This is a genomic window from Yeosuana sp., assembly GCF_057126245.1.
In genome coordinates this window covers 57,672-103,710 of the sequence record NZ_DBNGMQ010000066.1, presented here as the reverse complement: position 1 = coordinate 103,710, position 46,039 = coordinate 57,672, and the positions used below count along the sequence as shown (strand labels likewise).

General features: G+C 32.2%; 43 protein-coding genes (1 of these 43 running past the window's edge). 20 read left to right on the top strand and 23 right to left on the bottom strand.

Annotation, left to right across the window (positions count from 1 at the left end):
* From AC15TD_RS08410 to AC15TD_RS08390, 5 genes are all read left to right on the top strand, one after another.
* A partial coding sequence (locus tag AC15TD_RS08410; protein WP_484451694.1) for a DUF933 domain-containing protein occupies positions 1-569 on the top strand: 569 nt, incomplete at its 5' end.
* 84 nt (positions 570-653) lie between these two features.
* On the top strand, positions 654-1,553 hold the full coding sequence (locus AC15TD_RS08405; protein ID WP_484451693.1) for a DMT family transporter: 900 nt from the start codon (positions 654-656) through the stop codon (positions 1,551-1,553).
* A 146-nt stretch (positions 1,554-1,699) separates the two neighbouring features.
* A complete protein-coding gene (locus AC15TD_RS08400) occupies positions 1,700-3,559 on the top strand; it encodes a DNA topoisomerase IV subunit B (RefSeq protein ID WP_484451692.1) in 1,860 nt (619 codons plus the stop codon).
* A gap of 111 nt (positions 3,560-3,670) precedes the next feature.
* The gene (locus tag AC15TD_RS08395) at positions 3,671-3,808 is read left to right on the top strand and encodes a hypothetical protein (protein ID WP_484451691.1); all 138 of its coding nucleotides are present in this window, start codon (positions 3,671-3,673) and stop codon (positions 3,806-3,808) included.
* Positions 3,809-3,814: 6 nt separating this feature from the next.
* Entirely contained in the window at positions 3,815-6,466 is a 2,652-nt protein-coding gene (locus tag AC15TD_RS08390) for a DNA gyrase/topoisomerase IV subunit A (protein WP_484451690.1), read from the top strand.
* Between the two features lie 63 nt (positions 6,467-6,529).
* On the opposite strand, the gene AC15TD_RS08385 is transcribed toward AC15TD_RS08390, so the two are convergent.
* The 11 genes from AC15TD_RS08385 to AC15TD_RS08335 all read right to left on the bottom strand — a co-directional run bounded on the left by AC15TD_RS08385 (position 6,530) and on the right by AC15TD_RS08335 (position 19,581).
* The gene (locus AC15TD_RS08385) at positions 6,530-8,935 is read right to left on the bottom strand and encodes an ABC transporter permease (protein ID WP_484451689.1); all 2,406 of its coding nucleotides are present in this window, start codon (positions 8,933-8,935) and stop codon (positions 6,530-6,532) included.
* A gap of 16 nt (positions 8,936-8,951) precedes the next feature.
* Positions 8,952-9,647 carry an ABC transporter ATP-binding protein gene (locus AC15TD_RS08380; protein ID WP_484451688.1) on the bottom strand — a complete coding sequence of 232 codons (696 nt, stop codon included), beginning with the start codon at positions 9,645-9,647 and terminating at the stop codon, positions 8,952-8,954.
* A 12-nt stretch (positions 9,648-9,659) separates the two neighbouring features.
* Positions 9,660-10,922, bottom strand: a complete 1,263-nt coding sequence (locus tag AC15TD_RS08375) for an efflux RND transporter periplasmic adaptor subunit (RefSeq protein WP_484451687.1) — start codon at positions 10,920-10,922, stop codon at positions 9,660-9,662.
* A gap of 636 nt (positions 10,923-11,558) precedes the next feature.
* Positions 11,559-12,344: a TerC family protein gene (locus tag AC15TD_RS08370; RefSeq protein WP_484451686.1), complete on the bottom strand. Its 786-nt coding sequence runs from the start codon at positions 12,342-12,344 to the stop codon at positions 11,559-11,561.
* A 75-nt stretch (positions 12,345-12,419) separates the two neighbouring features.
* Positions 12,420-13,328, bottom strand: a complete 909-nt coding sequence (miaA, locus tag AC15TD_RS08365) for a tRNA (adenosine(37)-N6)-dimethylallyltransferase MiaA (RefSeq protein ID WP_484451685.1) — start codon at positions 13,326-13,328, stop codon at positions 12,420-12,422.
* A complete protein-coding gene (locus AC15TD_RS08360) occupies positions 13,321-14,169 on the bottom strand; it encodes an ion transporter (protein ID WP_484451684.1) in 849 nt (282 codons plus the stop codon). Before AC15TD_RS08360 ends, miaA begins: the two co-directional genes overlap by 8 nt.
* A gap of 29 nt (positions 14,170-14,198) precedes the next feature.
* Positions 14,199-15,572 (bottom strand): exonuclease domain-containing protein, encoded by a 1,374-nt coding sequence (locus tag AC15TD_RS08355; RefSeq protein ID WP_484451683.1) that lies wholly within the window; start codon positions 15,570-15,572, stop codon positions 14,199-14,201.
* A 102-nt stretch (positions 15,573-15,674) separates the two neighbouring features.
* Positions 15,675-16,343, bottom strand: coding sequence for a YggS family pyridoxal phosphate-dependent enzyme (locus AC15TD_RS08350; protein ID WP_484451682.1), 669 nt, complete (start codon positions 16,341-16,343; stop codon positions 15,675-15,677).
* A gap of 73 nt (positions 16,344-16,416) precedes the next feature.
* Positions 16,417-17,661, bottom strand: a complete 1,245-nt coding sequence (locus AC15TD_RS08345; RefSeq protein WP_484451681.1) for a DUF1015 domain-containing protein — start codon at positions 17,659-17,661, stop codon at positions 16,417-16,419.
* Between the two features lie 56 nt (positions 17,662-17,717).
* Positions 17,718-18,608, bottom strand: coding sequence for a 3-hydroxyacyl-CoA dehydrogenase family protein (locus AC15TD_RS08340; protein WP_484451680.1), 891 nt, complete (start codon positions 18,606-18,608; stop codon positions 17,718-17,720).
* Positions 18,609-18,618: 10 nt separating this feature from the next.
* The gene (locus AC15TD_RS08335; RefSeq protein WP_484451679.1) at positions 18,619-19,581 is read right to left on the bottom strand and encodes a Gfo/Idh/MocA family protein; all 963 of its coding nucleotides are present in this window, start codon (positions 19,579-19,581) and stop codon (positions 18,619-18,621) included.
* 156 nt (positions 19,582-19,737) lie between these two features.
* Here AC15TD_RS08335 and AC15TD_RS08330 point away from each other — a divergent pair, with 156 nt between their 5' ends.
* Complete coding sequence (locus AC15TD_RS08330) at positions 19,738-20,379, top strand: protein-L-isoaspartate(D-aspartate) O-methyltransferase (protein ID WP_484451678.1); 642 nt, start codon at positions 19,738-19,740, stop codon at positions 20,377-20,379.
* Between the two features lie 6 nt (positions 20,380-20,385).
* Here the strand turns inward: AC15TD_RS08330 and AC15TD_RS08325 are convergent, their stop codons facing one another.
* The 3 genes from AC15TD_RS08325 to smpB are packed head-to-tail and all read right to left on the bottom strand — an operon-like array spanning position 20,386 to position 21,854.
* Positions 20,386-20,826: a YybH family protein gene (locus AC15TD_RS08325; protein ID WP_484451677.1), complete on the bottom strand. Its 441-nt coding sequence runs from the start codon at positions 20,824-20,826 to the stop codon at positions 20,386-20,388.
* A gap of 3 nt (positions 20,827-20,829) precedes the next feature.
* Entirely contained in the window at positions 20,830-21,390 is a 561-nt protein-coding gene (locus AC15TD_RS08320) for a hypothetical protein (RefSeq protein WP_484451676.1), read from the bottom strand.
* Positions 21,391-21,395: 5 nt separating this feature from the next.
* The gene (gene smpB, locus AC15TD_RS08315) at positions 21,396-21,854 is read right to left on the bottom strand and encodes an SsrA-binding protein SmpB (RefSeq protein ID WP_484451675.1); all 459 of its coding nucleotides are present in this window, start codon (positions 21,852-21,854) and stop codon (positions 21,396-21,398) included.
* Between the two features lie 163 nt (positions 21,855-22,017).
* Between smpB and lpdA the strand changes: the two genes are divergently transcribed.
* Together lpdA and AC15TD_RS08305 are read left to right on the top strand one after the other, a co-directional pair.
* Entirely contained in the window at positions 22,018-23,418 is a 1,401-nt protein-coding gene (gene lpdA / locus AC15TD_RS08310; protein ID WP_484451674.1) for a dihydrolipoyl dehydrogenase, read from the top strand.
* Between the two features lie 120 nt (positions 23,419-23,538).
* Complete coding sequence (locus tag AC15TD_RS08305) at positions 23,539-23,907, top strand: hypothetical protein (protein WP_484451673.1); 369 nt, start codon at positions 23,539-23,541, stop codon at positions 23,905-23,907.
* Between the two features lie 63 nt (positions 23,908-23,970).
* Here the strand turns inward: AC15TD_RS08305 and AC15TD_RS08300 are convergent, their stop codons facing one another.
* Together AC15TD_RS08300 and AC15TD_RS08295 are read right to left on the bottom strand one after the other, a co-directional pair.
* Complete coding sequence (locus AC15TD_RS08300; RefSeq protein ID WP_484451672.1) at positions 23,971-24,687, bottom strand: LytR/AlgR family response regulator transcription factor; 717 nt, start codon at positions 24,685-24,687, stop codon at positions 23,971-23,973.
* A 3-nt stretch (positions 24,688-24,690) separates the two neighbouring features.
* The gene (locus tag AC15TD_RS08295; RefSeq protein WP_484451671.1) at positions 24,691-25,743 is read right to left on the bottom strand and encodes a sensor histidine kinase; all 1,053 of its coding nucleotides are present in this window, start codon (positions 25,741-25,743) and stop codon (positions 24,691-24,693) included.
* A gap of 191 nt (positions 25,744-25,934) precedes the next feature.
* Between AC15TD_RS08295 and AC15TD_RS08290 the strand changes: the two genes are divergently transcribed.
* Positions 25,935-26,339 carry a MotA/TolQ/ExbB proton channel family protein gene (locus tag AC15TD_RS08290; protein WP_484451670.1) on the top strand — a complete coding sequence of 135 codons (405 nt, stop codon included), beginning with the start codon at positions 25,935-25,937 and terminating at the stop codon, positions 26,337-26,339.
* A 69-nt stretch (positions 26,340-26,408) separates the two neighbouring features.
* Here AC15TD_RS08290 and AC15TD_RS08285 read toward each other — a convergent pair whose 3' ends face one another.
* From AC15TD_RS08285 to AC15TD_RS08275, 3 genes are all read right to left on the bottom strand, one after another.
* On the bottom strand, positions 26,409-27,188 hold the full coding sequence (locus tag AC15TD_RS08285) for a S1/P1 nuclease (RefSeq protein ID WP_484451669.1): 780 nt from the start codon (positions 27,186-27,188) through the stop codon (positions 26,409-26,411).
* Positions 27,189-27,297: 109 nt separating this feature from the next.
* Positions 27,298-27,786, bottom strand: coding sequence for a threonine/serine exporter family protein (locus AC15TD_RS08280; RefSeq protein WP_484451668.1), 489 nt, complete (start codon positions 27,784-27,786; stop codon positions 27,298-27,300).
* Positions 27,783-28,559, bottom strand: a complete 777-nt coding sequence (locus AC15TD_RS08275) for a threonine/serine exporter family protein (RefSeq protein WP_484451667.1) — start codon at positions 28,557-28,559, stop codon at positions 27,783-27,785. Before AC15TD_RS08275 ends, AC15TD_RS08280 begins: the two co-directional genes overlap by 4 nt.
* A gap of 160 nt (positions 28,560-28,719) precedes the next feature.
* On the opposite strand from AC15TD_RS08275, the gene AC15TD_RS08270 reads away from it, so the two are divergent.
* Entirely contained in the window at positions 28,720-29,220 is a 501-nt protein-coding gene (locus AC15TD_RS08270) for a TlpA disulfide reductase family protein (protein ID WP_484451666.1), read from the top strand.
* 91 nt (positions 29,221-29,311) lie between these two features.
* Here AC15TD_RS08270 and AC15TD_RS08265 read toward each other — a convergent pair whose 3' ends face one another.
* Entirely contained in the window at positions 29,312-30,658 is a 1,347-nt protein-coding gene (locus AC15TD_RS08265; protein WP_484451665.1) for a DEAD/DEAH box helicase, read from the bottom strand.
* Between the two features lie 41 nt (positions 30,659-30,699).
* Positions 30,700-31,587, bottom strand: coding sequence for an aldose 1-epimerase family protein (locus AC15TD_RS08260; protein ID WP_484451664.1), 888 nt, complete (start codon positions 31,585-31,587; stop codon positions 30,700-30,702).
* A gap of 79 nt (positions 31,588-31,666) precedes the next feature.
* Between AC15TD_RS08260 and AC15TD_RS08255 the strand changes: the two genes are divergently transcribed.
* Positions 31,667-32,959 carry an anthranilate synthase component I family protein gene (locus tag AC15TD_RS08255; protein ID WP_484451663.1) on the top strand — a complete coding sequence of 431 codons (1,293 nt, stop codon included), beginning with the start codon at positions 31,667-31,669 and terminating at the stop codon, positions 32,957-32,959.
* Here AC15TD_RS08255 and AC15TD_RS08250 read toward each other — a convergent pair.
* Positions 32,956-33,648, bottom strand: a complete 693-nt coding sequence (locus tag AC15TD_RS08250; RefSeq protein WP_484451662.1) for a sigma-70 RNA polymerase sigma factor region 4 domain-containing protein — start codon at positions 33,646-33,648, stop codon at positions 32,956-32,958. The genes AC15TD_RS08255 and AC15TD_RS08250 overlap by 4 nt on opposite strands.
* Positions 33,649-33,772: 124 nt before the next feature.
* Here AC15TD_RS08250 and tilS point away from each other — a divergent pair, with 124 nt between their 5' ends.
* The 3 genes from tilS to AC15TD_RS08235 are packed head-to-tail and all read left to right on the top strand — an operon-like array spanning position 33,773 to position 37,729.
* Positions 33,773-35,089: a tRNA lysidine(34) synthetase TilS gene (tilS, locus tag AC15TD_RS08245; RefSeq protein ID WP_484451661.1), complete on the top strand. Its 1,317-nt coding sequence runs from the start codon at positions 33,773-33,775 to the stop codon at positions 35,087-35,089.
* The gene (gene ade / locus AC15TD_RS08240; RefSeq protein ID WP_484451660.1) at positions 35,086-36,708 is read left to right on the top strand and encodes an adenine deaminase; all 1,623 of its coding nucleotides are present in this window, start codon (positions 35,086-35,088) and stop codon (positions 36,706-36,708) included. The genes tilS and ade overlap by 4 nt, the downstream gene beginning before the upstream one ends.
* 55 nt (positions 36,709-36,763) lie before the next feature.
* Positions 36,764-37,729, top strand: coding sequence for a YheT family hydrolase (locus tag AC15TD_RS08235; RefSeq protein WP_484451659.1), 966 nt, complete (start codon positions 36,764-36,766; stop codon positions 37,727-37,729).
* Here the strand turns inward: AC15TD_RS08235 and AC15TD_RS08230 are convergent.
* On the bottom strand, positions 37,719-39,188 hold the full coding sequence (locus AC15TD_RS08230; RefSeq protein WP_484451658.1) for an SLC13 family permease: 1,470 nt from the start codon (positions 39,186-39,188) through the stop codon (positions 37,719-37,721). The genes AC15TD_RS08235 and AC15TD_RS08230 overlap by 11 nt on opposite strands.
* 147 nt (positions 39,189-39,335) lie before the next feature.
* Here AC15TD_RS08230 and AC15TD_RS08225 point away from each other — a divergent pair, with 147 nt between their 5' ends.
* The 6 genes from AC15TD_RS08225 to AC15TD_RS08200 form a co-directional block, all read left to right on the top strand.
* Entirely contained in the window at positions 39,336-39,791 is a 456-nt protein-coding gene (locus tag AC15TD_RS08225; protein ID WP_484451657.1) for a (2Fe-2S)-binding protein, read from the top strand.
* Positions 39,792-39,802: 11 nt separating this feature from the next.
* Positions 39,803-42,004, top strand: a complete 2,202-nt coding sequence (locus AC15TD_RS08220; protein ID WP_484451656.1) for a molybdopterin cofactor-binding domain-containing protein — start codon at positions 39,803-39,805, stop codon at positions 42,002-42,004.
* A gap of 23 nt (positions 42,005-42,027) precedes the next feature.
* A complete protein-coding gene (locus AC15TD_RS08215) occupies positions 42,028-43,038 on the top strand; it encodes an XdhC family protein (protein WP_484451655.1) in 1,011 nt (336 codons plus the stop codon).
* Between the two features lie 11 nt (positions 43,039-43,049).
* The gene (locus AC15TD_RS08210) at positions 43,050-43,649 is read left to right on the top strand and encodes a nucleotidyltransferase family protein (RefSeq protein WP_484451654.1); all 600 of its coding nucleotides are present in this window, start codon (positions 43,050-43,052) and stop codon (positions 43,647-43,649) included.
* A 69-nt stretch (positions 43,650-43,718) separates the two neighbouring features.
* Positions 43,719-45,254 (top strand): YifB family Mg chelatase-like AAA ATPase, encoded by a 1,536-nt coding sequence (locus tag AC15TD_RS08205; RefSeq protein WP_484451653.1) that lies wholly within the window; start codon positions 43,719-43,721, stop codon positions 45,252-45,254.
* A gap of 28 nt (positions 45,255-45,282) precedes the next feature.
* Positions 45,283-46,039, top strand: partial view of a DUF2891 domain-containing protein gene (locus AC15TD_RS08200; protein WP_484451652.1) — the 5' portion only. Its footprint extends 353 nt past the window's final position; 757 of the gene's 1,110 nt are visible here — the first part of the coding sequence; it begins with the start codon at positions 45,283-45,285; its stop codon lies beyond the right edge, outside the window.

Below are 46,039 nucleotides of genomic sequence, written 5' to 3'. Positions count from 1 at the left end.
TTAGAACCCTTGAGTTTAGTGAAGATGATTATAATGATTTTGTAAATCCATCACAGTTTATTACCGATAAACCAGTTATGTATGTGTGTAATGTAGATGAAGGTTCTGCGGTGTCTGGGAATGCGTATGTTGATTTGGTAAAAGAAGTTGTAAAAGATGAAGAGGCCGAAGTATTGGTTTTAGCCGTAGGAACCGAAGCCGATATTAATGAATTAGATGATTATGAAGAACGTCAAATGTTTCTTCAAGATATAGGATTAGATGAAGCAGGTTCTGCTAAATTGATTCGCTCTGCTTATAAACTTTTAAAGCAACAAACCTATTTTACAGCAGGTGTGAAAGAAGTGAGAGCTTGGACTATCGATGTTGGAGCCACAGCACCACAAGCAGCAGGTGTTATTCATACCGATTTTGAAAAGGGATTTATTAGAGCAGAGGTTATTGCTTATAATGATTTTGAATCGTATGGTAGTGAAGCTAAAGTAAAAGAAGCTGGTAAAATGCGTGTTGAAGGAAAGAACTACATTGTAAAAGATGGTGATGTGATGCATTTTCTTTTCAACGTTTAGTTTTTGCCTTTATAATACGTTTGAATATCGTAATTAATCCATATTTTATAATTATTACACGTTGCCCAGTTTTACATTTGTCTTATGTCATCTGCTAAAACTTTTATCTACGGCGTTTTTATTGGCATTCTGGGAATAGTCATGTTCTCATCAAAAGCCGTTATGGTAAAATTAGCTTATCAATATAAGGTTGATGCGGTTAGTATTTTACTTTTTAGGATGCTATTTTCATTTCCATTTTATGCAGTGATTGCATTTTTATATCGTAAAAACACTAATGGTGTTACGTTAATAAAAAACGATTATTTATGGCTTGTGTTTTTTGGTTTTATAGGTTATTATTTATCGAGTTATTTTGATTTTGTAGGATTAGTTTATATCAAGGCCAGTTTAGAACGAATCATCTTGTTTATATATCCAACCATTGTACTTCTATTCAATAAAATATTTTTAAAACAGTCTATAACTAAAAATCAAGTATTTGCGATCGTTTTAACGTATGTAGGTATTATAATTGCTTTTTGGAATGAAGTCACTATATCTGGTAACGATACCTATTTAGGAGGGTTTTTTATATTGCTTTGTGCCATTACCTATGCGGCGTATTTATCAGGAAGTGGTTGGTTAATTCCTAAATTTGGAGTGGCTAAATTTACGGCATACGCCATGATAGTATCTTGTATTTGCGTATTTATTCATTATGGTATTACGAACCCAATTAACCTTTTTAATTACCCTTGGAAAGTGTATTTATTGGGCTTTTTCATAGCCGTATTTGCAACGGTTATTCCTTCTTTTTTAGTGTCAACTTCCATAAAATTAATTAGTTCTTCTAATTTTGCTGTTTTTGCCGCTGTTGGTCCAATTTCAACCATTATTTTGGCTGCTATCTTTTTAAATGAGCAATTAACCATTATACAATTATTAGGGGCTTTTGCAGTAATAATTGGAATTTCATTAGTATCTTTAAGCAAGAAAAAATAATTGCTTTACTTTAAATCGATAGCTTAAGATTTAATGTTCTCAACAAGATTCGTTTTTTATTGTTAATTACTTTGTTTAAAGGCTGTTTTATTTTTTACTTCGAAATATTATATTAGCAACCATCATTAAATTTTTGCTCAAAATCAATGGCTGAACAATCCAATTATACTGAAGACAATATTCGATCACTAGACTGGAAGGAGCATATTCGTATGCGTCCTGGAATGTATATTGGTAAACTTGGTGATGGCTCTTCACCAGATGATGGTATTTATATTCTGCTAAAAGAAGTATTAGATAACTCAATAGATGAGTTTGTGATGGGTGCAGGAAAAACCATTGAGATTTCTATTCAGGGAAATAAAGTAACTGTTAGAGATTTTGGACGAGGCATTCCTCTTGGAAAAGTAGTTGATGTTGTTTCAAAGATGAATACGGGTGGTAAGTATGATTCAAAAGCTTTTAAAAAGTCGGTTGGTTTAAACGGGGTTGGTACCAAAGCTGTCAATGCCTTATCATCATTCTTTAGAGTAGAATCTACAAGAGATAATAAATCGGCGTCTGCTGAATTCGAACAAGGTAATTTAACCAATCAAGAACTATTGGAAGAATCGTCTCGTCGCAAGGGAACCAAAGTATCGTTTATTCCAGATTTAAGCATTTTTAAAAATTACAAGTACAGAAATGAGTACATCGTTAAAATGCTTAAAAATTATGTATATCTCAATCCGGGTCTAACCATTATTTTTAATGGTGAAAAATATTTTAGTGAAAATGGCTTAAAAGACTTATTAAGCGAAACCATAAAAGATTCAGATTTATTGTACCCTATCATTCATTTACGTGGTGATGATATTGAAGTAGCTCTTACTCATAGTAAAACACAATACAGTGAAGAATATCATTCATTTGTAAATGGCCAAAACACGACGCAAGGGGGTACGCATCTAAATGCGTTTAGAGAAGCATTGGTAAAAACGATTAGAGAGTTTTTTGGAAAAAATTATGATGCTTCAGATATAAGAAAATCAGTAGTAACTGCCATAGCCATCAAAGTTATGGAACCTATTTTTGAAAGTCAAACCAAAACGAAGCTGGGTTCTACAGATATGGGGGGTGATTTACCTACTGTTAGAACATATATTAACGACTTTGTAAAAACCTATCTTGATAATTATTTTCATAAAAATCCTGAGACAGCCGAAAAAATTCAACGTAAAATTCTTCAAGCTGAGCGTGAACGTAAAGAATTATCGGGTATTAGAAAGTTAGCAAAAGACAGAGCTAAGAAAGCCAGTCTTCACAACAAAAAACTACGTGATTGTAGAATTCATTTCGGCGATATTAAAAGTGAAAGGAACTTAGAAACCACCTTGTTCATAACAGAGGGGGATTCAGCTTCTGGAAGTATCACCAAATCAAGAGATGTGAATACACAGGCTGTTTTTAGTTTGAAAGGAAAGCCTTTGAATTGCTATGGGTTAACTAAAAAAATTGTTTATGAGAATGAAGAGTTTAACTTGTTACAGGCAGCCCTAAATATTGAAGAATCTTTAGAAGATTTAAGATACAATAATGTGGTTATTGCAACGGATGCCGATGTTGATGGTATGCATATTAGATTACTATTAATAACGTTCTTTTTACAATTTTTTCCTGAAGTAATTAAAGAAGGACATTTGTATATTTTGCAAACACCATTGTTTAGGGTAAGAAATAAAAAAGAAACCATTTATTGTTACTCAGATGAAGAAAGGCGAGACGCAATTGATAAATTAAAACCAAAACCAGAAATAACTCGTTTTAAAGGATTAGGAGAAATTTCTCCAGATGAATTTAAGTATTTTATTGGAGAAGATATCCGATTAGATCCAGTAATGTTAGATGATAATATGTCAATAGAAGAATTATTGTCTTTTTATATGGGAAAAAACACGCCAACACGTCAAGAATTTATTATAGATAATCTTAAGGTTGAACTTGATTTAATTGCAGAAGATAGCTAACTTTGTAGTATAAAATAATAAGAATCAATTTGTGCCTTAAAACAGCTATTATTTGGGTTGTAAAAATGCAAAAAAGTTATTATTTTACATTAACAAACAAACGTAATTATTATGTTATATTCTAAAGAAAAAACAGGTTTTAAAAAACGGTCTTATGAGTATTTACACACTCATACAAGTACAGAACAAATGCATAGATTGAGAACAGTTGGAAGGGTTATGCTTAATGGCACACCTAAAAAGAAGTAATTTTTAATGACAGAAGACCAAGACAACGATTTAACTAATAACCAAGAAGAGCCTCAAGAAACCATTACTCGTGTTACGGGAATGTATAAGGATTGGTTTTTAGATTATGCATCGTATGTTATCTTAGAGCGTGCAGTTCCAGCAATTGAAGATGGTTTTAAACCTGTTCAACGTCGCATTATGCATTCTATGAAGGATTTGGATGATGGTCGTTATAATAAAGTTGCTAATGTTGTAGGGCATACTATGCAATATCATCCACATGGAGATGCGAGTATTGCTGATGCCATGGTTCAAATTGGTCAGAAAGATTTATTAATTGATACTCAGGGAAACTGGGGTAATATACTTACTGGTGATAGTGCTGCGGCATCAAGATATATAGAAGCCAGACTTTCAAAATTTGCATTAAACGTTGTTTACAACCCAAAAATTACAGAATGGCAGGCGTCTTATGATGGACGTAGAAAAGAGCCGGTAAATTTACCAGTCATGTTTCCTTTGCTTTTAGCACAGGGAGGTGAAGGTATTGCAGTAGGGTTATCAACGAAAATATTACCACATAATTTTATCGAACTAATTGATGCTTCCATTAAGCATTTGAAAGGGAAGAAATTCATTTTATATCCAGACTTTCCTACGGCAGGCATTATTGATGTAAGTGATTACAAAGATGGATTGCGCGGTGGTAAGGTTAGAGTTAGAGCCAAAATATCCCAACTTGATAAAAACATGTTGGTAATTACTGAAATCCCTTTTGGTACCAATACCACATCTTTAATTGATTCTATTTTAAAGGCTAATGACAAAGGCAAAATAAAAATCAAAAAAATAGAAGATAATACTGCTGCTGATGTTGAGATATTAGTTCATTTGCCTTCAGGAATTTCACCAGACAAAACAATAGATGCACTCTACGCATTCACCAACTGTGAAAGTTCTATTTCGCCTTTAGGTTGCGTGATTGAAGACAATAAACCACTTTTTGTAGGAGTCACCGAAATGTTGAGGCGTTCAACAGATAATACGGTTCATTTACTTAAAAGTGATTTAGAAATAAAATTAGATGAGTTTGAAGAACAGTGGCATTTTGCTTCGTTAGAACGCATATTTATTGAGAATAGAATTTATCGTGATATTGAAGAAGAAGAAACTTGGGAAGGCGTTATTACTGCTATTGATAAAGGATTAAAACCACATATTAAACATTTAAAACGAGCCATTACTCAGGATGATATAGAGCGTTTAACAGAAATTCGTATAAAACGTATTTCAAAATTTGATATCGATAAAGCCCAACAAAAAATTGATGCTTTAGAAGATCAGATTGCAAAAGTGAAACACCATCTTGATAATCTTATTGATTATGCGATTGCATATTTCACAGGGCTTAAGAAAGATTATGGAAAGGGTCGTGAACGTAAAACAGAAATCAGAGCCTTTGATGATGTCGATGTTACTAAAGTGGTGATTCGAAATACAAAACTTTATGTAAATAGAGAGGAAGGTTTTATTGGGACATCGTTAAGGCGAGATGAGTATGTGTGCGATTGCAGCGATATTGATGATATTATTGTGTTTACTAAAGATGGTAAAATGATGATTACCAAAGTAGATGCAAAAACCTTTGTAGGTAAAGATATTATTCATGTTGAGGTGTTTGATAAAAAAGATAATCGAACTATTTATAACATGATTTATAAAGATGGAGCGAAAGGACCATCTTATGTAAAACGTTTTGCTGTAACTAGTATTACTAGAGATAAGGAATATGATTTAACCAAAGGAAACAAAGGTTCATCAGTTTTATATTTCTCTGCAAATCCTAATGGTGAGGCAGAATTAGTAACCATTCTTTTAAGACAAGTAGGGAGTATAAAAAAATTAAAATGGGATTTAGACTTCGCTGATATTTTAATAAAGGGCAGAAATTCTAAAGGAAATTTGGTTACTAAATATACCGTTAGAAAAATTGAACTTAAAGAGAAAGGAATCTCCACTTTAAAACCAAGAAAAATTTGGTTTGATGATACAGTTCAGCGGTTAAATGTTGATGAACGAGGTGATTTACTTGGTGAATTTAGGGGAGAAGACAGATTGTTAATTATTACACAATCGGGTATTGTAAAGACTATTTTACCAGAACTTACTACTCATTTTGATAGCGATATGATTGTGCTAGAAAAATGGATTCCCAAAAAGCCAATTTCTGCGATTTATTATGATGGAGAAAAGGAACGCTATAATGTAAAGCGGTTTTTAATTGAAAATGAAAACAAAGAAGAAATCTTTATTTCTGAACATCAAAAATCGCAATTAGAAATTATTTCAACAGATTGGATACCAAGAGCTGAAGTTGTTTTTGCCAAAGAACGTGGTAAAGATCAAAAAGAAGATTTAGAAGTCAATCTTGAAGAGTTTATTGCCATAAAGGGAATAAAGGCTCAAGGAAATCAATTAACTACTGATAAAGTAAAACAGATTAATTTGCTAGATCCGCTTCCTTATGAAGCTCCAGAGGAAGTTCATGCCGATGAGTTAGAGGTTGTTGACGAAGAAACTGTGGTGTCTAATGAAGTTGATAATGAGTCAAAATCAAAAGACTCAGGTTCTGATGACCATGAAAAAGATGATCAAGGACAAATAACTTTATTTTAACCAAAAAAGAAACAAAAACCCTATTTAAAGGGTTTTTGTAAACTTCTATAAAACGCTTATTTTTTATTCATATTTTAATGAATTAACTGGATTTGAATTTGCTGCAATATAGGCCTGAGTGCTAACTGTTATTATGGCAATAATAAGCGCGAGCAAAGTGGCAAAAACGTATGGTAAAAACGGCATGTCAATTTGATATGAAAAGTTTGATAACCAATTTTTTGCTAATAAAAATGTTATAGGCCAAGCAAAAATATTGGCGATAAGCACCAGTTTAACAAAGTCTTTGGTTAGCATTTTCATGATTTGAGAAACCGAAGCTCCCAGAACTTTTCGTATACCAATCTCTTTCGTTCTCTGTTCGGCTGTATAAGAGGCTAATCCATATAAACCCATGGCAGATATTATAATAGCAAGAATAGTTAAAAACAAAAACATAGTACCAAAATTTTCTTGCTGTCTTAATAACGCTCCAAATTTCTTATCCAAATAAGTATACCTAAAAGGATGAGTAGGCTCTAATTTATTCCATTCGTCTTCTATAAAACTGATAGTAGAGCTTGTGTTTTCTGGTGAAATTTTAAAAGCAGTAAACCAGGTATAGTTGCTAATTTGTAGTACCATAGGACGAATAGGTTGGTTAAATCCTTCAATATGGAAATCTTTTACAACACCTACAATATTTCCGTATTTTTTGTCTCCATTGTTATTAATAAATGTACCTAATCGCTTTTCTAATGGATTTTTTATATTCAAATTATTTACCGCAGTTTCATTTAATATGAAGGTTGGAATGGAATCTGAATCTTGTTCTCTATTAAAAAATCGTCCTTCGGCCAATTTAATGCTCATGGTTTTAAAAAAATCATAATCTACGTTCATATTCCAAAGTGGTAATTGCTCTTGACTTCCCTCTAATGCATACATACTTTGATTAGGAAGGTCGCCAGGAAAAAACGATGCTCTTGAAATATTTTGAACATGACTGTTTTTTAAGAAGATGCTCTTGTAGTCTCTAAAGTTATTAGCCATTTGATCGGTTTGGATTGGAACTATAATAACTTGATCTCCTTTAAATCCAATATCTTTATTATGTAAAAAATCAATTTGTTTAAAAATAATAATCATCCCAATAATTAAAATAGTTGAGGCTGTAAATTGTGTAACAACAAGGGATTTTCTTAAAAATGCACCATTTTTAGATTTGGTAAAATCTCCTTTTAAAACAGAAATAGGTTTAAATGATGATAAGAAAAAAGCTGGATAACTTCCTGCAAAGAGTCCATAAAATAATGTGATAATAATTGAAAAAAGTAAGGTTTGACTAAAATACTCATTCAATAAAGTAATATTTGTTTCTAAAACATTATTGAATCCGGGTAATAGTATGATAACAAGTATGTAAGCTAGACATAACGCGATAACACTTTGAATAACCGATTCTACTAAGAATTGAGTAATCAACATCTTTCTGGAGGCTCCAGACACTTTTCTAACACCAACTTCTTTAGCGCGTTTACCTGAACGTGCTGTTGACAAATTCATAAAATTAATTCCTGCAATGATAAGAACTAAAATGGCAATACCTAAGAACACATAGATGTACATAATATTTCCATTTTGTTGAATCTCGAAGTCTTTTTGAGAATATAAATGAATATCTTTTATAGGCATAAGCTGATATTCAAAAGCGTTTCCTTGTTTTAAGAATTCATCTACACTAACTTTTAAAAACCGTTCAACATCTGGTTCAATTTTTTTCATAAAGTTAGTTTTCATTTGGGTTTTAAATGAATTAAAATCAGCTCCCTTTTTTAGTTTTAAATAGGTGTTCCAACCATTATTTATCCAAATATTGCTTACCTCATTATCAGATACAAATAAATCAAAATTAAAATGAGCATGCCCTTGAGGTTCTTTTACAATTCCGGTAACGATTAAGTCTCGTCTGTTATCATAATTAACCACTTCTCCCATGGCACTTTGATCTCCAAATAATTTACTTTTAGTTTTTTCAGTCAATACAATAGAATTTGTTTCTTTAAGAGCCGTTTTTGGATCTCCATGAACAAATTCATAATTAAAGACATTAAAGAATGAACTATCTGCTTGAGCAACATGTTGAATATAAACTTTGGTTTGATCGTGACGCATTAATATTTCCTGTCTTCCAGTTTGTATTCTGGTGGCTGATTCAACATCGGTGAATTCTGTTCTAAGGGTATTTGCCATGGGGCTACAGGAAACAGGAGCATCCATTTTTTGTCCCATCATATCGGCTTTTATACCAGTTCTGTATATGCGTTCATATCCATTCCAGTGTTTCTCATAACTTGTTTCATCTTTAATAAACAAAAAAACAAGTATGGTTACCGCTAATCCTAATGCTAATCCTAGAATATTTATGAAGGCATAAATTCTGTTTTTATTAAGGCTTCTTAAAGCTACTTTTAAATAATTTTTAAACATGGTTTTAATTTTTAATTTAAACAGCAGCTCGACTTAACTTGATTTCCTTTTGAGCGACTATTTGCCCATCTAACAAATTAATAGTTCTGTTTGAGTAGCTCGCATCATGGGCAGAATGTGTTACCATTATAATGGTTGTTCCCGACTCATTAAGCTTGCATAATAAATCCATAACTTCGTTACCATGAGAACTATCTAAATTTCCTGTTGGCTCATCAGCCAAGATTAATTCTGGTTCTGTTATCAGCGCTCTAGCTACAGCTACACGTTGTTGTTGTCCTCCGGATAATTGTTGAGGATAATGATTTGAACGATGGGCGACTCCAATTTTTTGAATGATGTCATCGACTCTTTTTTTTCGCTCGGAACTACTAATATTATTGTAAATAAGTGGTAATTCAATATTTTCAAAAACAGTTAACTCGTCTATTAGGTTAAAGTTTTGAAAAATAAACCCAATATTTTTTTTACGTATTTCAGACCTTTGCTTTTCATTGTATTGAGCTATTTCTTTACCAAGAAACTCATAGCTTCCACTTTCTGGTTTATCCAACATTCCTAAAATGTTTAATAAGGTTGATTTTCCGCAGCCAGAAGGTCCCATAATAGACACAAACTCACCTGAGTTGATTTCAAAAGACACTTGATTTAAAGCAGTTGACTCTAATTCATCTGTTCTGTAAATTTTAGTAAGATTTTTTAACTTGATCATCTGTTCGTTTTTTTATTGATTAATTTTGATTGTTTCATAGTTTTTAAAGTCGTCATAAGACGATGAAATAAATTCTTCATTCGCATTGATTCCTTCAAGAACTTGATAGTAACTAGGGTTTTGATTTCCTAATTTTATATAACGCTTATGAGCTTCACCCTTTCCATCCAATACAAACACATATTGGCCACCTGAAGCTTGGAAGTAATTTCCTCGTGGAATCATGATTGATTTTTTAGACTTTGAAAGCTCTAGCCTAACTTGAACTGATTGTCCAATTGTAATGTCTTTGGGAATGTCATTTTCAAATACTAATTCTATTTCAAATTTTCTACTTTTCACTTCTGGAAACACTTTGTTTACCCTTAAATTGAGAAGCCCACCATTAAAAGAAAAGTTTGCTAGTTGGCCAGATTTAACGGAACTCAGATAATATTCATCTACAAGCCCTTTAACTTTAAATCCTGATTGTACATCAATTTTAGCAACGGTTTGACTCTTATTATAAGATTCTCCTATGTCAGGGTCAAAACTAGATAGCATGCCAGCGGTAGGAGCTTTTACAAGTAGTTTTTCTATATTTTCACGAATTAAATTTAAATTACGTTGCATCAATGATATAGACGTATTAATCTGATCAATTTGTAATAAATTATCTTGAGTACTTTTTATGACATTCGTGTTCATAAAGTCTCTTTTGTTCTTAAGATATTTATAAGATTCTTGTCTTTCAATAAAATCATTTTTAGCAATGATATCTTTTGAATATAAAACAGAATCGACTTTGTAATTACGTTGAACCTCGGCAAGACTGTTTTCACTATCAATTAAAGATTCTTTCAAGTCTCGTTGATCTTTTTCTAGAGAAAGTTTTAAACTTCTTAGGTTATTTATTTGTTCTACGATGGCTGTTTCTTGATTCATATATCCCAAGGTGGCTGTAGGATTGCTTAAACGCAATAAAGGAGTTCCTTTTTCAACATAAACACCGTTTTCAATAAAAATTTCTTCTACGGTTCCGCCTTCAAGTGTATTCACCAAAACTAAATCGATGGGTTCTACATCGCCATCAATTAGTATAACATCCTGAAAATCACCTTCAAAAGCCTTTTTAATCGAAATTTTTGATGCCTCAACTTTGTATATTTTTTTGTTAAATACCTTCAATCCAAAAGAAGAAAGAATCAGAACAAATATGACACTAGTAAGTGTTAAAATTCTTTTCTGATTCCAGGTTTTTTTTTCAATTTTTTTATCCATTCCTGTTTGGTTCATGATATGTTAGTTTTGATTTTTGGTTTGGTTATTTTTAAAATAATATGACTTCAATAATGTTAATTATAAAAGCTATTAGAGTTATGATTATAGTTATCATGCGGAATGAAAATTAGTTTGAAGTTTATTATAATTAGAATAGTGTAGTCTTTTACTAAATCCTACATGTATTGAGTTTCTTTGTTTTATGCTTTCCTTTGAATTGTTTACGATTAATGTTGTCATAATTTTCACTATTTGATTGTTGATGGTTTTTTTAACGATTACTATCTGTATCGTCTTTTAGTATTCCAATAATTACTTTTTGAATTATTAGGATGCTCTGAAAATTGATAGTTGTTTACTGTTTTCATGATTTTTATAGTTTAATGATTGTTGTTATATATTGTATAGACGACTGATTTTTAAAATTGTTACAGTACTATGTATAACATATTAACAAATTTAAATTGAGAAGAATTAATATTATTTAGATTTATATGAAAAAAAGAGAACCTTTTTTAAAGAATGTTACAGTGATAAGATTTTATTTTTAAGTTTTTATATTTCTGCTATCCTAATATTTTTAGATAATGGGAATGGTAGAATAAATATTACAACTAAGATGTCCAATCGTATTAGAAAACTAATTAAATATTATTTTTTCTTATTTACTTTAAAACTTAAAAATTCCACAAATAAAGAGAATGCAATGGCAAAGTATAAATAGCCTTTAGGAATAGCCCCGACTTCGTTTCCAAATAATTTTGTGTGTGATAAATGAGCCGATTCGGTAATAAGCATAAACCCTATAAGTATTAAAAAGGCTAAACCTAAAAGTTGCATACTAGGATGTTCATCTATAAACTTACGAATAGGATTTGCAAATCCAATCATAATTCCTATTGAAATAACGACTGCAATAATCATTAACACTAAATTGTAATTATGATTTTCGTGCAGCCCATTTGTCATTCCTACAGCAGTCAAAATAGAATCAATTGAAAATATAAAATCAATAATCAAAATTTGGACAATAGCTTGCGATAAAGACTTAATTTTTTTTTCTTTCAATTGGTTTTCATCATGTTTTGGTGATTCTACTTTTTCATGAATCTCTGAAGTACTTTTATAAATTAGGAATAGACCTCCACCAAATAATATAATGGCTTGCCAACTGATAGCAATATATAACCAATTAAGTTGAACAATGTAAAATGGATCTTTAAGACTTACCAAAAACGACACAAAAAAAAGTAACATGATGCGCTGAAGCATGGCGACAAGTAAACCTATATTGGTGGCTTTACTACGCTGATTTTCGGGTAACTTATTAGCTGCAATTGAAATAAACACAATATTATCAATCCCCAAAATGATTTCTAAAAAAGTTAAGGTGAGAAGTGCCATGATGGCATCACTGGTAAATAAAAAATCTAACATTATGATTGTAAAAATAATTGCTTATCAAAATTAATTAAAATTGCATCAGCATGGTAATTAGTGATGAGAAAATTATTACGGCATAATCTTTTTATTTATTTCTGAAATGATTTCCTCAATAGAAGATTCAAAATCAAACCATAAAATGCTTTTATCTTTTTTAAACCACGTTAATTGACGTTTTGCAAAACGACGCGTGTTTTTCTTGATTTCTAAGATAGCAAAGTCTAGTGTCCAACTACCCTCAAAATAATTGAAAAGTTCTTTGTAACCAACAGTGTTTAGGGCATTCAGAGATTTATAAGGGTATAATTCTTTGGCCTCATCAATCAAACCTTCTTCTATCATTATATCCACACGTTTGTTAATTCTGCTATAAATAATGTCACGATCTGCACGTAAGCCAATAGTAATCGTTTGAAAAGGGCGTTTTGATTTGTCTTTATTTAAGAATGAGGAAAAAGGCTTTCCCGCACCAATACAAATTTCTAAAGCACGAATAACCCGATGCGGATTATCAATAGCTATTGTATTATAACTTTCAGTATCCAAAGTTTTTAGTTGTTCTTGCAAAAACGAAAGACCTTTTGTTTCTAAATCAGTATTTAATCGTGCTCTTATACTACTATCAACACTAGGAAATTTATCTAGACCTTTCGTAACAGTATCAATATAAAGGCCAGAGCCACCAACCATAATAACGATATCTTTTGTTTTGAAAATGCTTTTTAAGGTTTGCAAAGCTTCTTTTTCAAAAGCACCAACATTATAAGGGTCGTTTATAGATTTGTGGTGAATAAAATGATGTTTGGCCGCTTGTAGCTCATCTTTAGATGGTGCTGCTGTACCAATAGACATTTCTTTAAAAAACTGTCTTGAATCAGCTGAAATTATATCTGTTTTAAAATATTGAGCAAGTTTGATGCATAAGTTTGTTTTGCCAATAGCTGTAGGACCAACAATAGAAATGAGAAATTTACTCATGATTTAACTTATAACCACAATTATAGCAAAACTCAGCATTGTCTTTATGCTTTTCAGCAGAACAGTTTGGACAAGATTGCGTGTTAAGATGAACAGTGCCTTTTTCTAAAACAGGTTTTGATTTGCTTTGATTGGTATATTCTGCAGATACAATACCTGTTGGAACGGCAATGATACCATAACCCAAAATCATAATGAGTGTGGCTATAAGTTGACCCAATGGGGTTTGTGGAGCGATATCACCAAAACCTACGGTTGTAAGAGTAACGATACACCAATACACACTTTTAGGAATATTCGTAAAACCATTTTCTTCCCCTTCAACCAGATACATAATAGTTCCAAAAATTATTGACATGATAAGAACGGCGAATAAAAACACGAATATTTTAGCTCGACTAGCTTTCAGAGCTGATACTAAATTATTTGAAGCACCTAGATAGCGTGCTAATTTTAAAATTCTGAAAACCCTTAACAAACGTAATGCTCGTAAAGCTGCTAAAGCATGTACACCACCAAAAATTAATGATATGTATTTAGGAACGGTTGACAAAAAATCAATAATACCATAAAAACTTGTGATGTATTTTAAAGGTCTTTTTACGGTAATAATTCTTGCAACGTATTCAAAGCTAAAGAGAATGGTTATAATCCATTCACTTATGTTTAAAAGGTTATGAAATTTAGCGTCGATACTTTTAACACTTTCAAGCATGACTAAAATAATACTAGCGATTATAGTAAAAAGTAAAACAATATCGAAAAGTTTACCCGCAGGTGTATCCGCTTCATAAATTATTTCATGAAGTTTTGTTTTCCAGTTTTTTTTATCATTAGCCATAGATTCAAAAATAAGAAAAGATTTTACAACTATTGATTATTATTGAGTTGTACAATTTTTAATCGTTTATTTCTTCTCATGTAGTTCTGAATAATATGTTGTGTATCTCTATTATTTTCCATGCGCGTAATAATAGATTCCAAGACTTCTATATTATTTATTTGGTAGTTTAAATTAAAAAAACCTAACCCTTTAAAAATACCATTTTCAATTAAAATAGCACTGCGCTCATCAATGTCTCGTCCTTTATCAACAATAACCATGTTTTTATTTCTGTAGCTATTTTTTTTAATTAAAGCTTCAACCCGTTTATTGTATTCTTCATAAGGTTCTTGACCAACGCAAGCTCCATTACATTCTTTAATATCAAATTTAAAACAACTATTTTTTGTTTTATAAAGCCCTGTTAGCTTTTGACATAAATTATATTCCTCTATAGTATTGTTTATAAAGTTTTTGGCACTATCTCTATTACTAAAGGTTGTAATGGGTTTTTTTCTACCATCTACTTTGTCAATTTTTAAATTAATATAGTTATTATCATCTACAAAACTATAAAGAGCATGTGTAAAAACGGTTCGCCTTAAAGCACGATTATAAATTGGCTTATTTCGCTTAATTTCTTCGCTTTCTTTTAATAGGGCTACCAATTCACTCCCTGTGGCTTCATAGCTTACAGCGGCAGCGTGAAGTTGTATTTTTTTTGATTTATGATTTGAATTCGTGAAATGTTGATTAATACGTTTTTTTATGTTATTACTTTTTCCAATATAAATGATTTCTCCATCAGATTTATGAATATAATAAACACCTGTAATAGATGGTAATTGTTCAATAATATCGATATGTCTTGGTTCTAATTGTAACTTTGGATTCTTTCTTATAGATTCCTGAATAATATTTTTTGAGGAATCTTTGTCAATTAACATTTTAAATAATTTAACCGTAGCAATGGCGTCACCAGAAGCCCTGTGTCTGTCTGTTACTGGAATACCTAATGAGCGCACTAATTTCCCTAAGCTATAAGACGCTTGATTGGGAATAAGTGTTTTCGCTAATTCAACAGTGCAAAGAGATTCTCTTGAGTAATCAAAACCTAGTCGTTTAAATTCTGTGACCAGTATTCTGTAATCAAACTGCGCATTATGGGCGACAAGAATACAATCTTCAGTAATTTCAACAATACGTTTCGCAACTTCATAAAATTTTGGTGCGTTTCGCAGCATATTACTATTAATTCCAGTCAGATTTACTACAAAAGGTTGGATATCTCTTTCAGGATTTACAAGACTTATAAATTGATCAACTACTTGGTGACCGTCATATTTGTAGATAGCAATTTCAGTAATTCCTTCTTCATTATACTTTCCACCCGTTGTTTCTATGTCTAATATTGCGTACAAAAAATGTCTATGCGTTTATTTGTTTTTTGTTGATGTGTCATTGCCAGACTTTTTTAAGTCTCGGAATTCTATTTAATTTATTTCAATCGTTCTTTTAAAAACTTAGTCGTAATTCCGTTCTCCAAAAATACTACTTCCAACACGAATCATCGTACTACCACAATCAATGGCAATACGATAATCACCACTCATGCCCATGGAAATAATTTCAGGTTTAAAGTTAAAAATTTTAAGCGGCTTTAAGGTGTCAAACGTATGTTTTAAAATGTTAAATTCTTTTTTTATTTGATTGGTGTCATCTGTAAATGTTGCCATTCCCATAAGCCCTGTTATCCTTATATTTTTCAACCCTGAAAGTGTTTCAGATTGTAATAACGTATTAGCATCATTGGGTGTCATTCCAAATTTAGAATCTTCTGAAGCTATTTTTATTTGAAGCAAGCAATCAATAATTCTATCATGTTTTAAAGCTTGTTTGTTGATTTCTTTTAAAAGCTTAATGTTATCAACGCCATGAATTAATGATACAAAAGACGACATATATTTGACCTTGTTTTTTTGAACATGACCAATCATGTGCCACGCTATATCTTTTGGCATTTCTTCAAACTTACTAACCATTTCCTGAATTTTATTTTCTCCAAATATGCGTTGTCCGGCATGGTAGGCTTCCATTAAATCTGGGACGGGTTTTGTTTTTGAAACAGCAACAAGTGTAACATGTTCTGGTAAAGAGGATTTTATATTATTTAGATTTTCTTTAATTGACATTTATTATGATTAAGGTGATTGTAATTCAGTTGTACATTCCTAAACGATTTAACAACTAAACAAATCAATATTTTTAAAATTCATAAATAGTGATTCCGCTTCTAAGTTTGGGTAAAATATAAGTACTTTTAGGAGGCATTTTTAAGCCATCGTCTGCAATTTGTTTCATCTCTTCTATGGTTGTGGCACACATTCCAAAACCTACTTTAAATTCACCACTATCAACACTGCCTTTTATGTTTACCATTTCTTTCATCCCATGTGTGTGCATATAGGAAATACGGTCATCGTTACGTAAATCATTAATTCCTAATATGGGTTTTAAAATGGTTTTGTATAAAATTTGAGTATCTAAAGCATCTAATGAAGTTTTAAAATCATAGGTGGTTTTTCTTAAATACAATGAATAAAAATCACCATCTAAATACATACTAAAATGATGCTGCCTTGTTGGTGTATATGGTGTATTTCCTCTATTTTGTATTCTAAAATTTGCATCTAACTCAATTAAAAAGGCTTCTTTCGATAAACCGTTGAGGTCTTTAACTAATCGATTGAATTCGTGTATAACCAAATCTGATTCTGGAATTAAATACGACATGAAGAAATTATAGGATTCAGCTCCGGTATGATTTGGGTTTTTGTTTTTTTCTTCCTGATATAATAAATAAGAGGATGCCGATCTGTGATGTCCGTCTGCAATATAAATAGTGTCTATTTTTTTAAACTCATCCTGTATGATTTTAATAATGGTTTCATCATCAATTTTCCATAAGTAATGGGTGTCTTTATAAGTCATGGTAAACTCATATTCAGAATGTTTTTTTTGAGTTTCTTTTATGATGGATTCAATTTTATTGTTGTCAGGGTAGGTTAGTAGGACTGGTTCTGCATTGAAGCCTACAGTTTTTAAGTAATTTTTAAAGGTTTCTTCTCTTAATTCAATAGTGTCTTCATGTTTTTTAATGACATCTTTTTCATAATCTTCGGCACTGGTAGCAGCTATTATACCATTAAATGTTTGATGGTGTCTGTTCACAATTTTATAGACGTAAAATGAGGGTTTGTCATCCTGAATGAACACGCTATCTTCCTTAAATTCTAAATATCTATTTTTTACCAGTTTATAACGTTCTTCTCCGGTAATCACTTGGTCGTATTTATAACCAGGATTAACAATATGGAGAAACGTATAAGGATTGTAGCTCATTCGAGCTTCACGTTCTTCTATTGTATAACTTTGGTAAGATCGCGATGCAACCAAACCTACAATGGCTCTGGTTGGCCGTACTGCTTTAAAAGGAATTATTTTAGACATATTATGGACTCTAGACAATTGACGTTAGGTACTAATATCTAACGACAAAAAACTAATTACTTTATAAACTGCTTCGCAATTTTTTCTGCTTTTCTACTTTCAGAATAATCATAGAAGCCTTCACCAGATTTTACACCTAATTTACCAGCACTAACCATATTAACTAATAATGGGCAAGGTGCATATTTTGGATTTTTAAAACCTTCATACATCACATTTAAAATAGAAAGGCAAACGTCTAATCCTATAAAATCTGCTAGTTGTAATGGTCCCATTGGGTGTGCCATACCGAGTTTCATAACGGTGTCAATTTCATGAATACCTGCTACATCATTATATAAGGTTTCAATAGATTCATTAAGCATCGGCATTAAAATACGATTAGCTACAAAACCTGGGTAATCATTTACTTCAACGGGGATTTTACCTAAAGTTTTAGATAAGTCCATAATGGTTTTAGTCACGTCATCACTAGTGTTGTAACCTCTAATAATTTCAACCAATTTCATCATGGGTACAGGGTTCATAAAGTGCATCCCAATAACGTGGTCTGGTCTTGAAGTTACCGATGCAATTTGTGTAATCGAAATAGAGGAGGTGTTAGTAGCCAGAATAGTCCCTTCAGGACAAGCTCCATCGAGTTGTTTGAAAATGTTGAGTTTTAAGTCAATATTTTCAGTGGCTGCTTCAACTACTAAACTAGCATATTCAACGCCTTCATTTATACTTGAGAATGTGCTGATATTTGATAAAGTTTCTGCTTTTTGAGAATCATTAATAATATCTTTAGCAACCATTCTATCCAGATTTTTAGTAATGGTTTCAATACCTTTTTTTAAGGCATTTTCACTTACATCAATAAGTTGTACTCTAAATCCGCTTTGAGCAAAAGTATGTGCAATACCATTTCCCATGGTTCCAGCACCAATGACAGCAACATTTTTCATGTGATTAGATTTATTTAAAACAATTTATGATTTGAGTTGCAACACGTAAGGCTTCAGTGCCATCATGAAGTGTTACAATGGGTTTTGAATTATTATTAATGGCATCAGCAAAAGATTCTAATTCATCTAGAATAGCGTTATTATTAGTAATACTAGGGTTATCAAAATAAATTTGTTTTTTAACACCTTCAGCATTTTGAAGTACCATATCAAAATCTCCGGGCACTTCGGGCGCATCTTTCATTTTTACAACTTCGCATTTTTTTTCAAGGAAGTCAATAGATATATACGCATCTTTTTGAAAGAAACGTGTTTTACGCATATTTTTTAAAGAAATCCTGCTGGCTGTTAAGTTCGCTACACAACCATTTTCAAACTCAATACGTGCATTAGCAATATCTGGTGTATCACTTATTACTGAAACACCGCTTGCAGATACATGGCTCACTTTTGATTTAACGACACTTAAAATAATATCAATATCATGAATCATTAAATCTAAAACAACAGGAACATCAGTACCACGAGGATTAAATTCCGCCAATCGATGTGTTTCTATAAACATGGGTTCATGAATATCATTTTTAACCGCAGTAAAAGCAGGATTAAACCGTTCAACATGCCCCACTTGTCCTTTTACATTATTTTCAGCTAATAAGGCTCTAATGTTTTCTGCTTCTTCAACGGTATTCGTGATTGGTTTTTCAATAAAAATATGCTTGCCTTTGGTTATGGCTTGTATGGCACAGTCATAATGTGAAAGCGTAGGAGTTACAATATCAACAACATCTACAGCATTAATTAAATCTTCGATAGTATGAAAGAATTTATAACCAAATTCGGCTTCTACTTTTTTACCGTTTTCAACATCGGCATCATAAAATCCAACAAGGCTATATTTTTCAGATTGATTGAGGAGTCTTAAATGTATTTTTCCAAGGTGACCAGCACCTAGAACACCAGTTTTTAGCATTTTCTTTAGGTTTTCAACAAAAATAACATATTTAACGAATGAATTTCATAATATTCTTTTAAAATTTTATCCTTTAATTGTGAAAAATTAATTCAAAATAAATTGCATTTAGCTAAAAATGTTTGACTAATTTTAAAATTGAAAAGAAGACGACATTTGAAAGATACATTTAAGCATAAAGGACTAAGACAACAGTTGGTTAATGTTATAAAAGCCAAAGGAATAAAAGATGAAAACGTACTTAAGGCTATAGGTGATATTCCTAGACATTTGTTTATGGATTCTGGTTTTTTAGACCATGCCTATCAGGATAAAGCGTTTCCTATTGGAGCAGATCAAACCATTTCTCAACCATATACAGTGGCTTTTCAAACGGAATTGTTACTGGTTAAAAAAGGGGATAAAATTCTTGAAATAGGAACTGGAAGTGGATATCAAACGGCCGTTTTGTGTAAATTAGGTGCTAAAGTTTATAGTATAGAACGTCAATTGGAGTTATTTAAGAAAACAAGTAAGTTTCTTCCTGTATTGGGCTATCGTGCAAAAAAACTGATTTTTGGAGATGGCTATAAAGGCTTACCTGAAGAAGCTCCTTTTGATGGTATTATAGTGACAGCAGGAGCCCCTTTTGTACCTAAATCTTTATTAAACCAATTGAAAATAGGAGGAAAACTAGTAATTCCTGTTGGGGATGATGTTCAAATTATGACCCTATTTATAAGAAAAGAAGAAAAAGAATTCGAACAACATGAATTTGGAGAATTCCGCTTTGTACCTTTATTGGAAGATAAGAATTAAAGCATATTAATCCCAAACAAATTTCCAGACACCATTTATTTGCCGTTTCCAAACTGTGTGAAAAACACCTTCATTAATTTTGCTATTTCCCAAAGAATCCTGATAGCTGTACCTGTATTTGCCATAGGTGTAACCTAAATCTCCAGAAGCAGACACATCAACAAAATCGGGTTTCCAGGACAATCCCTTTGAGGTATTACTTTTCATATATGACCTTATGTTGTCTTTACCTTTAATGAGCTTGTCATTTCTAAGTAGTACGCCATCATTAGCCACATAATGTAAGAAGGCCTTGTCCATTCCTTCTTTTTGAGCCATATTGGAAAAATCAAGTTCTGTTTTGATAATTTCATTCTTCCAAACTTCTATCTTTTTTTCCTCGACCTTCTGTATACATGAAAAACATGTAAAAAGATAAATAAGAAATACCGATAACGTTTTTCTCATGATTTAATTTTTACCCAGATATTTTTTAGGAATAAGGTTTTCTTCAGATTCTTGAGTCCAGTAAATATTAATAACCCACCATCTTTTACCATCATTTAAAAGCTGAATGCTATTGATGCCCCGCATAAAGGGTTTTTTATCAGTGGCACTTACAAAAGATTCATATGTGCTAAAAACGTGTGTTATATTTCCAAAAGTGTTCACGTCTCTGTGAATCTCTTTTTCAAAAAAACCGTTTTTAATAAGCCATTCACCCGAACTTTCAATATAATCTTGAGGAGACATGTATCGTACTTTGTAAATATTGTCATTATACTGTCCCGAAGGAATCAATTTAGCGCCGGGCTTAAATAAATATTTAAAAAGTTCCCAGTTTCTTTTAACACCTTTTTCGCCTGAAATAACATTGTATAAGGTTTTAATAGTACTATCAAGTGTTTTTACTTTTGAGCTGTCTATGACATTAATTTGAGTGGTGTCTTTTTCAGATTTCACCTTATTATCTTGAGCATTTAAGGTAAATGAAAAAGAAAAAATGATTAAAAATGACAAAAATATTTTCATGCTTTTTATTTATATATTTTCTTTATACGATCAAGATTACGTTTATTATCTCGGTCTTTTATAGTCTCGCGTTTGTCGTAAAGTTTTTTTCCTTTCGCTAAAGCAATATTTAGTTTGGCATAGCCCTTATCATTAATAAATAATTTTAAGGGAATAATAGTAAGTCCGGTGTTTTGAACTTCTTTGTATAGTTTTTTAAGTTCTTTTTTATTTAAAAGAAGTTTTCTCTCTGCTTTGGGTCTATGATTGTAATAAGTGCCATAAATATATTCTTCAATGTTCATGTTAATAACAAAAAGCTCACCTCGTTCGTTAAACTCACAAAAACTTTCAGAAATAGACGCTTTACTATTCCGTATCGATTTTATTTCGGTTCCAGTTAAAACAATACCAGCAGTATATTTATCTAATATTTCATATAGAAACCGAGCCTTTTTGTTTTGTATGTTGATGTTTTTTTGCATGAACACAAAACTACATAATTTTAGGTTGTTTACCTTTTATAATTAACGAGTTTTTAAGGTTTTATATGATGACTGTTACTTAGTTTATTAAAAATTGATTTTTGTTGTAGTAACATAAAACATTTGTATTTTTGTTTTTCATTTTTTAAAATACTTAGATTTTATGAATTCATATGATGTAGCCATAATTGGTTCTGGACCTGGAGGATATGTAGCAGCCATACGTTGTGCCCAATTAGGAATGAAAACAGCAATTGTAGAGAAATATGCTACACTTGGAGGAACCTGTTTGAATGTTGGATGCATACCAAGTAAAGCACTTTTAGATTCTTCTCATCATTACGAAGATGCCATAAAGCATTTTGAAGAACATGGAATTGATATTCCGGGTGAAGTTAAGGTGAATTTAAAACAAATGATTGCACGTAAGCAGGCGGTAGTAGACCAAACAACGTCTGGTATAGATTTCTTAATGAAGAAAAATAAGATTGATGTGTATGAAGGCTTGGGAAGTTTTAAGGATGCCACTCATATTACTGTAAAAGGAAAGGAAACTTTAGAGATTGAAGCAAAAAATACGATTATTGCTACCGGTAGTAAGCCATCAAGTTTACCGTTTATTTCTATTGATAAAGAACGAATTATAACGTCTACAGAGGCTTTAAAACTTGAAGAAATCCCTAAGCATTTAATAGTGATTGGTGGCGGTGTTATTGGACTAGAGCTTGGTCAGGTTTATAAACGTTTAGGTGCTGAAGTTTCAGTTATTGAATATATGAATCGAATTATTCCGAGCATGGATTCAGGACTTTCAAAAGAACTTAACAAGGTTTTGAAAAAGCAAAAATTCAAAATAAACACTTCGCATAAAGTCAAATCTGTTGAGCGAAAAGGAGATGAGGTGATTGTAAAAGCGGATAATAAAAAAGGTGAAGAAGTAGAGTTTAAAGGTGATTATTGTTTAGTATCGGTTGGTAGAAGGCCGTATACCGATGGTTTAAATGCAGAAGCTGCTGGCGTTACGTTAACAGAACGTGGACAAATAGAAGTCAACGACCATTTGCAAACCTCGGTTAAAAATATTTATGCTATCGGTGATGTAGTTAAAGGAGCTATGTTAGCTCATAAAGCAGAAGAGGAAGGTGTTTTTGTTGCCGAAATATTGGCAGGACAAAAACCTCATATTGATTATAATTTAATTCCTGGCGTAGTTTATACATGGCCTGAAGTAGCGAGTGTTGGTAAAACAGAAGAGCAACTAAAAGAAGCTGGCGTAGCATACAAAACAGGACAATTTCCAATGCGTGCGTTGGGTAGAAGTAGAGCAAGTATGGATATTGATGGATTTGTAAAAATTTTAGCTGATAAAAACACAGATGAAATTCTTGGAGTACATATGGTTGGTGCTCGTGCAGCCGATATGATTGCCGAAGCGGTTGTTGCTATGGAATATAGAGCAAGTGCTGAAGATATTTCAAGAATGTCTCATGCGCATCCTACATTTACTGAAGCTATTAAAGAAGCGGCTTTAGCGGCTACTGAAGATAGAGCATTACATATATAATATTCAATTTGAATAAAATATAAAAAGCAACCTTAAAAGGGTTGCTTTTTATATTTTATTACACTTTTATTTAATTGCTTGATTTATTTTTCTTAAATTGGAATCTAAACCAACCGAATTATGAAATTATTCACATATTTATTGTGCATCTTATGGTGTATTACAAGTTATTCGCAAAAAGTTCAAATTCCTGATTCAAATTTTGAAAAAGCTTTAATTGATCTTAAGATTGATTCAGACCAAACTGTTAATGGGTATATTTTGCAAAGTGATGTTATTTTAATTACCGATTTAGATGTATCAAATAAAAAAATAAAAAGTTTGAAAGGGATTGAAGCATTTACAGCACTAAGGTATCTAAATTGTGAAAAAAATTTACTTTCAAATTTAGATATAACTCAAAACATAGGTTTGACTATGGTTTTTACAGATGTAAATAATGTAATTCCTAAAAATCAAACTAAAAATTTATTGATGTGGGTAGATTGATTAAAATAAATCATTCAGGACTTTTCTAAACATATAGTGCTTGTTTTAAGTATTTACTATACATTAGTAGCCTTCCAATTGATTTAAAACATCTTTTTTATAACTTCTACTAATGGTTAATGCTTTGTTTTGAACTGTTATATATTCATTAGTAAAAGATGAAATATGTTTAAGAGATACTATAAAAGATCGGTGAATTCGTAAAAAATTATTAGAGGGTAGTTTGGCTTCAATAGCACTTATAGTTTCTCGGGTAACAATAGTCGAATCTTTTAAGTGCAATTTTATATAGTCGCTAAGGCTTTCAATGTAGATAATATCTTCAAATTCAATTTTTATCATTTTTCTATCAGCCTTCACAAAAATGAAATCTATTTTTTCTGTTGAAGAAACGATATTTTGTTTGGAATCGTTGTAAACTCCAAAGTAGGTGTTTATTGCTTGAAGCAAACGTTCAAAGGTTATGGGTTTTAATAAATAATCGACCGCTTTTAATTCAAATCCTTCTACGGCATAATCCCGATAGGCGGTGGTAAAAATTATTTTAATTTTTTTATTAATCGATTTTGCAAATGAAATTCCAGATATTTCAGGCATATTGATATCTAAAAAAACAAGATCTATGTTGTGGGTATTAATATAATTAAAAGCTTCTAAAGCATTTTTACATTGAGAAACAATATGAATATTTGCTATTTTAGATAAATGAGTAACCAAAATATCTCTGGCTATGGCCTCATCATCTACAATTAAGCACTCTATAGTTTCCTGTTTCTGCATGTTTTAAATCGTTTTTAGTGATAGGTTTACTTTAAAAAGGTCTTCATCTGAACTAATGTGTAGCGTATAATTGTCTTTATATAATAAATTTAGTCGTTTTTTTAAATTATCCAATCCAATACCTTTTTTAGATTGATTTTCTACCGATGCATTATTCTCAATATAGAATTTAAGGACATTATCTTGAAAGTTGAGATTTATTTTAATTGATAGGATACTATTTTTTAAGGCGCCATGTTTAAAGCTATTTTCAACAAAAGGCAATAATAACATAGGTGCAATTTTAGTTTTTTCAAAATTCCCTGTAGAGTTAAAGGTGATATCTAAGAAATCATTAAAACGCATTTTTTCTAAGTCTATATAGTCTTTAATATGGTTAACTTCGTCATTAAGTAAAACAAAAGGTTTTTCCACTTGATACAATAAATAATCTAATAGGTTAGAAAGCTTTATAATCATTTCTGGGGTTTCATCAGCCTTTTTTAGAGCAAAACCATATAAGGTGTTCAAAGTATTAAATAAGAAATGTGGGTGGATTTGCATCTTTAAATACTGAAGTTCTTGTTCTTTAAGTTTTAATTGAGTTTCTAAAACTTTAGTTTCAAGTTTATTGGCTCTTTCAGTATTTTTTAAATTGAGTTTTACCATTTTAAAGGCACTCACTACGATGGTTACAAGATACACGGCTACCATGATAAAAAACATGTTTTTACTAATTGGCGCCATATTCTTTGACTCAAAGTGAGATAGATAAATCAATCCATAAAAAACAGAAAATATAATTAAATAAGATGAAATAATTAGGGTGTAGATGCTATAAAGCGCAAAAAGAGCATATTGTTTTTTTACGAGATAATCAGGGATTAATTTATAAATTGAAACATAGGTTATAATAATAGTAATAGGCATTAAATAAAGGGAAAAAGAGAGCACATAATTAAAATTCTCTGATCCAACTCCAAAAAAATAGAGATAAAATATAAGCACTCCAAACCAGAAGGTAATGTGAAGTAAAATTCTTCCTATCAGATTTAAAAGCTGCTTTTTATTGGACATATTTGGAAACAATAATACAATAATACTTTAAATTTATGTTTCATATGGAAATTATAGGCGAATGACCAATTTAGAAGTGTATTTAACATGATGGTTATTTAAGGGCTTTAATTGGTTATCTGTCTCATTTAAAAAATTAACATTGATTTCAAACTTATGTTTGTAGTATAAATCAATTAAAACAGTTCACGATGCATTTACAATTCTTATCTGAGAGTTATTCTTTATTTTCAATATTTTTTATAAACATATTTATGGATGGTGGTCCTGTTTTTATGACACTCATACTTTTGACTTTAGTCTTATCATTCTTTTTTTTAGTTAAAGGCTTTTTAAGTGTAAAAGACAATCCTGAAAAGTCAAAAAGGATGCTTCAGTTTGTTAGTGATGTTAGTTTACTAGGATTAGTATTGGGATTTTTGGCCTCTATAATCGGACTGATTGGTGCTTTTGATGCTATTGAAGGTTTTAGTGAAATAAATACGGCTTTGTTAGCCGGTGGACTAAAAGTCTCCTTTTTAACGACCTTATTCGGTAGTTTCGTGTTTGTAATTTCGAGAATAGGAATCTTGATATTACGAAGTGTAATGAAATAGAAGCATACAATCAAAAATCAAAAAACGAACACAATCAAAAGAAGAGCTTGATATTATCAAGCTCTTTTTTTAGAATAAATCATTTAAGACTTTAGCAAGTCTGATGCCGCCCTTTTGAAGTTGTGCTCTAACGATTTCAAAATTATTATAGGAATACCGATAACGTAAATTTTCATTAGGCTTTACATTGGCGTATACATTTTTTGTTAATTGATGTGTGTCGTTAACCCAATCAATTAGGCTGCCTTCTTGTAGCGCATTTATTTGTTTTTTTGTAAGCTTCTCTCTATTGTCTGCCAGTTCACTATAGCTCATATCATAACTATCAATCATTTTTCTATCCCAAACGGCATGTAAATTAGTGTCGCTGTAAAACCATTGGAGTTTAAAATCATTTCCGCCTTTATCTTCAACCAAACCAACATGCATGGGCTGATGTAAATCACCAATAAAATGGATTAATAATTTTAGATAAAAAATTTTATCATCATTGCTCGAATTTTCGTCTTTTATAATGTTAATACAGTAATTGATTCCTGTAACTAAATCACCTTTTTCACTTTTTTCAGAAGTCTCATAATTTGAGTCTAATGGCATATTAATAAAGTGCCACGTATAGAATTCATCATAACGTTCATCAGATTTAATATCATCGGCAAAAGTAGAAACGAAAGCCAAAGATTCATTATTAAGTAATTTTTTTAATTTTCTTTTTGTTCTAGATTTTAAATGCTTACTAGCAATTTCACCAACAACTCTATGGCCTGTAGCACTCCAGTCATCAGAGGCTTGTGACTGATATGTAATAAAAAAAGAAAAGGCGAGTAGATACGTAAATATGGATTTCATAAAAATATTTTGGCAAATTTATAAAGATGAATTGAAAAGACAATAATATATGTGATGTGTTTTTTTTAAAATGCTCGTTTCATAACAAAAACATAGATGGCCAATTATGCTAATCTTCTATGTTTTTTACCGTATTCTTTTTCATTAAAAGCATCGGCAAAGCAACACCAACTGTAAGCGATATTAATACAAAAACCATGGTAAATCCATTTGTAAAAATAGCATTAATTAATTGTAAACGTTTGTCCGTATCTTCAATCATAAAGGTAAAATTCATTATTGACAAAACGGTTTTATAAGCAAAATAACCAGGAATCATAGGAATTACAGGAGGTATAGAAAATACAACTGGTGGTTGGTGTATTTTATGTGCTAATGGGACACTTATTATACCTACAAATGAAGCCGCTGTGAAGCTGGCAAGAACGACATGTATATCAAATTGAATTAATAAAAATTTAATAAATCCAGCACCAGCACCCAATAAAAATACTGTTAAAATAGAGTTTTTAGGTATGTTAAATAAAAGCCCAAAACCAAGTGCTGCAATTCCAGACCAAAAGGATACTTCTAATAATTTTAGTGTAATTTCTATCATCCTCTTAAATTTATTTGAAAAATATACATGGCTAAAAATAAGCCAATAGCCATCGCAAATACAATCATAGCGCCTGTTGTAAATCGTACCATACCATTTATTATTTTACTATCCATTAGGTCTGTAAAGGAGTTGATTAAAGGAACTCCAGGAACTAAAAACAAGATAGATGTTGCTAATGCAGTTGATGGGTTAGAACCAATATTATAAATTACCCCTAAAGATGCTAAGGATGATGCTACAAATGATCCTAAGAAAATTCGAATGTACAGGTTGTATTTAAGTTTATGTGTTTCTTGAAAAACATATAAGCCTGTAAAGGTGCTCACAAACGCTATAAGCATATTATAATAGTCTCCTCTAAAAATGTTACAAAAACCAGCGCCAGCTAAACTTACTGCAACAAGAACAAGCCATCTAGGATATCTTTTTAAGGTTTTAATTCTTTTAATTTCCTCAGCGATTTGCTCTAAACTCCAATCCTCGCTTAAGGCTGTCCAACTTGCTTTACTAATCGCAGAAATAAAAGTAAAATTTATGATGTAAGGCGGTATTTTTTTTACTCTGGTACAACTCAAATTGGTTTTTTTGTCATATAAAGTCATCACAATGGTTTTGTGACTAATAAAACTAGAAGCCTTAGTATTTAAAACAGAGGCAAACCTGTCAATACTTAAATTTATTCTAGTTGTATTGGCTCCAGAAACCATTAAGAGCGATGAAATATCTAATAGTAAATCGGCTGTATGTATAAGTTTTGAAGAATCAGTCATAATAGATGCTATAAGCAAATGCTAAATTAAGGTTTTCATTTCTTTTTTAGTGAATAAATAAGGTAATACCACTAAATTATAACTTCATTTTTTTAATAAATAGTGTAACTACGATGACAAATAATGTATATTTATATCTGTTAAAATAGTTCAAATTTATATGAAATATGTCTTCCCGTTATTGATTGTAATCCTCATTATATCCTGCAAACCAAAAGAAACAGATAAGAATGTTACCATAGAAATTCTAGATGCGTTTGAAGAGCTTCAAGCTATTATCGATTCTAATGCTGATAATGTATTAGTTTTAAATTTCTGGTCGACCTATTGTCCGCCATGCATCAAAGAGATGCCACATTTCAACCAATTAGAAATGGAATATCAAAATAGAAATATTAGAATTTTACTAATAAGTTTAGATGATGTTCTACAACTAGATGCTCGAATTTATCCCTTTGTTAATAAGTACAACATCGAACAAGAGGTTATGGTACTTAAAGATCAAAACTATACGAAGTGGACCGAAAAAATTGATAAATCTTGGTATGGTGCCTTACCCGCAACACTTATTATTAAGGGAAAAAATAGAAATTTTAGATTTGGTAGTTATGAAACGTATAATGATTTAAAATTGGATATTGAAAAAATGTTGAGATTTTAATTTTTAATAAGAAAAATCTAGCGTATCCCATCGGATGATATAAATCACTAAAACGGATTCATATCATTAATGATAACCGTCATGAAAAAAACTACTTCTTTTTATTTCGCTTATTATAATTTTTATCACCTCTGGTTTTAGGCTTTTTGTATTTCTCGGCAATTTTGAATTTATACGAACCCCCTAAATTTTCCTTTCTGTTTTTTTCTTTCTTTTCATGAAAGGCAGGTCCAACATCTTCATCTTTTTTATTAGGGTTGTTACGTTCTTTTATTTTAGGGCGTTCTTCTTCAATAAGTTGATCTGATATGTCGACGTTTTCAGGAAATGCGATTAAATCAATTTCCTTATTCATAAGTGATTCAATCTTTTCAACACTTTCAAGTTCTTTTTCTGTTGAAAATAATAATGAAATACCTTCCCGTTCTGCACGACCAGTTCTACCAATTCTGTGCATATAGTTTTCAGGATAGTCAGGCGTATCAAAGTTAATGACATGACTAATATTATCAATATCTAAACCACGCGCCATAACATCAGTTGCCACTAAAATACGGTTTTCACCATTTCTAAATTGTTCAATACTTCTAAGTCTATAATTTTGTGTTTTGTTGGAATGAATCACACAACATTGGTCATGAAATGTTTCTTCTAACTTTTCAAAAAGTAAATCAGCTAATTTTTTAAAACCCACAAAAATTAATACTTTATTAAAAGTGTTAGCATCCTGCAATAAATGACTAACTAAATTAACCTTGGTGTAAAAATTAGCAACGGTATAACGATGTTGTGAAATATTTTCCAAAGGTGTTCCTGATACGGCAATAGATACGCGTTCAGGCGTTTTAAAAAATTCAGAAATCATCACATCTACATCATGTGTCATAGTCGCAGAAAACATAATGTTTTGTCTGCGTTCAGGTAACAAATCAAAAATATTAATGAGCTGATGTCTAAACCCCAAATCAAGCATCACGTCCACTTCATCAATCACTAATTTTTGAATACTTTTTACTTGTAACACTCTGCTTAAGGCTAAATCATAAAAGCGACCTGGTGTAGCCACCAAAATATCCAAACCTTCAGCGATGGCTTGTTTTTGTGTGTTAATGTTGGTGCCGCCATAAACCCCTAAAACACGAGCATTACTATATTTTGCAAGGTTTTCGATATCATTAACAACTTGAACAACCAATTCTCGAGTAGGTACTAACACCATAATGCGAGGTGTTTCTTGTGTCGAGAATTTTAGATGTTTAAGAATAGGCAGCATGTAGGCATAGGTTTTTCCCGTTCCGGTTTGTGCAATCCCAACCATATCTTTTCCTGAGGCAACCACATTAAAAGCTTCTGCTTGAATGGGCGTAGGTGTCGTAAAGCCTAAGTCGTCTAAGGCGTTATATAAAGGTGTATTTAAGTTTAAATCTTGAAAAGTCACAGTTGTAATTTAGCTGGCAAAGTTAAGGCTAATATTCGTATTTAAACCAGATGATTGTTGTGAATTTCAATACTATAGCTCGCTGTAAAGCTTTCTTGAGCCTGTAAAGACAAAATACCTTCTTTTGTTTTAAAGTCTTGGTTGGTGTCTTCACTATCAGCAATTCCTAACCAAGGTTCAATACAAACAAAATTGCCGTTCGGTTTTGCCCAAATCCCTAAGTACGGAAATTCGGGATATTTAACAGATAGAATAGCACCATAAGTATCGCTTTTTAAAGTAACTTTTCTAGATTTTAAATCTTTAAAAACCAAAGCGTCTTCATTAAATAAATCATGTTTTAATCTCAAGATGTTCGTATTATTAAAAACAGGTTCTGTGTTTGAAGAAATCAAACCATTACTAATATTAATGAGATGTTTTTCCGAATTTTCATTGTGTTCAAACTCTAAAAAATAGTCTTTGTAATTATCATTATATAAGGGGCACTTAAATGCTGGGTGACCACCTAAAGAAAAATACATGGTTTTCGAATCTATATTTTTAACCGAATGAATGACTTCAATCACGTTATCTGTAAGTTTGTAGGTGATATAAAATTCAAATTTAAACGGATATGATTGTAGTAAGGATTCGTTGTAACTTAATTTAAATGTTAAGCTGTCCGTAGTTTGCTCATGTAAAATAATGTCATCATTGTATCTTATAAATCCGTGTTTTACAATCTGGTATGTTTTGTCTTCAAAAATATAGCTGTCGTCTTTTAAGGCTCCAATAATGGGGAACAAATTGGGTGCGTGGTTAGCCCAAATATTTGGGTTAGCATCCCACATAAATTCATTCGTGTTTTGTACAGAAGAAATTTGTGATAATTCCGCACCTGCTTTTTTAATCCCTATTTTAAGTTTGTTATTTTGTATTGTATACATAGCTGTGTATTTAAAACTAATATGCAAAATTTATAATTTTTTAAGGATTCTAACTAACTTTACCCTATAATTTTTTTTATTGAGAACAACGATTATTCATAAAGTTGAAAATCCTGAGTTATTTAAACAAAACTTACTCCTTTGGAGTCAAAGGTTTCATGAGATAGTTTGGCTGGATTCTAACAATTACCAGCAAACCTATTCTAGTTTTGATACTATTTTGGCCGTTGATGCTATGAGTAGTATTCAAACAAATTATCGTGATGCGTTTAAAACACTAAAGCATTATCAATCAAATTGTAAGGATTGGATTTTTGGGTATTTAACTTATGATTTGAAGAATGATGTTGAGCCCCTAGAATCTAATAATTATGATGGCTTACAGTTTCCAGACTTATTTTTTTTCCAACCAAAAAAGCTATTTTTATTTAAAGAAAATCACATTGAAATTCAATATTTAAATACTGTTATAAATGATTTGGAACAGGATTTAAAAGATATTAAACAATTAAATAAATCACCAATTCAAAAAAACCAAGAAGGCATAAAAATAAAAATGCGTATTCATAAAGATGCTTATTTTGAAAAAGCGCAACGTATCTTAGACCATATTCATCGTGGTGATGTTTATGAAGTTAATTTTTGTCAGGAGTTTTATGCCGAAGAGACAGAAATCAACCCTTTAGAAACCTATTTTAAGCTCAACGAAATTTCAAAACCACCGTTTGCAACCTTCTTAAAACTGAATGATTTGTTTTTAATGTCATCGTCTCCTGAACGCTATTTGAAAAAAGAAGGTCATTCAATAATTTCGCAACCTATTAAAGGAACAGCAAAACGTTCTTTAAATTTAGAAGAAGATGAAAAGCTTAAAACAGCATTATCTTTGGATGAAAAAGAGCGAAGCGAGAACATTATGATTTTAGATTTGATGAGAAATGACTTATCTAAAACAGCTAAAAAGGGTAGTGTAAGTGTCGTTGAATTATGTAAAGTATACACCTTTAAACAAGTGCATCAAATGATTTCAACAGCGATTTCTCAAATTAAAGATACGGTACATCCTGTCGATGTTATTAAAAGCACATTCCCAATGGGAAGTATGACGGGAGCCCCAAAAATTTCAGCCATGAACATTATTGAAGCATTAGAAGAAACCAAACGTGGTTTGTATTCTGGTGCTGTGGGATATTTTACGCCAGAAGGCGACTTCGATTTTAATGTTGTTATACGCAGTATTTTATACAATGAAACCAATCAATACGTGTCCTATTCTGTCGGTGGTGCCATTACAGCAAAAAGTGACCTACTAAAAGAATACGAAGAATGCCTTATTAAAGCAAAAGCGATGCGAGATGTTTTGGAAAATTAGTCTAGATGATCTTTAAACTGTTTTTTCACTTCCTCATAAATAAATTCTACACGACTCACCTCAATAGATTTTACCTTTGCTATTTCTTCAAAGCTAAGTTTTCCAAAAACAAGCAAATCTATAACGCTAGAAACATGTAATGGTAACCAGCTGTATAAATTTCCTAAAATTTGTTTAGATCTGTTAGATTCTATATGCTCAGCATCAAATTCAGATAACAAGGAGCTGTCATTATCGGCATATAAAAACAAGTGTTTGTGTTTACGGTCTTGTTTATACGAAATATCATTAAGCTCTTCATTCATTATAAAATCCCAATCAGCATCCATCGTATAGTGTTCTTCTAACTCATCAAGCTCTTCTTCAAGTATGCTATTCGTACTAATGGTATTTTTATGAAACGCTTCTTTTTTAAACAGTGATTCTAAATTAGCATTGGCTATTTTGAAAAGTTTGATTTTTATAGTGTTTATATCGCTGTCAACATCAAATCCATTTTCATAAAATTCAGCAATGCTATCATCAATTATACCGTTTGATGTATACATTTTTTTAGGTAAAATTCCTGTCGATTCAGCAATATATAGTCTGTGTTTTACATAGGGATGTATTTGTTGTGTTGTAGAAACTACGCGTTTGTCAAATGCTAATTTTGTGGCTTTATCGTTAATTTTTTCTATTGAACACATAATAATAGTATTTAAAATTAATGTTATTAAGATACATATTTTTTGCATCATAAATCCTGATTATTGTCATTTTATATTAACAACGTGATATTAATTTGAATATTCAAAGTTGTATATTTGAAATATGATTGCACAATTTCAAAATCATATTGATACGCGTTTTTCTTTTTTAAAGAATAGCCGACTTTTAATAGCCATTTCTGGTGGGATTGATAGTGTGGTATTAACCCGTCTATGTCATCGATTAAAGTTAAATATTGCCTTAGCACATTGTAATTTTAATTTAAGAGGTGATGAAAGTGATGCCGATGAAGATTTTGTATTGCAATTAGCTGAAGATTTAGATTTGGAAGTTTTTATTGAAAGTTTTGATACCAATGCGTATGCTGAAGAACATAAATTGTCTACTCAAATGGCAGCCAGAGACTTGCGTTATCATTGGTTTCAAAAATTAAAAGACCAGCTAAAATTCGACTATATTTTAACAGCACATCACGCTGACGATAACTTAGAAACGTTTTTAATTAATTTATCACGAGGAACGGGGCTTAATGGTTTAAAGGGGATTCCGGAAATTAATGGTGCAATAGTTCGACCATTACTACTATTTTCAACTAAAGATATAGAGGTTTACGCTAAAGAACATCAACTAAAATGGCGTATTGATAGCAGTAATGCATCAACTAAATATTTACGTAATAAACTCCGTCATGATGTGATTCCTGTCTTGAAAGAAATCAACCCACAGTTACTGCGAAATTTTCAAAAGACGTTGAGTAATTTGAATGACACGGCTGATATAGTTGAAGACAGCTTAAATGCGGTTTTCAAACGTGCTATTGTTAATATCGATGTCAACACATTAAAGTTTAAAATATCAGAATTCAAAACTCTAAAAAACCCGAAAGCCTATCTTCATGAGTTTTTAAAAGATTTTGGATTTACAGAATGGAATGATATTGTTAATTTATTAGATGCCCAAACAGGTAAGCAAGTGTTTTCTTCTACTCATCGCTTATTGAAAGATAGGGATTATTTGATATTGACGAATATAACATCTGATGAAAAATATCAAGTGATTACAATAGCTCAAAACGATACTAATATCCAAATTCCATACGGAGTTTTGCAATTTAGTCTGGAGTTTGATATGTCGTCTACGAAATCTAATATCCTTTATGTAGATAATGCACTTTTAAAATACCCGCTTTCAATTAGGAAATGGCAAGAAGGGGACTTTTTTTATCCGTTAGGTATGAATGGAAAAAAGAAGTTGAGTAAATACTTAAAAGATGAAAAGTTATCTTTAATTGAAAAAGAAAATATCTGGTTGTTAATATCTGGTGATGCGATTGTTTGGGTTATAGGTAAACGGCCTGATGATCGTTTTAAAGTAACAGAAAAAACACAAGAAATTTTAAAAATAGAGTTGAATAAATGATAATACAAGGGCAAATAGTTGATATACAAAACCGACGAATATTTAAGGGGGAAGTAACCTTTGAGAATGGGAAAATCACATCTGTTTTAGAAAAAAATCATGATGTGAATCACTATATTTTGCCTGGTTTTATTGATGCCCATATTCATATAGAAAGCTCTATGTTGGTACCTAGTGAATTTGCGCGGTTAGCAGTAAAGCACGGCACGGTTGCAACGGTATCAGATCCGCATGAAATAGCCAATGTGCTCGGTGTTGAAGGGGTTGAGTTTATGATTGAAAATGGTAAAAAAGTACCTTTCAAGTTCAATTTTGGTGCACCTTCCTGCGTGCCTGCTACGAGTTTTGAATCGGCTGGTGCTCGTATCAATTCAGAAGATATTAAAAAACTACTCAAAAATCCGGATATCAAGTATTTAGCAGAAATGATGAATTATCCAGGTGTTTTGTTTGATGACAAAGAGGTGATGAAGAAAATAGCTTGGGCAAAAGATTATAACAAACCCGTTGATGGTCATGCTCCGGGATTACGTGGCGATGATATTACGAAATACATCAATGCAGGAATTACAACAGATCATGAATGTTTTACGTTCGAAGAAGGCTTAGAAAAACTTCAAAAAGGAATGAAAGTGTTGATTCGCGAAGGGAGTGCTGCTAAAAACTTTGAAGCTTTAATTGACTTATTACCAGAATATTTTGAAAACATGATGTTTTGCTGTGATGACAAGCATCCAGACGATTTACTTCTTAATCATATTAATAAATTATGTGCCAGAGCTATTGCTAAAAACATAGATGTATTTAAAGTATTACAAGCCGCCTGTATCAATCCGGTAAATCATTATAATCTTGATGTTGGTTTGCTCCATAAAGGTGATGCTGCAGATTGTATTATGGTCGAAGATTTGATAGATTTTAAAATCATTCAAACGTATATTAATGGTGAATTAGTATTTGATAAAGGAGAATCACTCATCAAGCCCGTTGACTTTGAACTTTTAAATAATTTTAAAACAGATAAGAAAGATGTTTCAGAATTTAGGTTTGATTCATCAGTAAAACAAATTCGAGTTATCGAAGCTCTTGAAGGGCAGTTAGTAACTAGCGAAATTATTGAGGATAGTTTGATAGAAAATGGTAATTTGGTTTCTAATATTCAGAAGGATATTTTAAAAATGACTGTTGTTAATCGCTACCAGAACCAAAAACCGTCGATTGCCTTTATAAAGAATTTCGGTTTAAAAGAAGGTGCTATTGCCTCGTCGGTTGGTCATGATTCTCATAATATCATTGCTGTAGGCGTTTCAGACGATGCTATTTGTAAAGCCGTGAATTTAATTATTGAAAATAAAGGAGGTATTTGTGCTGTGTCTAATTCCGAAGAAAAAATTATTCCACTACCGGTAGCAGGCATTATAAGCGACCAAGATGGAGAAACTGTTGGGATAAAATATGCTGAATTAGATGGTATGGCAAAACGATTGGGGAGCACCTTACACGCTCCTTATATGACCTTGTCTTTTATGGCACTTTTGGTAATACCATCATTAAAATTAAGCGATAAAGGCTTATTTGATGGCACATCTTTTAAGTTTGCAAGTCTCGAAGTAAGATAGTTTATTATGTCTAATAACCAAAATCATTAACCAACAACAAGTAACGAACACCCAAATGCCCATAATAGAAAGCAATTATAAACCACCATTCTTATTTAAAAACGGTCACGTATCTACTGTGTATTCCGGTTTGGTAAGACAAGTAAAAGGTGTTGTGCAAAAACGTGAACGCATTACCCTTCCGGATGATGATTTTCTTGATTTAGACTGGAGTTTTTCAGAAGAAAAAACAACTCAAGTCATCATCTTACTTCATGGTTTAGAAGGCCATGCACAACGACCTTATATTACGGGAACGGCAAAACTTTTTAATGATAATCATATGGATGCTGTGAGTGTGAATTTTAGGGGTTGCAGCGGAAGCGAGAATTTAAAATTCCGTTCTTATCATTCAGGTGCCACAGAAGATTTGGAGTCTGTTATTGATCATATCATTAAAACTAAAACCTATACGCACATTTATATAAAAGGTATAAGTCTTGGAGCTAATATGGCTTTGAAATATCTAGGAGAGCGTTCTGAAATTCCGAACCAAATAAAAGCGGTTGTAGCTGTTTCAGTACCTTGTTCTTTAGAAGGTTCCGCTAGAAAATTACACACGTTTGAAAATAAATTGTATCACGATAGGTTTAAAAAACACTTGGTCGATAGGCTACGAATCAAACAGCAACATTATTCAGATATTTTAAGTTTAGATAATTTTAATTCTATAAAAACTTTATACGATTTTGATAATGTATATACTGCAAAAGCACATGGATTTAAAGATGGGTCAGATTATTATGCAAAATGTAGTTGTTTGCAATTTCTACCGAATATTAAAACACGATCGCTTATTATCAACGCGCTAAACGATTCATTTCTGTCTTCAGAGTGTTACCCTGTTAAAGAAGCCAAACATAACCCAAATCTATTTTTAGAAATGCCTAAACACGGTGGCCACGTTGGGTTTATTGACAAACGAAATATTTATTACAATGAAAAACGCGCTTTGGAATTTGTTAGTCAAACTACTTTTTAAGGGAATCAGGAAAACCTTCAATAATAACATTCCACAATTCAGGGAGCGCCAGGTATACAAAACCCGTTAATATGAGTATGGATATGATATTCATAAAAAAACCTTTCCTAACCATGTCTGAAATTTTCAAATAGCCTGAGCCAAAAACAACGGCATTCGGTGGTGTAGCAACGGGAAGCATAAAGGCGCAAGACGCTGCAACAGTAGCACTAACCATAAGAATAAAAGGATGAACATCTATACTCAAAGCCATTGGTGCTAAAACAGGTAAAAGCATCGCAGTAGTTGCTAAATTTGATGTTATTTCTGTTAAAAAATTTACTGAAGCAATTAGTAATAAAATAATGACTATAATGTTTAATCCCCCTAATGCGGTCATTTGGTTTCCTATCCATAAGGCTAATCCGCTAGTCTCAAAACCTTTTGCTAATGCCATGCCTCCACCAAATAAGAGAATAATTCCCCAAGGCAGTTTTTTGGTGTCTTTCCAAGAAATTAATTGTTTGTTTTTAGTTTTTGACGGAATTATAAATAAAACTAGTGCGAAAACAATAGCAATAATTGTATCATCAAGTTGCGGTAATAGTTTTTGTAATAGAAAAGATCTTGTAATCCAACAAAAAGCAGTTACAAAGAAAACAATGGCGACTAATTTTTCTTCATATCCCATCTTTCCCAACACTGACAGCAAATGCTTAATTTCTTTTTTTCCCCCTGGAAACTCTTGTTGATTAAATGTAAAAGCGAATGAACTTAAATATTTCCAACAAATAAAAATTAATACTATTGAAATGGGGAAACCAAACTTGAACCATTGTAAAAATGTAATTTCATAACCGTAAGTTTCTGAAACAATACCTGCTAAAACTAAATTTGGAGGCGTGCCAATTAAAGTCGCTATACCACCAATAGATGCACTATAGGCAATGGCTAACATCAATGCTTTTCCGAAAATTAAATTTTCATCTTTATCAGTTTCTGGATTGTCTTTTAGTTGTTTTATAATGGCAATGCCAATAGGAAGCATCATGACTGAGGTGGCAGTATTTGAAATCCACATAGATAAAAATGCCGTTGCCACCATAAATCCTAGAATGATTTTTTTAACATTAGTCCCGATAAGGTTTATAATATTAAGAGCAATACGTTTATGTAGATTCCATTTTTCAATAGCAATGGCAATGATGAAACCACCTAGGTACAGAAATACATATTTATGACCGTATGAGGTTGTTGTGGAAGCCAAATCTAAACTTCCAGAGAGTGGAAATAAAACAATGGGTAATAATGCAGTCGCGGCAATAGGAATTGCTTCAGTAATCCACCAAATAGCAATCCAAACTGTTGATGCTAAAATGCCATTTGCATCTTCTGATAAACCTTCTGGTTTAAAAAAAAGGCGAATTAAAACATAAAGAAAAGGACCAAGAAATAAGCCAATACGCTTTGAATCTATCATCAAATTGATTTAAGTTTCTAAATTATATTTTTTGAAATAAATGTTAAAACAATATTATCTCCTAAAATACCTTTATTTTTTTTATTTTTATAGAAATACTAACACATATAAACTATCTGAATTTATTTTTTAACTAATATTAAAAAAATGCCAACATTCAATTTAAAAATTAACAATAAAGTCTACTCTGTGGAGGCTGAAATGGACACCCCTTTATTATGGGTTTTAAGAGATCACCTAAACCTTGTAGGAACTAAATATGGTTGTGGTATTGGGCAATGCGGTGCATGCACGGTTCATGTTAACGGTAATGCATTGCGCAGTTGTACGTTACTAGTTTCCCAATTACAAGGTATGGATATTGTCACTATTGAAGGCTTATCAGAAGAAGGAGATCACCCAGTGCAGCAAGCATGGCTTGAACATGACGTTCCACAATGTGGATATTGCCAAAGTGGACAAATAATGACAGCCGCAGCATTACTTAATAATAATCCAAATCCTAATGATAAGGATATTGATGCCGCAATGAATGGAAACATTTGTAGGTGTGGAACTTATATAAGAATTAAACAAGCAATCAAAACCGCATCAAAGCTATAAACTAAGAAATCATGACAAAAGTAAAAACACAATACAACCGTCGTTCATTTTTGAAAGTATCTGCCGCGGCAGGTGGAGGCATGCTTATAGGCTTTAGCTGGTTAACTGGATGCATTACAGACTCTAAAATTGAACAAGTAGCCGTTCCTAAAGAATGGTTTGATATAAATGGGTATATAAAAATAGGGGATACCGGTATGGTTACCATATATTCTCCTAATCCGGAAATAGGACAGAATGTAAAAACCTCTATGCCAATGATTGTTGCTGAAGAATTAGATGTAGATTGGAATAATGTGGTCGTTGAACAAGCCCCTTTGAATACAGGATTCTATCAAAATCAATTTGCAGGTGGAAGTTTATCTATTAGATTAAGTTGGAATGCTTTGAGAATGGCTGGAGCTGCGGGCAGGAGAATGTTATTGGAAGCTGCAGCAAAAGAATGGGGAACATCGGTTTTAGAATTAACTGCAGTTCAAGGGGTTATCAAAGAAAAAAATGGTGAGAGATCTGTAACCTATGGAGAAATCGCTTCAAAAGCTGTTGGTATTGAAATTCCTGAAGAAGTTGATCTGAAAGAAATTAGTGATTTTAAATTAATAGGAACAAGTGTTAAAAATGTAGATGGTAAAAACATTATCACAGGAAAGCCTTTATACGGATTAGATTTCAAAAGAGAAGGCATGAAACTCGCTATGATTCAGCATCCACCTGCTTTTGGTATGAAATTAAAAGACTTCAATGAAGAAGAAATAAAAAATATGCCAGGTGTAACAGATGCTTTCATTATTGATACGTCTATTGAAGAGCCAACTTGGTCAGATGAAAAAGGATTCCTTCAGCTTATTGCTATTGTGGGAGAGTCTACCTGGCAATTAATGAAAGCAAAAAGAGCCATTAAAGCTAACTGGGATGTTGTGAGTGAATTGGAAGATTCAGAAATGCATTTAGTTAATTTAGCAGCTGCAATTGAGTCTGGAGAAGTTAATAAAATAAGAAAGGATGGAAATCCAGATGCGGCCTTTGGGAAGGCAGTTAAAGTAATCGAACGAACGTATACATCTCCGTTTTTAGCGCACAATACGATGGAACCAATGAATTTCTTCGCTCATGTTACTGAGGACTCAGCAGAACTCATTGGTCCAACACAAACCCCTGAAGCTCTTGAAGGATCTGTTGCTAAACTCCTAAAGCTTCCAATTGAGAATATTACGGTTAATATGACGCGAATGGGTGGAGGATTTGGAAGGAGACTCTATGTCCACTTTGGAGTAGAAGCAGCGGCTATTTCGAAACGAATAGGAGCACCGGTTAAACTTATTTATTCGAGAGAGGATGACATGAGTCAAGGTACCTACAGACCCGCATACCAGGCAACATACAAAGCAGGATTAGATGAAAATAATAATTTAATTGTGTTTAGTGTAAAGGGTGCTGGTTTGCCTGAAAGCCCTGTTTTTCCAAACCGTTTTCCGGCGGGCACAGTTGAGAATTATTCTGCTGAAATAATAAATGGGAAAACAAATATTACTACGGGTGCATGGCGCGCGCCAAAATCACATTTTACGGCTGGTGCTGAACAATCATTTCTTGATGAGGTGGCGGAATTAGCTGGAAAAGATCCTATTGATTTCCGTTTGGAACTTTTCGATAATGCCATTAATAATCCTGTAGGTGAAGAAAATGATTATGAAGCGGAACGCTATGCAGAAGTTTTAAAATTAGTTAAAGAAAAATCTAATTGGGGTGAGAAAAAGGAAGGTATTTATCGTGGTGTAGCAGCCTATTTTTGTCATTCTTCTTATGTTGCCGAGGTTGTTGATTTAGTTTTAGAAAACGGTCAGCCAAAAGTTAAAAAAGTTTGGTGCGCGGTTGATTGTGGTATTGTAGTAAATCCTGATGCTGCTAAAAACATGGTTGAAGGTGGCGTTATCGATGGAATTGGTCATGCTATGTACAGTCAGTTAACCTTTAATAATGGTATGGTTAATGAAACAAATTTTGACAGATATCAATTGATGCGTCATTCACAAGCACCAGAAGAAATAGAGGTATTTTTTGTTGATAATGGCATCGATCCAACCGGGTTAGGCGAGCCTGGATTACCGCCGGCTGTAGGTGCTTTGGCAAATGCGCTATTTCAAGCAACAGGACAGCGATTAACACAACTGCCTTTTGCCAATCATATTCAGACAAAAAAAATACTTGGATAGCAATTTAGTTACAGATTGACTTTATGACGCATGAATTCAAAACAATAGTTGAGAGCTACCTATTAGCAAAAAAACAGGGTTTATCATCGGTCTTAGTAACGGTGGTTGATTTAGAAGGCTCATCTTATAGAAAACCAGGAGTAAGAATGCTTATTCTTGAAAACGAGAAAATGATAGGTGCCGTTAGTGGTGGCTGTGTAGAAAAAGATATTCTCCGTCAGTCAGAATCAGTTTTTAAAACAGGTAAAGTAAAAATGATGACCTATGATGGTAGATACCGTTTGGGTTGTGAAGGAATACTCTATATATTAATTGAACCTTTTAATCCTGAGAAAGCGTTTTTTAATGCATTTCAAAATTGTTTAAATGACAGAGATTCATTTATAATTAAATCATATTATTCAAAAGAGATAGGAGAAAATGAGTCCATTGGTTCAATCGTTTTTTTTAAAAATAAATCCTATTCAATTTCAAAAGATTTCAAAATAAAGAATGACCTTTTAGTTTTTGACGAAACCCTAAAACCTTGTTTTAAATTAATGATTTTTGGAGCCGAACATGATGCGGTTCAGCTTTGCAAACTTGCACATTATAGTGGTTGGGAAGTTACCGTAATATCGGGTCCTTTAGAATCTAAAACCATCTCAGATTTTCCCGGAGCAACAACTTTCTTTTCAGTATCTCCAGATACCTTAGAACTGGATTCTATTGATAGTCAGACAGCTGTTATATTAATGACTCATAATTTTTCGAATGACTTAAAATATTTGTTGGAATTGAAAGACTCTAAACCGGCATATTTAGGAATCCTCGGCCCCTCAAAAAGACGAGAAAAACTCTTATCCCAATTTTTAGAATATTGTCCTGAGGTAGATGAAGCATTTATTGAAGACATCAATGCGCCAGCAGGATTAAATATAGGCGCCGAAACACAGCAAGAAATAGCCATTTCTATCGTTTCCGAAATTTTGTCAATAGTTAGACATCAAGAGCCTAAGTCTTTAAAAGAGAAAGTAGGAAGAATTCATATTTAAAATAATTTCAATTGTCAAAATTAGCAGTATTAATTCTTGCAGCTGGTAATGCTTCTAGAATAGGATTTCCAAAACAACTCCTTAAATGGAAAGAAACTAATTTGTTGCAACACTGCATTAATTCTGTAAAAAATATTCATACAGATAGTATTTGCCTTGTTTTAGGCGCGAATTATGAAAAAATAACATCTAAAATTAATACCAATGATATTACCGTATTAAAAAATAACAATTGGAAAGAAGGTTTAGGTAAATCTATAGCTTTTGGTATTAGCCATATTAAACAATCACAGTCTGAGATTGACCATGTTCTTATTATGTTGGCCGATCAACCCCTTATAGATTCTAATTATTTGAAGTCGCTTATTGATACGTATCAAAAAAATAAGAATGAGCTGACTTGTACCTTGTATCGTCACGATAAATTGGGGGTTCCAGCTATTTTTAATGAATTTTATTTTGAAGAATTGTTACAATTAAATGATGATAAAGGGGCAAAAAAAATATTAGAAAAATATTCAGATAGGTTATTGTATGTTGATGGAAAAAACGTTGTTGTAGATATTGATATTATGGAAGATTATGAATTACTTTATAAAAAGTATCATTAATTAGAATGGGTATTTGTTATTTAAAATTTTTAAAATACTTTTCTTACATTTAAAGAGTAAACTATTTATATGCTTAAAAAAGTATTTGGAAGCGCCGTTTTTGGGGTAGAAGCAACAACTATTACGGTTGAAGTGAATGTTGATAGTGGCATAGGCTACCACCTTGTTGGACTGCCTGATAACGCTATTAAAGAAAGTAATTACCGCATAGCAGCTGCACTTCAAAATAATGGTTATAAAATCCCTGGAAAAAAAATTACCATTAACATGGCACCGGCCGATTTACGTAAGGAAGGAAGTGCCTACGATTTAACCTTAGCCGTAGGTATTCTGGCAGCATCAAAGCAAATTCAAACAGAAAATTTAGAACAATATATTATTATGGGTGAACTCTCATTAGATGGAAGTTTGCAACCTATTAAAGGTGCTTTGCCAATCGCCGTAAAGGCGAGGGAGGAAGGTTTTAAAAAGTTTATTTTACCTAGTCAGAATGCTAAGGAAGCGGCTATTGTAAATGATTTGGAAGTTTATGGCGTCGATAATATAAAACAAGTGATTGATTATTTTGATAAAGGTGAGCCATTGGAACAAACTATTATCAATACACGCGAAGAATTTTATAAAAATTTAGAGTTTCCAGAGTTTGATTTTTCTGATGTTAAAGGACAAGAAGGCATTAAGCGTTGTATGGAAATTGCGGCTGCAGGTGGACATAATATTATTTTAATTGGTCCGCCAGGTGCAGGAAAAACCATGTTAGCCAAACGATTACCCAGTATTTTACCACCTATGACCCTTCAAGAAGCGTTGGAAACTACTAAAATACATTCAGTGGTTGGTCGGGTTAAAGACAGTGGACTTATGGCACAACGCCCGTTTAGAAGTCCGCACCACACAATTAGCGATGTGGCGTTAGTTGGAGGCGGTGCATTTCCGCAACCCGGAGAAATATCCTTATCACATAATGGCGTGTTGTTTCTAGATGAATTACCGGAATTTAAACGTGGCGTTTTAGAAGTATTACGTCAACCGCTTGAAGATAGAGAAGTCACTATTTCCAGAGCGAAGTTTACGGTAACCTATCCATCATCATTTATGTTGGTGGCGAGTATGAATCCCAGTCCGGGTGGTTATTTTAACGACCCCGATGCACCAGTGACCTCTAGTCCTGCTGAAATGCAACGCTATTTAAGTAAAATTTCTGGTCCGTTATTAGACCGCATTGATATACATATTGAAGTCACGCCAGTACCTTTCGAAAAACTATCAGAAGACCGGAAAAGTGAAACATCTGTTGAAATTAGAAAACGGGTTACCAAAGCTAGAGAGATTCAAACAGAGCGATTTTCAGATTCCGATGTGGTGCATTATAATGCGCAAATGAACACGAAACAAATTCGTAAGTATTGTGTTTTAGACGACGGTTCCAAGCAGTTATTAAAAACAGCCATGGAGCGTTTAAACTTATCTGCACGTGCTTATGATAGAATTTTAAAAGTGTCAAGAACCATTGCCGATTTAGAAGGTGTTGAAGTGGTGAATGGCTCCCATATAAGTGAAGCGATTCAATATAGAAGCTTGGATAGAGAAGGTTGGTTGGGTTGACTCTTTACTGAATTTAAGATAAATTTATATGAGATATTATTTAGTCACATTATTTATTGTTCTTATGGCTTGTAACCAATTCAAAGAAGAAAAAAAAGACAGCGTAGAACACTCTAAACCTAAAATTGTGGAAGTTCCTATACTTAATCTAGAACAAGCCAATCGTTTAGCTCAATTACCATTACATTGCTTGGATACGGAATATCCAAACAAGTTAGGGCAAACGCTAGGAAGCGATGCTGATTTAAAATCCCCAAAAACCTTACATCCCTCATTTTATGGATGTTTTGATTGGCACTCCTCCGTTCATGGGCATTGGAGCCTAGTCCGTTTATTAAAAATGTTTCCAAAATTAGATAAAGCTGATGCTATTAAAGAAAGACTGCTTAAAAGCATCTCAAAAGAAAATATATTAACTGAAGTTTCCTTTTTTGATGACGAACACAACAAATCCTTTGAGCGTACCTATGGTTGGGCATGGTTATTAAAACTAACCGAAGAATTACATACTTGGGATGAGGCAATAGCTAGACAATTAGAAACTAATTTGCAACCATTAACTAATTTGATTGTAGAAAAATATATTGAGTTTTTACCAAAGTTAAACTATCCATTGCGTGTTGGTACGCATCCCAATACAGCATTTGGCTTATCATTCGCCTATGATTATGCTGATGCTTTAAAAAATGATCCTTTGAAAACGGCGATAATAGAACGTGCTAAATATTTCTTTCAGAATGACACAGAGTGTCCCATGTCATGGGAACCCAGTGGAAGCGATTTTT

Coding starts and splice junctions, on each gene's coding strand:
- AC15TD_RS08405 (WP_484451693.1), top strand. CDS start 654: ATGTCATCTGCTAAAACTTTTATCTACGGCGTTTTTATTGGCATTCTG.
- AC15TD_RS08400 (WP_484451692.1), top strand. CDS start 1,700: ATGGCTGAACAATCCAATTATACTGAAGACAATATTCGATCACTAGAC.
- AC15TD_RS08395 (WP_484451691.1), top strand. CDS start 3,671: ATGTTATATTCTAAAGAAAAAACAGGTTTTAAAAAACGGTCTTATGAG.
- AC15TD_RS08390 (WP_484451690.1), top strand. CDS start 3,815: ATGACAGAAGACCAAGACAACGATTTAACTAATAACCAAGAAGAGCCT.
- AC15TD_RS08385 (WP_484451689.1), bottom strand. CDS start 8,935: ATGTTTAAAAATTATTTAAAAGTAGCTTTAAGAAGCCTTAATAAAAAC.
- AC15TD_RS08380 (WP_484451688.1), bottom strand. CDS start 9,647: ATGATCAAGTTAAAAAATCTTACTAAAATTTACAGAACAGATGAATTA.
- AC15TD_RS08375 (WP_484451687.1), bottom strand. CDS start 10,922: ATGAACCAAACAGGAATGGATAAAAAAATTGAAAAAAAAACCTGGAAT.
- AC15TD_RS08370 (WP_484451686.1), bottom strand. CDS start 12,344: ATGTTAGATTTTTTATTTACCAGTGATGCCATCATGGCACTTCTCACC.
- miaA (WP_484451685.1), bottom strand. CDS start 13,328: ATGAGTAAATTTCTCATTTCTATTGTTGGTCCTACAGCTATTGGCAAA.
- AC15TD_RS08360 (WP_484451684.1), bottom strand. CDS start 14,169: ATGGCTAATGATAAAAAAAACTGGAAAACAAAACTTCATGAAATAATT.
- AC15TD_RS08350 (WP_484451682.1), bottom strand. CDS start 16,343: ATGTCAATTAAAGAAAATCTAAATAATATAAAATCCTCTTTACCAGAA.
- AC15TD_RS08345 (WP_484451681.1), bottom strand. CDS start 17,661: ATGTCTAAAATAATTCCTTTTAAAGCAGTACGGCCAACCAGAGCCATT.
- AC15TD_RS08340 (WP_484451680.1), bottom strand. CDS start 18,608: ATGAAAAATGTTGCTGTCATTGGTGCTGGAACCATGGGAAATGGTATT.
- AC15TD_RS08335 (WP_484451679.1), bottom strand. CDS start 19,581: ATGCTAAAAACTGGTGTTCTAGGTGCTGGTCACCTTGGAAAAATACAT.
- AC15TD_RS08325 (WP_484451677.1), bottom strand. CDS start 20,826: ATGAGAAAAACGTTATCGGTATTTCTTATTTATCTTTTTACATGTTTT.
- AC15TD_RS08320 (WP_484451676.1), bottom strand. CDS start 21,390: ATGAAAATATTTTTGTCATTTTTAATCATTTTTTCTTTTTCATTTACC.
- smpB (WP_484451675.1), bottom strand. CDS start 21,854: ATGCAAAAAAACATCAACATACAAAACAAAAAGGCTCGGTTTCTATAT.
- lpdA (WP_484451674.1), top strand. CDS start 22,018: ATGAATTCATATGATGTAGCCATAATTGGTTCTGGACCTGGAGGATAT.
- AC15TD_RS08305 (WP_484451673.1), top strand. CDS start 23,539: ATGAAATTATTCACATATTTATTGTGCATCTTATGGTGTATTACAAGT.
- AC15TD_RS08300 (WP_484451672.1), bottom strand. CDS start 24,687: ATGCAGAAACAGGAAACTATAGAGTGCTTAATTGTAGATGATGAGGCC.
- AC15TD_RS08295 (WP_484451671.1), bottom strand. CDS start 25,743: ATGTCCAATAAAAAGCAGCTTTTAAATCTGATAGGAAGAATTTTACTT.
- AC15TD_RS08290 (WP_484451670.1), top strand. CDS start 25,935: ATGCATTTACAATTCTTATCTGAGAGTTATTCTTTATTTTCAATATTT.
- AC15TD_RS08285 (WP_484451669.1), bottom strand. CDS start 27,188: ATGAAATCCATATTTACGTATCTACTCGCCTTTTCTTTTTTTATTACA.
- AC15TD_RS08280 (WP_484451668.1), bottom strand. CDS start 27,786: ATGATAGAAATTACACTAAAATTATTAGAAGTATCCTTTTGGTCTGGA.
- AC15TD_RS08275 (WP_484451667.1), bottom strand. CDS start 28,559: ATGACTGATTCTTCAAAACTTATACATACAGCCGATTTACTATTAGAT.
- AC15TD_RS08270 (WP_484451666.1), top strand. CDS start 28,720: ATGAAATATGTCTTCCCGTTATTGATTGTAATCCTCATTATATCCTGC.
- AC15TD_RS08260 (WP_484451664.1), bottom strand. CDS start 31,587: ATGTATACAATACAAAATAACAAACTTAAAATAGGGATTAAAAAAGCA.
- AC15TD_RS08250 (WP_484451662.1), bottom strand. CDS start 33,648: ATGTGTTCAATAGAAAAAATTAACGATAAAGCCACAAAATTAGCATTT.
- tilS (WP_484451661.1), top strand. CDS start 33,773: ATGATTGCACAATTTCAAAATCATATTGATACGCGTTTTTCTTTTTTA.
- ade (WP_484451660.1), top strand. CDS start 35,086: ATGATAATACAAGGGCAAATAGTTGATATACAAAACCGACGAATATTT.
- AC15TD_RS08235 (WP_484451659.1), top strand. CDS start 36,764: ATGCCCATAATAGAAAGCAATTATAAACCACCATTCTTATTTAAAAAC.
- AC15TD_RS08230 (WP_484451658.1), bottom strand. CDS start 39,188: ATGATAGATTCAAAGCGTATTGGCTTATTTCTTGGTCCTTTTCTTTAT.
- AC15TD_RS08225 (WP_484451657.1), top strand. CDS start 39,336: ATGCCAACATTCAATTTAAAAATTAACAATAAAGTCTACTCTGTGGAG.
- AC15TD_RS08220 (WP_484451656.1), top strand. CDS start 39,803: ATGACAAAAGTAAAAACACAATACAACCGTCGTTCATTTTTGAAAGTA.
- AC15TD_RS08215 (WP_484451655.1), top strand. CDS start 42,028: ATGACGCATGAATTCAAAACAATAGTTGAGAGCTACCTATTAGCAAAA.
- AC15TD_RS08205 (WP_484451653.1), top strand. CDS start 43,719: ATGCTTAAAAAAGTATTTGGAAGCGCCGTTTTTGGGGTAGAAGCAACA.